Genomic DNA, 57015 nt, shown 5'->3' with positions numbered 1-57015 from the left:
ACAAGCCAAGGCACTTGATGGCGCGCCTGCGTCGGTTGTACGGACGAAGCTCGGTCAGCCGGGCGGAGATGAATATATTGCGCGGCATCCTCACGGAAACCCAGAAAGCGGCCCGTGGTGAGCTGATTAAGCGGAAGAAATAAAATGTTCGAACGTTTGCGTGAAGATATCCAAAGCGTTTTCCATCGTGACCCGGCGGCGCGCAATGCCTTTGAAGTGCTGACCTGCTACCCGGGAATGCACGCCATCTGGCTGCATCGGTTGTCTGGCGCGTTGTGGAATATGGGCTGGAAATGGCTGGCGCGGCTGGTCTCGAACTTCGGACGCTGGTTGACCGGGATCGAGATCCATCCTGGCGCCAAGGTCGGTCGGCGGTTTTTCATCGACCACGGCATGGGCATCGTCATCGGCGAAACCGCCGAGATCGGTGATGACGTGACCCTGTACCAGGGCGTGACCCTCGGCGGCACCAGTTGGAACAAAGGCAAGCGCCACCCGACGCTGGAAGACGGCGTGGTGGTGGGGGCGGGCGCCAAGGTGCTCGGGCCGTTCACAGTGGGCGCGGGGGCCAAAGTCGGCTCCAACGCCGTGGTGACCAAGGCTGTGCCGCCCGGGGCGACCGTGGTCGGTATTCCGGGGCGGATCATCGTCAAGTCCGATGACGAGCAGAATGCCCGGCGCAAAGCCATGGCCGAGAAGATCGGCTTCGATGCCTACGGTGTCGGCGAAGACATGCCCGACCCGGTGGCGCGCGCGATCAACCAGTTGCTCGATCACCTGCAGGCCGTCGATGGTCGCCTGGAGGGGATGTGCGGCGCCCTGAAGGAACTGGGCAGTAATTACTGTGCCAAGGACCTGCCTGAACTGCGCGAGGAAGACTTTGCGTGTGTGCAGGACAAGGATGAAAGCCAGGCCAGCTGAAACCCTGCTGGCCTCATCGCGAGCAAGCTCGCTCCCACAGGGATCTCTGTCGAGCACATCACTCATGTACGACGCAGACCCCCTGTGGGAGCGAGCTTGCTCGCGAAGAACGATAACGCGGTATCACTGGTCCTGCCCGCCAAGCCTTTGCTATCATGCGCGCGCTCTTTCGCGGGTAAATCCGAGTAACCCACTAGGTCTTATACTTGACTTAAATACTCGGGAATTGCATACTCGCCCCCATTCCGAACTCCGTGGTAATTGTCCATGCGACTGACTACAAAAGGCCGATACGCCGTGACCGCAATGCTGGATCTGGCATTGCACGCGCAGCACGGGCCGGTGTCCCTGGCCGATATCTCCGAGCGCCAAGGCATTTCCCTGTCTTATCTTGAGCAGCTGTTCGCCAAGCTGCGCCGCAGCAACCTGGTCTCCAGCGTGCGCGGCCCCGGCGGCGGCTACCAGCTGTCCCGTGAAATGCAAGGCATCCAGGTCGCCCAGGTGATCGATGCCGTGAACGAATCGGTCGATGCGACCAAATGCCAAGGGCTGGGCGACTGCCATGGCGGCGATACTTGCCTGACCCATCACCTGTGGTGCGACTTGAGCCTGCAGATCCACGAGTTTCTGAGCGGTATCAGCTTGGCCGACCTTGTCACCCGCCGTGAGGTGCAAGAAGTAGCCCAGCGTCAGGACCAGCGCCGTTGCAATGGCAGGGCGCCGCACCTGGACAAGATTGAAGCGTCCGCCGTCGAATGACCGCCGCAGAGCACGCGGAACGCCAGCCAGCCTGATTTAGGAGAGAGTCCATGAAATTGCCGATTTACCTTGATTACTCTGCGACCACCCCGGTTGATCCGCGTGTCGCGCAAAAAATGAGTGAATGCCTGCTGGTCGACGGAAACTTCGGTAACCCGGCGTCCCGTTCCCACGTGTTCGGCTGGAAAGCCGAAGAGTCGGTTGAAAACGCTCGTCGCCAGGTCGCCGACCTGGTCAATGCCGACCCACGTGAAATCGTCTGGACCTCCGGTGCCACCGAGTCCGACAACCTGGCAATCAAGGGTGTCGCGCATTTCTATCACACCAAGGGCAAGCACCTGATCACCTCCAAGGTCGAGCACAAGGCTGTCCTGGACACCATGCGCCAATTGGAGCGTGAAGGCTTCGAAGTCACCTACATCGAGCCGGGTGAAGACGGCCTGATCACCCCGGCCATGGTTGAAGCCGCACTGCGCGACGACACCATCCTGGTTTCGATCATGCACGTGAACAACGAAATCGGCACCATCAACGACATCGCCGCCATTGGCGAGCTGACCCGTTCCAAGGGTGTGCTGTTCCACGTCGACGCGGCGCAGTCCACCGGCAAGGTCGAGATCGACCTGTCGAAGCTCAAGGTCGACCTGATGTCCTTCTCGGCCCACAAGACCTATGGTCCCAAAGGCATCGGCGCGCTGTACGTCAGCCGCAAGCCGCGTGTGCGCATCGAAGCGACCATGCACGGTGGCGGTCACGAGCGTGGCATGCGTTCCGGCACCCTGGCGACCCACCAGATCGTCGGCATGGGCGAAGCCTTCCGCGTCGCCAAGGAAGACATGGCTGCCGAGAACGTGCGCATCAAGGCCCTGAGCGACCGTTTCTTCAAGCAGGTCGAGCACCTCGAAGAACTCTACGTCAACGGCAGCATGACCGCCCGCGTCCCGCACAACCTGAACCTGAGCTTCAACTACGTTGAAGGCGAGTCGCTGATCATGGCACTCAAGGACCTGGCTGTGTCGTCCGGTTCGGCTTGCACCTCGGCTTCGCTCGAGCCTTCGTACGTACTGCGCGCCCTGGGCCGCAACGACGAACTGGCCCATAGCTCGATTCGCTTCACCTTCGGCCGCTTCACCACCGAAGAGGAAATCGATTACGCCGCGCAGAAAGTCTGCGAGGCCGTCACCAAGCTGCGCGCCTTGTCGCCGCTGTGGGACATGTACAAAGACGGCGTCGACATCTCGAAAATCGAGTGGGCTGCGCACTGAAGAAGTCGCCACCAGAGCGGCTCACTGATGAGGATTGAAGCAAATGGCATATAGCGAAAAGGTCATCGACCACTACGAGAACCCGCGCAACGTCGGCAAGATGGACGCGCAGGATCCTGATGTCGGCACCGGCATGGTCGGCGCCCCGGCATGCGGCGACGTGATGCGCCTGCAGATCAAGGTCAACGAGCAAGGCATCATCGAAGATGCCAAGTTCAAGACCTATGGCTGCGGTTCGGCCATCGCGTCCAGCTCCCTGGCCACCGAGTGGATGAAGGGCAAGACCCTTGATGAAGCCGAAACCATCAAGAACACCCAGCTGGCCGAAGAACTGGCCCTGCCGCCAGTGAAGATCCACTGCTCGGTACTCGCTGAAGACGCCATCAAGGCCGCCGTTCGCGATTACAAGCAGAAGAAAGGCTTGATCTGATCCGCGCACCGCTAAGGAGTTTCCATGGCTATCCAGATGACAGAAGCGGCAGCTAAACATGTGCAGCGTTCCCTCGCGGGGCGTGGCAAGGGCGAGGGTATCCGCCTGGGTGTTCGCACCACGGGCTGCTCTGGCCTTGCCTACGTGCTCGAATTCGTCGACGAAGTGGGCGAAGACGACCAGGTGTTCGAGAGTCATGGTCAGAAAGTGATCATCGACCCGAAGAGCCTGACGTACCTGGACGGCACCGAGCTGGATTTCGTCAAGGAAGGGTTGAACGAAGGCTTCAAGTTCAACAACCCCAACGTACGCGGTGAGTGTGGCTGCGGCGAAAGCTTCAACATCTGAGGCGGCTCGTGGGAACTCCTTGTCATTTTGCCTTGTTCCAGATGCAGCCTGCGTTCCAGCTGGATCTCGATCAGTTGTCCGCGCGTTACCTGGAGCTGGCCCGGGGTGTCCACCCGGACCGGTTTGCCGATGCCTCCGAAGCCGAGCAGCGCCGGGCGCTGGAGCAGTCTGCCAACCTCAATGAGGCCTACCAGACGCTCAAGCATCCGGCCAAGCGCGCGCGCTACCTGCTCGCCATCAGCGGTCATGAGTTGCCCCTGGAAGTCACGGTGCACGACCCTGAGTTTCTTCTGCAGCAGATGCAGTGGCGCGAAGAGCTCGAAGACCTCCAGGAGAGCGCCGACCTGGCCGGTGTCGCGGCCTTCAAGCGCCGTCTCAAAGACGCCCAGCACACACTGAACGAAAGCTTCGCAGCCTGCTGGAACGATGCCGCGCAACGCGAACAGGCCGAACGCCTGATGCGGCGCATGCAGTTCCTCGACAAGCTCACCTACGAAGTGCGCCAGCTCGAAGAGCGCCTCGACGATTAACCCAGTGCCGCTCCGGTCGCACGCCTGATTACAGATAAGTCCTGATTACGATGGCCCTACTGCAGATCGCCGAACCCGGCCAAAGTCCACAACCCCACCAGCGTCGCCTGGCAGTGGGAATCGACTTGGGTACTACCAATTCCCTGGTCGCTGCCTTGCGCAGCGGTCTCTCCGAACCGCTGGCGGACGAGCAGGGGCAGGTGATCCTGCCATCCGCCGTTCGCTACCACGCCGACCGCGTCGAGGTGGGTGAATCGGCCAAGCTGGCCGCCTCCACTGACCCGCTGAACACCGTCGTGTCGGTCAAGCGCCTGATGGGGCGCGGCCTGGCCGACGTCAAGCAGCTGGGCGACCAACTGCCGTATCGTTTTGTTGGCGGCGAATCCCACATGCCGTTCATCGACACCGTGCAGGGGCCGAAAAGCCCGGTGCAGGTGTCGGCCGACATCCTCAAGGTTCTGCGCGTGCGTGCCGAAGCCGCATTGGGCGGCGAGCTGGTGGGGGCTGTGATCACCGTCCCGGCCTACTTCGACGACGCCCAGCGCCAAGCCACCAAGGATGCGGCCAAGCTGGCCGGCCTCAACGTGCTGCGCCTGCTCAATGAGCCGACTGCCGCGGCGGTGGCCTATGGGTTGGACCAGCACGCCGAAGGCTTGGTCGCGATCTACGACCTGGGCGGCGGTACATTCGATATTTCGATCCTGCGCCTGACCGGCGGTGTTTTCGAAGTCCTGGCCACTGGCGGCGACAGCGCCCTGGGCGGTGATGACTTCGACCACGCCATTGCCGGCTGGATCATCGAGCAGGCGGGCCTGTCCGCCGACCTCGATCCGGGTGCGCAGCGCCACCTGCTGCAAACCGCCTGCGCCGCCAAGGAAGCCCTGACCGACGCCGCCAGCGTTGAAGTGCACTACGAAGGCTGGAGTGCGGTGCTGAGCCGTGAAGCCTTCGATGCATTGATCGAACCCATGGTCGCCCGCAGCCTCAAGGCTTGCCGTCGCGCCGTGCGCGACTCGGGCGTCGAGCTCGAAGACGTCAAGGCCGTGGTCATGGTCGGTGGCTCGACCCGCGTGCCTCGCGTTCGCCAGGCCGTGGCCGAAGCCTTTGGCCGTCAGCCATTGACCGAAATCGACCCGGACCAGGTGGTGGCCATCGGCGCCGCGATCCAGGCCGACACCCTGGCCGGCAACAAGCGTGACGGCGGCGAACTGCTGCTGCTCGATGTGATTCCGCTGTCCCTGGGTCTTGAGACCATGGGTGGCCTGATGGAGAAGGTGATTCCGCGCAACACCACCATTCCCGTCGCCCGCGCCCAGGACTTCACCACTTACAAGGACGGCCAGTCGGCCATGATGGTTCACGTGCTGCAAGGCGAGCGTGAGCTGATCAGCGACTGTCGTTCCCTGGCGCGCTTCGAACTGCGTGGCATCCCGCCGATGGTGGCCGGTGCCGCGAAGATCCGCGTGACCTTCCAGGTCGATGCCGACGGCTTGCTCAACGTCACCGCCCGCGAACTGGGTTCGGGCGTCGAGGCAAGCATCCAGGTCAAGCCGTCCTATGGTCTGACCGACGGCGAAATCGCCCGGATGCTCAAGGACTCGTTCCAGTACGCCGGCGACGACAAGGTGGCCCGCGTGCTGCGCGAGCAACAAGTCGATGCCCAGCGCCTGATCGAAGCGGTGCAGGGTGCCCTCGAGGCCGATGGCGATCGCCTGTTGGATGCCGAAGAGCGCATGGTCATCGAATTGCAGATGCAGGAACTGTCCGAATTGATCAAGGGCACCGATGGCCATGCCATCGAGCAGCAGACCAAGCGTCTGTCGAGCGTCACCGATGCCTTTGCTGCCCGCCGCCTGGACTCGACGGTCAAGGCCGCCCTGGCGGGGCGCAACCTGAATGAAATCGAGGAATAACTGATGCCGCAGATCATTTTTCTGCCACACGCCGAGCACTGCCCGGACGGTATGGTGGTCGAGGCCGAAACCGGCAAATCCCTGCTGGAAGTGGCCCACGACAACCACATCGAGATCGAAAGCGCCTGCGGCGGCGTTTGTGCCTGCACCACGTGCCATTGCATCATTCGCGAAGGGTTTGACTCGCTGAACGAAGCCGATGAGCTCGAAGAAGACTACCTGGATCGCGCCTGGGGCCTGGAGCCGACGTCGCGCCTGACCTGCCAGGCCAAGGTCGGCACCGAGGACCTGGTGGTCGAGATCCCGAAATATTCGCTTAACCATGCGGCCGAAGCGCCGCACTGATGGTGACACTGTCATGAGCTATGGTTGGAATGATGTACGGCGCATCGCTGAGGAATTGGCCGAAGCGAAGCCAGACGTAGACCCGTTGACGGTCAACTTCGTCGATCTGCAGCGATGGATCATGGAGCTGCCCGACTTCGACAATGCTTCCGGCCGTTGCGGCGAGAAGGTCCTGGAGGCGGTTCAGACGCTCTGGATCGAAGAAATCGACTGATCGACCCGGCAGGTTAGGCAATACCCCTGAACCCGCGTATAATTCGCGGGTTTAATTTTTCACAAATTATCGTTTCTGGAGTTACACCATGGCTGTTCAACGTACTTTCTCCATCATCAAGCCTGACGCCGTTGCTAAAAACGTCATCGGCAAGATCGTTACCCGCTTCGAAGACGCTGGCCTGCGCGTTGTAGCTTCGAAAATGAAGCAACTGTCCAAGGCCGAGGCCGAAGGCTTCTACGCTGAGCACAGCGAGCGCGGTTTCTTCGGTGAACTGGTTGCCTTCATGACTTCCGGTCCGGTTGTCGTCCAGGTTCTGGAAGGCGAAAACGCCATCGCTCGCAACCGTGAGCTGATGGGCGCCACCAACCCTAAAGAAGCGGCTGCCGGCACCATCCGTGCTGACTTCGCCGAGTCCATCGACGCCAACGCCGTTCACGGTTCGGACTCCGAAGCCGCTGCTGCTCGCGAAATCGCTTACTTTTTCTCCGCTACTGAAGTAACCACTCGCTAAGCCCAGGCTTTTGAGTGAAGGTGAATCCATGACTACATCGAACGGCAAAACCAACCTGCTGGGCCTGACCCAGCCGGAAATGGAGAAATTTTTCGACTCGATCGGGGAGAAGCGTTTCCGTGCCGGCCAGGTGATGAAATGGATTCACCACTTCGGCGTCGACGACTTCGACGCCATGACGAATGTCGGCAAGGCCTTGCGCGAGAAGCTCAAGGCGGTTGCCGAGATTCGCGGCCCCGAAGTGGTCAGCGAGGACATCTCCAGCGACGGCACCCGCAAGTGGGTGGTGCGCGTGGCGTCCGGCAGCTGCGTCGAGACCGTCTACATTCCCCAGGGCAAACGCGGCACCTTGTGCGTTTCGTCCCAGGCAGGCTGTGCCCTGGATTGCAGTTTCTGCTCCACCGGCAAGCAAGGCTTCAACAGCAACCTCACCGCCGCCGAAGTGATCGGCCAGGTGTGGATTGCCAACAAATCCTTTGGCAGCGTCCCGGCGACCGTCGACCGTGCCATCACCAACGTGGTGATGATGGGCATGGGTGAGCCGCTGCTGAACTTCGACAATGTCGTGTCGGCCATGCACTTGATGATGGATGACCTGGGCTACGGCATTTCCAAGCGTCGGGTGACCCTGTCCACCTCCGGCGTGGTGCCGATGATCGATGAGCTGGCCAAGCACATCGACGTCTCCCTGGCGTTGTCGCTGCACGCACCCAATGACGCATTGCGTAACCAATTGGTGCCAATCAACAAGAAGTATCCGCTTAAGATGCTGCTCGAGTCATGCCAGCGCTACATGTCGGCCCTGGGCGAGAAGCGCGTGCTGACCATCGAGTACACCTTGCTCAAGGATGTGAACGACAAAGTCGAGCATGCGGTCGAGATGATCGAACTGCTCAAGAACATCCCGTGCAAGATCAACCTGATCCCGTTCAACCCGTTCCCGCATTCCGGTTACGAGCGTCCGAGCAACAATGCGATTCGTCGCTTCCAGGATCAGCTTCACCACGCTGGCTTCAACGTCACCGTGCGCACCACCCGCGGCGAAGACATCGACGCCGCGTGTGGCCAATTGGTAGGGCAGGTGCTGGATCGCACCCGTCGCAGCGAACGCTACATTGCCGTGCGCGAGTTGAACGCCTCCGACGATGTGGCGCAGAACGCTGCGAACAGTCACTAAGAGAGGAACTCTATGTCCCTGCGCTTCGCGCTCATCTTGCTGTTGGCCGGGCTGTGTTCCGGTTGTGTTCTGTCGGGTGACTACAACCCGATGAAAACCAGCAAGGGGCGCGATGAGGCGCGTGCGGCCTATGTGCAACTGGGCATTGGCTACTTGCAGCAGGGCATGACCGAACGGGCCAAGGTCCCGCTCAAGAAAGCCCTGGACCTGGACGACAACGACGCCGACGCCAACGCGGCCCTGGCCCTGGTGTTCCAGGCCGAACTGGAGTCGGAGCTGGCCGACCAGCATTTTCGCAAGGCGCTTTCGGCACGGCCCCAGGACGCACGGATCCTGAACAACTACGGCGGTTTTCTTTACGAGCAGAAGCGTTACAAGGAAGCCTACGAGCGCTTCGAGCAGGCCGCCGCCGACACCCTTTACCCAGAGCGCTCGCGGGTATTCGAGAACCTTGGCATGACGGCCGCGCAGTTGGGCCAGCGAGACCTGGCCCGCCAGCAGCTGGAAAAGGCCCTGCGCCTCAACCGCCAGCAACCGCGAGCCCTGCTGGAAATGGCTGAGTTGTCCTACGAAGACAGGCATTATGTGCCCGCGCGTGACTACTACGAGCGTTTTAGCCTGCTCAGCGAGCAAAATGCACGTAGTCTATTGCTCGGCGTTCGGCTGGCACATGTGTTTGAAGATCGCGACAAGGCTGCAAGTTATGGCCTGCAACTCAAAAGACTCTATCCCGGTACGCCGGAATATCAGCAATACCTGTCGGAGCAATGATGAAAGCGGCGCATCCCGAAGTTGTAGCAGCGACTCGCGTAAATCCCGGTGAGACCCTGCGTCAAGCCCGCGAAAGCAATGGTTGGTCGCTGGCCGAAGTGGCCCACAAGCTCAATCTCACCGTGACTTCCCTGAGCAACCTGGAAGCGGGCGCGTTCGACAAGCTGCCCGGGCACACTTTCGCCCGCGGCTACATCCGCGCCTATGCCAAGTTGCTCGGCATGGACCAGACCGTCCTGGTCCAGCAATTCGATCAATACACCGGTTCCGACGCCCAGGGCAGCAATGTGCACAGCCTGGGACGCATCGAAGAGCCGGTTCGTGTTTCCCACACGATCCTGCGCATTGTCAGCCTGCTGTTGCTGATCGCGGTGATCGGTGGCGGTTTCGTCTGGTGGCAGGACCAGACGTCCCAGCGCAACAAAGAGCCAGTGGCGATGAACCCCGAGCACGTCGAGGTCGAAGGCGCCGACGGTACGACCCAGATCCATCCGCTGGACGAGCCGGAAGACCAGGCCGTCGTGGAAGGCCAGGCCGAAGGCGAGACCAATCTGGCGCTGCCACAAAGCCCGGACGATGCCGACGCCCAGGCCGGCGCTGAGCCGGCTGTCCCGGCACCGACCACGCCTGCTGCCCCGAGCACGGGCGGCGCCCCGATTGCCACGGCACCCGCCGCGCCAGGCACGCCAGCGCCGACCGTGGCGGCGCCTGCCACCCATGCCACGCCAACCGCTCCCGTCGCCCCGGCAGCCCCGGCAGCCCCAGCCGCGCCAGCCGCTCCGGCGACCTCGGTCGCCCCGGCTGCCGGTGAAGGCCAGGTCCAGATTCAGTTCACCGCCGACTGCTGGACCCAGGTCACCGACGGCAACGGCAAGGTCCTGTTCAGTGGCCTCAAGCGCAAGGGCGACAGCACGTCCATCAATGGCAAGCCGCCTTTCGCCGTACGCCTGGGGTATGCCCGTGGCGCACAGGTCAGCTACAACGGCCAGCCGGTCGATGTGGCTCCGTTCACCAGTGGCGAGACCGCTCGCCTGAAGTTGGGTCAATAAGTCATGCACGGCGAATCTCCTATCAAGCGTCGCGAATCCCGAAAGATCTGGGTCGGCAACGTGCCCGTGGGCGGCGATGCCCCTATCGCTGTGCAGAGCATGACCAACAGCGACACTAATGACGTGGCCGCCACGGTCGCGCAGATCAACCGACTGGAAGCCGCCGGTGTCGACATCGTGCGGGTTTCGGTGCCGGACATGGACGCCGCCGAGGCATTCGGCAAGATCAAGCAACTGGTCAAGGTCCCCTTGGTGGCCGACATCCACTTCGACTACCGCATCGCCCTGCGCGTGGCCGAGTTGGGTGTGGATTGCCTGCGCATCAACCCCGGCAACATCGGTCGCGAAGACCGCGTGCGTGCCGTGGTGGATGCCGCCCGCGACCGTGGCATCCCGATTCGCATCGGGGTGAACGCCGGTTCCCTGGAAAAAGACCTGCAAAAGAAATACGGCGAGCCGACCCCGGCGGCGCTGGTCGAGTCGGCGCTGCGTCACGTCGAGCACCTCGAACGCCTGAACTTCCAGGACTTCAAGGTCAGCGTGAAGGCCTCCGATGTGTTCATGGCCGTTGAAGCCTACCGGCTGCTGGCCAAGGAAATCGTCCAGCCGCTGCACCTGGGCATCACCGAAGCGGGCGGGTTGCGTTCGGGCACGGTGAAATCCGCCGTCGGCCTCGGTATGCTGCTCGCCGAAGGGATTGGCGATACCATCCGCATCTCGTTGGCGGCGGACCCGGTCGAGGAAGTGAAGGTCGGCTACGACATCCTCAAGTCCCTGCACCTGCGGTCCCGTGGCATCAACTTCATCGCCTGCCCGAGCTGCTCGCGGCAGAACTTCGATGTGGTCAAGACCATGAATGAGCTGGAAGGGCGACTCGAAGACCTGCTGGTGCCGCTGGATGTCGCGGTGATTGGCTGCGTGGTCAACGGGCCGGGCGAAGCCAAGGAGGCCCATATCGGCCTCACCGGCGGTACGCCGAACCTGATTTACATCGACGGCAAGCCGTCGCAGAAATTGACGAATGACAATCTGGTGGATGAGCTGGAACGGCTGATCCGCGAGAAGGCGGCCGAGAAGGTCGAGGCCGACGCAGCGGTGATCGCGCGCGGCTGATCGAACGAATTTAAGGAAAATCTGTGAGCAAGTCCCTGCAAGCCATTCGTGGCATGAACGACATCCTGCCCGAGCAGACGCCCCTGTGGCGTTATTTCGAGGGCACCGTGGCGCGTTTGCTGGATAACTACGGTTACCGGCAGATCCGCATGCCGATCGTCGAGTTCACCGAGCTGTTCAAGCGCTCGATTGGTGAAGTGACCGACATCGTCGAAAAAGAGATGTACACCTTCGACGATCGCAACGGCGATTCCCTGACCCTGCGCCCCGAAGGCACGGCGGCGTGCGTACGTGCGGTGCTCGAGCACGGCATCACCGGTGGCGGCCAGGTGCAGAAGCTCTGGTACATCGGCCCGATGTTCCGTCACGAGCGTCCGCAGAAAGGCCGTTATCGCCAGTTTCACCAGATCGGCTGCGAAGTGTTCAACCTCGATGGCCCGGACATCGACGCCGAGCTGATCGTGCTGACCTGGCGCCTGTGGGGTGAGCTGGGCATCCGCGACGCGGTCAAGCTGGAGCTCAACAGCCTCGGCACCGCCGAAGCCCGTGCTCGCTACCGTGACGCGTTGGTGGAGTTCCTCTCGGCCCGCCTCGAGCACCTGGACGAAGACAGCCAGCGTCGGCTCAAGACCAACCCGCTACGGGTGCTGGATACCAAGAATCCGGACACCCAGGCCGTGCTGGTGGATGCGCCGAAGCTGGCCGACTACCTGGACGAAGAGTCCCGCGTGCACTTCGAAGGGCTCAAGGCTCGTCTCGACGCCGCCGGCATTCCCTACGTGATCAACCCGAAACTGGTCCGTGGCCTGGATTACTACAGCAAGACCGTATTCGAATGGGTCACCGACAAGCTCGGCGCCCAGGGCACCGTGTGTGCCGGCGGCCGCTACGACGGGCTGGTGGAGCAGATGGGCGGCAAGCCGACCCCGGGCGTGGGCTTTGCCATGGGCATCGAGCGCCTGGTGCTGATGCTCGAGGCCTTGGACAAGGTGCCGCAAGCGCTGTCCCGTCAGGTTGACGTCTACCTCTGCGCGTTCGGCGAAGCGGCCGAGCTGGCGGCATTGTCGCTGAGCGAGCGGGTCCGCGACCAGTTGCCCAACCTGCGCCTGCAGATCAACGCCGGTGCCGGCAGCTTCAAGAGCCAGTTCAAGAAGGCCGACAAGAGCGGTGCGCTGTATGCACTGATCCTTGGTGACGACGAACTGGCCCAACAAGTGGTAGGTTTCAAACCCCTGCGTGGCCAGGGCGAACAACAAAGCATTGCCTGGGATGCGCTTGCTGCACACCTGGCCACCTGCGTCGTGCAGGGTTGAAGCTGTCAAACAGCCGATTTAGCGATTAAGGAGTATTGGGGTGTCGAGTACCGAAGATGAACAGCTGGCGGATTTGAAGGACTGGTGGACGCGCAATGGCAAGCCGCTGGTCACTGGCGGCCTGTTGGCGCTGGTCATCGTGTTCGGCTGGCAGGCCTACCAGAAATACCAGAACAACCAGTCGCAAGGCGCCTCGGTGCTCTATCAGCAATTGCTGGAAACCACCCTGACGCCAGACGGCAAGCCTGACGCGGCACGTGTCGCGGATCTGGCCGGCAAGCTCAACAGCGAGTTCGGCGGCACCGCGTACGCGCAGTACGGTCGCCTGTTCGTGGCCAAGGTAGCGGTGGACAACGGCAAGCTGGACGACGCCGCCACCGAGCTCAAGGGCATTGTCGACAAGCCGGCCAACCCGACCCTGGGCGAAGTGGCGCGTCAGCGCCTGGCGCAGGTGCTGGCGGCACAGAACAAGACCGAAGACGCCCTGAAGTTGCTTGACGGCGATGCCGACAAGGCCTTCCTGGCGACCCGCGAAGAACTCAAGGGCGACCTGCTGGTACAGCTGGGGCGCACCGATGAGGCTCACGCGGCTTACCAAAAAGCCAAGGCTGCGCTGTCGGATGAAGCCGCAGTCGGTGGCCTGCAAATCAAGCTGGACGACCTGGCCAAAGGGGATGCGTGACGTGATCCAGTGGAAACATGCAGCATTGCTGACCCTGGCCATTCTGGCCGCGGGTTGCAGCAGCAACAGCAAGAAAGAACTGCCTCCGGCCGAGCTGACCGATTTCAAAGAAGAAGTCGTGCTGCAGAAGCAATGGAGCCGTTCCATCGGCGAAGGCCAGGGCGAAACCTACAACATGCTGGTGCCGGCCATCGATGGCGACACGATCTACGCCGGTGACGTCACCGGTGAAGTGTATGCATTGGATCGCATGAACGGCGACACCAAGTGGGAAAAGGATCTCGAACTGCCTGTGTCCGGTGCCGTGGGCGTGGGTTACGGTCTGGTCATGATCGGCACGCTCAAGGGGGAGATCGTCGCCCTCGATGCGAGCAGCGGTGAAGAGAAATGGCGCGCCCGCGTGTCCAGTGAAGTGCTCGCCCCGCCGGCCACCAACGGTGACGTGGTCGTGGTCCAGACCCAGGATGACCGTCTGATCGGCCTGGATGCCGCCACCGGCAACCAGCGCTGGGTCTATGACAGTACACCGGCGGTACTGACCCTGCGCGGCACCAGCGCGCCTGTCGTCACCAACCGCCTCGCGGTGGCTGGGTTGTCGACGGGTAAGGTGGTCGCCCTGGACATCTCCAACGGCGTGCCGGTGTGGGAGCAGCGCGTTGCTGTCCCGCAAGGTCGTTCGGAACTGGAGCGCGTGGTCGACATCGACGGCGGCCTGCTGTTGTCCGGCGGTACACTGTACGTCGCCAGCTACCAGGGCCGCGTGGCCGCACTGGACCTGGAAAGCGGTCGTCCGCTGTGGCAACGCGATGCGTCCAGCTACGCCGGTGTCGCCCAAGGGTTTGGCAGCGTCTACGTGAGCCTGTCCTCGGGCACGGTCGAAGGCGTCGACGAGCGTTCCACCACCGCGTTGTGGAGCAACGATTCCCTGGCCCGCCGCCAGTTGTCGGCCCCGGAAGTGTTCTCCAGCTACGTTGCAGTGGGTGACCTGGAAGGTTACCTGCACCTGCTCAGCCAGGTAGACGGCCGTTTCGTCGGCCGTGAGCGCATCGACAGCGACGGCCTGCGTGCCCGTCCGCTGGTGGTGGGCAACATGATTTATGTGTATGGCAACAGCGGCAAGCTGGAAGCCCTGACCATCAAGTAAGACTATGCTTGGGGCTAGACCTCAAGCGGCCTGTCCTTTGTGGGAGCGGGCTTGCTCGCGAATACGGCGTATCAGAAGACAAATTCTCGACTGACACACCGCTTTCGCGAGCAAGCCCGCTCCCACAGGACGGCCTCCGAGCACCAGCCGCTGCCTCGCAGCGGCTTTTGTATTTTCTGAAATAACGAAGTGGAGAGCCGCATGGTTCCCGTAATCGCCCTGGTGGGCCGACCGAACGTCGGCAAGTCCACCTTGTTCAATCGCCTGACCAGGACTCGCGACGCCATCGTCGGCGACTTGTCCGGTCTGACCCGTGATCGCCAATACGGTGAGGCCAAGTGGCAAGGGCGTACCTATATCCTGGTCGACACCGGCGGCATCTCCGGTGATGAACACGGCATGGACGAAAAAATGGCCGAGCAGTCGTTGCTCGCCATCGAAGAAGCCGATGTGGTGCTGTTCCTGGTAGACGCCAAGGCCGGTTTTACCGCCGCCGACCAGATGATCGCCGAGCATTTGCGCAAACGTAACAAGCGCTCCCACGTGGTGGCCAACAAGGTCGACAACATCGACCCGGACATGGCCCGCGCCGAATTCGCACCGTTGGGCATGGGCCAGGCGATCCCGATCGCCGGTGCCCACGGCCGTGGTATCAGCCAACTGCTGGAAATCGCCCTGGCGGACTTCCCGAAGGACGATGAAGACGAGCCGGAAGAGGGCGAAGAGGAAATCGTCGCCGAAGGCGAAGAAGCCAAGCGTATTCCGGGCCCGAGCGAAAAAGACGGTATCAAGATCGCCATCATCGGTCGTCCGAACGTGGGCAAGTCGACCCTGGTCAACCGCATGCTCGGTGAAGACCGGGTGATCGTGTATGACCAGCCCGGCACCACCCGCGACAGCATCTACATTCCCTTCGAACGCAACGAAGAGAAGTACACGCTGATCGACACCGCTGGTGTGCGCAAGCGCGGCAAGATCCACGAAGAAGTCGAAAAATTCTCCGTGGTCAAGACGTTGCAGGCGATCAAGGACGCCAACGTGGTGATCTTCGTGATGGACGCGCGCGAAGGCGTGGTCGATCACGACCTGAACCTGCTGGGCTTTGCCCTGGAGGCCGGTCGCGCATTGGTCATCGCGATCAACAAATGGGACGGCATGACGCCCAGCGAGCGGGATTTCGTGAAGGTTGAATTGCAGCGCCGGCTGTTCTTCGTCGACTTCGCCGACATCCACTTCATCTCGGCCCTGCACGGCACGGGCGTGGGCAACCTCTACGCCTCGGTGCAGAACTCGTTCAAGTCGGCGGTCACCCGCTGGCCGACCAACCGCCTGACCCAGATCCTCGAAGACGCCGTCGGCGAGCACGCGCCACCGATGGTCAACAACCGTCGGATCAAGCTGCGTTACGCCCACCTGGGTGGTGCCAACCCGCCGATCATCGTGATTCACGGTAACCAGATCGAGAAGGTGCCCAAGTCCTACGTCCGTTACCTGGAAAACACCTATCGCCGCGTCCTGAAGCTGGTCGGCACGCCGATCCGCATCGAGTTCAAGGGCGGCGAGAACCCGTACGAAGGCAACAAGAACACGCTCACCGACCGCCAGGTCAACAAGAAGCGCCGCTTGATGTCGCACCACAAGAAGGCCGACAAGAAGCGTCGCGATAAGCGCTGATTGACTGCTCAGAGGGGCGTTGCCCACAGAGACAGCATCCAGAACCTGTGGCGAGGGGATTTATCCCCGCTGGGCTGCGTAGCAGCCCTAAAACCCACAACTCGGTGTGTCAGGTAGATTGAATTCACTGCTTTGGGGTTGCTGCGCAACCCAGCGGGGATAAATCCCCTCGCCACAGGGTTCTGTGTCGGGATGGCTGTGATGTCATTGAGTGATATCGGGTGCCCCTGGGCACCCTTTTTCATGCCCGACGATTGGGCTATTCTCGGTCTCTCCCGCGCCGCGCCAGAGCCGGGGGCAGAGCAAAGGACCGTTGATGATCACCAGCAAGTTGCCAAACGTCGGCATCACCATTTTCACCCAGATGTCCCAGCTTGCCGCGCAGACCGGCGCGCTGAACCTGTCCCAGGGGTTTCCCGATTTCGATGGCCCGCAGGCCTTGCGCGATGCGGTCGGCCGGCATGTTGCCCAAGGCCATAACCAGTATTCGCCCATGACCGGCCTGCCGGCCTTGCGCCAGCAGATCGCCGCGAAAATCACCCGCAGCTACGGCGCCAGCGTCGATGCCGATCAGGAGATCACCGTGACGCCTGGTGCGACCCAGGGAATTTTCTGTGCCATTGCCGCCGTGGTCCACAGCGGTGACGAAGTGATCGTGTTCGACCCTTGCTATGACAGCTACGAGCCCGCCGTAACGTTGGCCGGTGGGCGTTGCGTGCACGTGCAACTGGGCCTGGAAGATTTCGCCATCGACTTCCAGAAGCTTGGCGAAGCCTTGAGCCCGCGTACCCGCATGATCATCCTCAACACCCCGCACAACCCCAGCGGCGCGCTGATCAGCCGCGCCGAGCTTGATCGGTTGGCGACGTTGATTCGCGACCGCGATATCTACCTCGTCAGCGACGAAGTCTATGAACACCTAGTGTTCGACGGTGTGTCCCATGCCAGCGTGCTGGCCCACGAAGAACTGTACCAGCGGGCCTTCGTGGTCAGTTCGTTCGGCAAGACTTACCACGTCACCGGCTGGAAGACCGGCTACGTCGTGGCACCGCCGGCTCTGAGCGCGGAGCTGCGCAAGGTCCATCAGTACGTCAGTTTCTGCGGTGTGACGCCGTTGCAGTACGCCCTGGCCGACTACATGGCCGAGCACCCCGAGCACGTCGATGAGCTGCCGGCCTTCTACCAGGCCAAGCGTGACCTGTTCTGCGATCTGCTGGCTCCGTCGTGGTTCAGCTTCAAGCGCGTGGCCGGGACTTACTTTCAGCTGGTGGATTACAGCCAGATCCGCCCGGACCTGAACGATGTCGACATGGCGGTCTGGCTGACCCGTGAACACGGCGTGGCGACGATTCCGGTGTCGGTGTTCTATCAGGACCCACCCCAAGGCCAGCGCCTGGTGCGCCTGTGCTTTGCCAAGCGCGAGGAGACGCTGCGTGAAGCGGCGGAAAAACTATGCGTGATTTGAGCGCGTTGCCGAACCTCGACATTGCCCTGATCCAGACCACGCTGGCCTGGCACGATCGCCAGGCCAACCTGGAGCATTTCGAAGGCCTGTTGGAACAGGCCCGCGGGGCGGACTTGATTATCCTCCCGGAAATGTTCACCACCGGGTTTTCCATGGCGTCGCACACCCTGGCGGAGCCGGAGCACGGCCCCACCAGCGTGTGGCTTCGCACCCAGGCGGCGCGGCTCGATGCGGTGATCACCGGCAGCCTGATTGTCCAGGCCGCCGACGGTAGCCACCGCAACCGCCTGCTCTGGGTGCGGCCGGACGGTGAAGTGCTGCATTACGACAAGCGTCATCTGTTTCGCATGGCGGGAGAACACAACCACTACACGCCGGGGGAGCGCCAGGTGCTGTTCGAGCTCAAGGGCTGGCGGGTTCGTCCGCTGATCTGCTACGACCTGCGCTTTCCGGTCTGGAGCCGCGACGCCGAGGACACCGACCTGCTGCTGTACACCGCCAACTGGCCAGGTGCGCGTCGCCAGCATTGGAACCGGCTCCTGCCGGCCCGGGCGATCGAGAACCTGTGTTATGTCGTCGCGGTGAACCGCATCGGTACCGATGGCAAGGGCTTCGCCTACACCGGCGACAGCCAGGTGCTGGATTTCCAGGGCGAGACCTTGCTCAGCGCCGGCGACGCCGACGGTGTGTTCACGGTGCGCTTGAACGCAGCCGACCTGGCCGCGTACCGCACGCGGTTTCCCGCGAACCTGGATGCAGATGACTTCGAATTCATCTAAATGTAACGATTCAGCCCTTTAGAAAGGGGGGCGCAGGCCGATAGAAGGTCATCCAAGGAGGCGTACCCATGACCACTATCAGCGCAACTACCGTAAACCCTTATCCGCTTTCGGCCCCCACCGTTCGGATCAAGGGCGCTGGCGAAGAAACGGCGACTACCACGACAGCGACCGAAGCTGGCGATGAGAAGGGGAAAACACTGAAAGTCGATACCAGCGGCGCCAACGTTGCCGGTGCGCCTTCCAGCGGCGGTATCGATGTCGTCGAGCAGTTGAAGAAGCAAATCGAGCAGGCCGAGAAGCTCCTGGCCCAGCAGCAAGCTGAGCTGACGCGAGTGCAGAAGAGCCAGGCCAGCGCCGAACAGAAGACCCAGCAGGCGATGGCCATCCAGACCCAGATCATGGGCACCCAGGCTGCCTTGCAAACCTTGCGGGCATCGTTGCTGCAGGCGATGGCCGGCCCTGTCGACACCCATGCTTGACATTGGGGGGCTGAGCCGCCGTCTTCGCGAGCAAGCGCGCTCCTACAAGAGCCGAACGCAGAACGTCCGTTAATGCCAGCCCACAAAAAAGCCCCGGGGTTCACACCCCGGGGCTTTTTTGTATTCAGCGGCGGATCAGGCCGCTTTGGCTTCTGTCTGGCTCAGCGAGCGGTTCAGCGCGCTGAAAAGTGCCTTGAAGCTGGCGGTGGTGATGTTTTCATCGATGCCCACACCGTGCACCGCGCGTTCACCGTTGACCCGCAGCTCGATGTAGGCCGCAGCCTTGGCGTTGGTCCCGGCGCCGATGGCGTGTTCGTTGTAGTCCATGATTTCCACCGGCACCGGCAGGCCGGCCACCAGGGCTTCCAGGGCGCCGTTGCCCTTGCCGCGCCAATGCAGGTTGGTCTCGCCCTGGCCCTTGCTGGCCACTTCGACTTCCACCGCGCTGTTGCCGTTTTCTTCCTGCAGGCGATGGCTGACCAGCGCATACGGGGTGTTGGCTTGCAGGTACTCGCTGTGGAGCAGGGCGTGGATCTGCTGGGCGGTCATCTCCAGGCCGAGGCGATCGGTTTCGCGCTGGACCACCTGGCTGAACTCGATCTGCATGCGCCGTGGCAGGCTGATGCCGTATTCCTGTTCCAGCAGGTAGGCGATGCCGCCCTTGCCGGATTGACTGTTCACCCGAATCACCGCCTCGTAGCTGCGACCGATGTCGGCCGGGTCGATCGGCAGGTACGGCACTTCCCACAGGGTGTCCGGTTTCTGCTGGGCGAAGCCCTTGCGGATGGCGTCCTGGTGCGAACCGGAGAACGCGGTGTGGACCAGGTCGCCCACGTACGGGTGACGCGGGTGCACCGGAATCTGGTTGCATTCCTCGACCACCTTGCGCACGCCGTCGATGTCGGAGAAGTCCAGCTCAGGGTCGATGCCTTGGGTGTAGAGGTTCAGTGCCACGGTCACCAGGTCGACGTTGCCGGTACGCTCGCCGTTGCCGAACAGGCAGCCTTCGACACGGTCGGCGCCGGCCATCAGGCCCAGCTCGGTGGCGGCTACGCCGGTGCCACGGTCGTTGTGGGTGTGCAGGCTGATGATCACGCTGTCACGGCGGTTGATGTGGCGGCCGAACCATTCGATCTGGTCGGCGTAGATGTTCGGGGTAGCGACTTCCACGGTGGCCGGCAGGTTGAGGATCACCTTGCGCTCGGGCGTCGGGTTCCAGACCTCGATCACCGCGTCGCAGACTTCCTTGGCGAACTCCAGCTCGGTGGCGCTAAAGGTTTCCGGCGAGTACTCGAACTGCCACTGGGTTTCGGGTTGCTGCGCGGCGTATTTGACGAACAGCTTGGCCGCGTTCACCGCGATTTCCTTCACGCCTTCCTTGTCCTGGTTGAACACGATGCGGCGGAACGACGGGCAGGTGGCGTTATACAGGTGGACGATGGCTTTCTTCGCCCCGCGCAGGGATTCGAAGGTCCGCGCAATAAGGTCTTCGCGAGCCTGGGTCAGCACCTGGATGGTGGTGTCGTCCGGGATGTGGCCTTCTTCGATGAGGGTGCGCACGAAGTCGAAGTCGGTCTGCGAAGCGGCCGGGAACGACGCTTCGATTTCCTTCACGCCGACGGCGACCAGGGTTTTCCAGAAGCGCAGCTTCTTCGCGGCGTCCATCGGCTCGATCAGCGACTGGTTGCCGTCACGCAGGTCGGAGCTGCACCAGATCGGCGCGGCGGTGATGGTCTTCGACGGCCAGGTGCGATCCGGCAGGTTGATGGTCGGGAAGGCGCGGTACTTGGAAGACGGGTCTTTGAGCATGCTCATCGGGGGAATCCTTTTGTTGTCGTGGCCGGAAAAAGGCGGCCTGCCGGTGGTTCGAACGGGGGTGGCTTCATAGCCTGGACGAGGTGCCGCGATTCAGCCCGGCAGTCGTGCGCTGACGAGGCACAGGCTGCGGTGCTGGCGAAGCTGGATGAGGGTGTGAGAGGTTTTCATGCCCTCAACCCTAACCGTGTGAGGGGAGGATCGCAAGCAGTCGGAAAAAATTGAGAGAAGTTCTGATTTTTGGCGGGTTTGCGAGATTTAATCGCGCATGTGTCAGGTATGGATATCAGGAATTGCGTCGATGTTTTGAGCTTGGCAATTTGCGGGAGGGTGGTGATGGGAGGCGTCACCGCGAGCAAGCTCGCTCCCACAGGGGATCTCTGTGGGTTGCAAATGTTGTGTTCGCAGGAGATCCCTATGTGGGAGCGGGCTTGCTCGCGAAGAGGCCAGGAGCCTCAGCACATTTCAGGGCTGAAACGCCCCGATAAAAATGGCCGGATCCACCCGTGCATCGTTCAGGCTGATGTTCCAGTGCATGTGCGGCCCGGTCGCCCGGCCCGTGGAGCCGACCTTGCCCACCACCGTGCCCCGTGCCAGTTGCTGGCCGACCTTCACGTCGATCTTCGACATGTGGCAGAACATGCTGATGAAGCCTTGTCCGTGGTCGACGAACACGGTGTTGCCATTGAAGAAGTAGTTGCCGGTGAGGATCACCTTGCCGGCGGCCGGGGTCTTGATGGGCGTGCCGGCGGGCACGGCGAAGTCGAGGCCCGCGTGGGGGTTGCGTTCTTCGCCGTTGAAGAAGCGGCGCACGCCGAACTTGCTCGACAGCGGGCCGTTGACGGGTTTGTCCAGCAGCAGGTTGCTGGGGATGTTCGGGCTGAAGCTGCGGTAGGCCTTCAATTGCACGGCCAGTTCGGCGTCGATGCGCTTGAGGTCCGCCGGGTTCGGGTTGACCTGGCGTTTGTTCGCCAGGGTGATGTGCTGTTCGGGGTATTTCTTGTAGCCGACCACGAACGGTTGGGTGGTCCCGCCGCTGCTGATCTGCTGGGTGCCGGGTTGGACGGTCAACGGGATGCCGACAATCGCCAGCCAGTTGTTCTGTTCCTTGACCACCAGCACCGGCTTGCCCTGGTAGCTGGCTTTCGGCGCCTGGGCTGCGCTGCCCAGGTCCACCACGGCCACGCCGCCGGGCACCGGTTTGTTCAACAGGCGGGTGATGTAGCTGTCGGCGTGGGCCTGGGCGGCCAGGCACAGCAACAGCAGCGGTGCCAGGGCGGAGAGGGAAAGTCGCGGCATGAGTCAATCCAGTAGAGAAAGGGTGACCGGTGTCAGGTGGTTGTCTTCGACCCGCACCAGCAGTTCGCCTTCGCCGAGCCTGGCGCTCAGGCGCTGGCCGGTGTGGGTTTGCCCGGCGCTGCGGATCGCATGGCCGCGTTCGTCGAGCAGGATGCTGTAGCCCCGGCCAAGGGTCGCCAGGGGGCTGACGATGTGCAGCGTCTGCATCTGGTTGTGCAACTGCACGCGTCGCGCTTTGAGGCCCTCGCGCATGGCCCGCGGCAGGCGTTCGGCGAGGCTGTCCAGGCGATGGCGCAGCAAGGCCAGGTGCCGGCCTGGATGTTGTCCGGCCAGGCGGGTTTCCAGACGGATGAGCCGTTCACGGCGAGTATTGAGGCTGCGTTCGAAGGCGCGGCGCAGGCGCATGTCCAGGTCGTCCAGGCGCTGGGCTTGCTGACGCAGGCGTTCGCCGGGGTGGCGCAGGCGCCGGGTGAGGCCTTCGAGGCGCAGTTGATCGCGCATCAGGCGGTCGCGCATGCGCATCACCAGCCGGCGATGCAGGCTTTCGACCCGGCGCACCAGGTCGCCGGCATCCGGCGCCAGCAGTTCGGCGGCGGCGGAGGGCGTCGGGGCGCGTACGTCGGCGACGAAATCGCTGATGGACACGTCGGTTTCATGGCCGACGGCGCTGACGATCGGTGTCACGCAGGCGTCCACGGCCCGGGCTACGGCTTCTTCGTTGAAACACCACAAGTCTTCCAGTGAACCGCCACCCCGGGCCAGGATCAGGGCATCGAACCCCCGGGCGTCCGCCAGCTTCAGGGCGCGGACGATCTGCGCGGTGGCTTCGCGGCCCTGCACGGCGGTGGGGATCAGCGTCAGGGAAATCTGCGGCGCACGGCGGCGGAAGACGCTGATGATGTCGCGGATCACGGCGCCAGTGGGCGAACTGATGATGCCGATGCGTTGTGGATGGGCCGGGAGCGGCACCTTGCGCTCGGCGCTGAACAGGCCTTCGGCGCTGAGCTTTTCCTTCAGGGCATCGAAGGCCAGGCGCAGGGCGCCATCGCCGGCCGGCTCGACGGTGTCGAGAATCAGTTGATAATCGCCACGCCCCTCGAACAGCGAGACCTTGCCGCGCACCTTCACCGCCAACCCGTCTTTCAAGGCCTGGCGAACCCGGGCGGCGTTCTGCCGGAACAGCGCGCAGCGCACCTGGGCGCCACTGTCCTTGAGGGTGAAGTACACATGGCCGGAGGCCGGACGGGCGAGGTTGGAGATTTCGCCCTCGACCCAGATGTTGCTGAACACGTCTTCGAGCAACACCCGCGCACGGCCGTTGAGCTGGCTGACAGTCAGGACCTCGCGGTCCAGGCCCAGGCGGGCAAAGGGATCTTTAATCATGGGCGGCATGATAAGGGGATTCGCCGATGGTGTGCAGACAATTAGACCGGGTTGCCTGCATCGCGAGCAAGCTCGCTCCCACAGGCGATCTATGTCGTACTGAAGATCAACTGTGGGAGCGGGCTCGCCCGCGAAAGCGGTAGGGCGGTCTCTACAAATACTGGATATGCCGCCCGGCACTTGGCTAAAGTCGCCTCTTCGCCATCAAGGAAGTTGTGCAATGGATCCTCTGTCGTGGTTGGGGCAATGGGCATTCGCCCCCGTCGAATGGTTGATCATCGGCCTGGCCATCGCCCTGGCCTACATCGTCTTCGGCATCGCCGGGTTCGGCACGGCGCTGGTGGCGGCGCCGATCCTGTTGCTGTTCATGCCCTTGTCAAAAATCGTACCGTTGCTGGTGTTGCTGGATTTTGTCGCGGCCTTCGGCAACCTGTTGCCCTCGCGACGGGACGTGTCGCGGCCCGAGCTGCTGCGGTTGCTGCCGTGCATGGCGGTGGGCTGCAGCCTGGGGGTGATGTTCCTGCTTAACCTCAAGTCCGACGTGCTGCTGTTGTTGATGGGCGTGTTCATCAGCGGCTATGCGATCTACAGCCTGTTGATCAAGGCCCGGCCGACTCAGTTGTCGGCGCTGTGGTCGGTGCCGATGGGCATAGTGGGCGGGATGTTCGGGGCGTTGTTCGGCAGCGGCGGCTTTCTGTATGCCATCTACCTGAACAGCCGCTTGCCCAAGGAGCCGGCCCGGGCGACCCAGAGTGCCTTGATCAGTTGCAGCACCGTGGTGCGCCTGAGCCTGTTCGCTGTCGCGGGCGTGTATGCCGAGCTACCCTTGCTGGTACTGGCGCTGTGTTTGTTGCCGGCCATGGCGCTGGGACTGTGGGTGGGGCGTCGCCTGACCATGAAAATGTCGCGTGAAGCGTTCGTGCGCCTGGTGACCTGGCTGGTGCTCGCCAGCGGCATTGCCTTGATCGGGCGTTACCTGAGTGCTTGACCTGGCTTGACCAGGGATTAAGCTGCCGGCCTTTTAATTGCTCCCGCCAGAGAAACCCCAGGCCTCGTCATGAACTCCCAAAGCATCATCGTTCCGAAAATCTCCACCTTGCCAGTCCACGAACCCCGGGCCAGGGCGATCGTGCGCTGGCTGGTGCGCAAGAACATCGTCGAGGAACAACTGACCACCTGCGGGCGCACCGGCAATCGCATGGCCCATGCCATTGCACCTGGCGCGAGCAACGTGGTGTTGCACCCCGATGCCTTGCCGTTCGGGGAAGCGGTCAACGGGTTGGAAATCATCACCAAGCGCTGCATCTACACGCCGGCCAAGGGCTTTCTCGAAGAAGCCGGCTGTGCCGAATGCCGCCAGGAGATCGGCGAGGCGCTGTTCGAAAGTCTGGAAGACTGGATGCCCGCCCGCACCGACAACTTCACCTGCCCTGAATGTGGCCATGAAGATGACATCAACGGCTTCCTGTTCCTGCAGCCTTGCGGTTTCTCCAACCTGGGGTTCATCTTCAACAACTGGCTGGAGGCGGGGTTCAAGCAGGACTTCCTCGACGAATTCGCCGATTGGCTGGATCAGCCGGTGAGTTGGGTGAAGGTGGAGTTGTAGAGAGGGGCACTGGAGATTGCTTTTGTGGCGAGGGGATTCATCCCCGCTGGGGCGCGAAGCGGCCCTAAACCCAGGCCATGCGGTACATCAGGCATATTGAGCCGACTGTTTTTGGGACTGCTATGCAGTCCAGCGGGGATAAATCCCCTCGCCACGCGGTTCGGAGTACAGCCGGGAGCAGTGTGTTTTCACCCATCAATCACCCCGGCAATAATAGACAGAGTTTTACATTGAGCCAGGCGGGGTGCATGAGTATAATGGCGCGCTTCCATTTTCCCGCTCGGGAGCCCCCGCGATGCTGCGTATCAGCCAAGAAGCCCTGACCTTCGACGACATTCTCCTAGTGCCTGGTTATTCCGAGGTGCTGCCTAACGAAGTCAGTCTCAAAACCCGTCTCACCCGTGGCATCGAACTGAATATCCCCCTGGTTTCCGCTGCCATGGACACCGTGACCGAAGCCCGTCTGGCCATTGCCATGGCCCAGGAAGGCGGTATCGGGATCATCCACAAGAACATGACCATCGAACAGCAGGCCGCCGAAGTGCGCAAGGTCAAGCGGTTCGAGGCTGGCGTGGTCAAGGACCCGATCACCATCGAGGCCGATGCCACGGTTCGTGATCTGTTCGAACTGACCCGCATGCACAACATCTCCGGCGTTCCGGTGCTGCACGATGGCGACCTGGTCGGCATCGTCACGTCCCGCGACGTGCGTTTCGAGAACCGCCTGGATGCCACCGTCCGCCAAGTGATGACGCCTAAAGAGCGCCTGGTCACGGTCAAGGAAGGCACCAGCAAGGACGAAGTTCGCGAGTTGCTGCACAAACACCGCATCGAGCGCGTGCTGATCGTCGACGACAAGTTCGCCCTCAAGGGCATGATGACTGTCAACGACATCGAAAAAGCCAAGGCCTACCCGCTGGCCAGCAAGGACGACCAGGGTCGTCTGCGCGTAGGCGCGGCAGTCGGCACCGGCAAGGACACCGGTGACCGTGTCGCCGCCCTGGTCAATGCCGGCGTCGACGTCGTTGTCGTCGACACCGCCCACGGCCATTCCAAAGGCGTGATCGACCGCGTTCGCTGGGTCAAGCAGAACTTCCCTGACGTGCAGGTGATCGGTGGCAACATCGCCACCGGCGAAGCCGCCAAGGCCCTGGCCGACGCTGGCGCCGACGCGGTCAAGGTCGGTATCGGCCCAGGCTCGATCTGCACCACCCGTATCGTTGCCGGTGTCGGCGTGCCGCAGATCAGCGCCATAGCCAACGTCGCCGCCGCCCTCGAAGGCACGGGCGTGCCGTTGATCGCCGACGGCGGTATCCGTTTCTCCGGTGACCTGTCCAAGGCCATCGTCGCCGGTGCTTACTGTGTGATGATGGGTTCGATGTTCGCCGGTACCGAAGAAGCGCCAGGCGAGATCGAACTGTTCCAGGGTCGTAGCTACAAGGCCTACCGCGGCATGGGTTCGCTGGGCGCCATGTCCCAGGCCCAGGGCTCTTCGGACCGTTACTTCCAGGACTCCTCCGCGGGTGCCGAGAAGTTGGTACCGGAAGGCATCGAAGGTCGTGTGCCGTACAAGGGCACCCTGAGCGCCATCATCCATCAACTGATGGGCGGCCTGCGGTCTTCCATGGGCTACACCGGCAGCGCCAACATCGAAGAGATGCGTACCCGGCCGGAGTTCGTGCGCATCACCGGCGCCGGCATGGCCGAGTCCCATGTCCACGACGTGCAGATCACCAAGGAAGCGCCGAACTACCGCGTAGGTTGAGGCTTCCAGCAAAACGTTAATCACCGGGGCTGTTCATTCAGCCCCGAGTTGTTTCTGATTCACTACATGAGAATGAGTCATGGCCCTCGACATTCACGCTCACCGCATCCTGATCCTCGACTTCGGTTCCCAGTACACCCAGCTGATTGCCCGCCGCGTGCGTGAAATCGGCGTGTACTGCGAATTGCACCCGTTCGACATGGATGACGAAGCGATTCGCGAGTTCGCTCCCAAAGGCGTCATCCTCGCCGGCGGTCCCGAGTCCGTGCACGAAGCCAACAGCCCGCGCTGCCCGCAGGCGGTGTTTGACCTGGGCGTGCCGGTCTTCGGCATCTGCTACGGCATGCAGACCATGGCCGAGCAACTCGGCGGCAAGGTCGAAGGTTCCGACCTGCGTGAGTTCGGTTATGCCCGCGTCGATGTGGTCGGCAAGAGCCGCCTGCTCGACGGTATCGAAGACCATGTCGACGCCGACGGCCTGTTCGGCCTGGACGTGTGGATGAGCCACGGTGACAAGGTCACCCGGATGCCGGAAGACTTCCACATCCTGGCCAGCACGCCGAGCTGCCCGATTGCCGGCATGTTCAGCGACGAACGCCGCTACTACGGCGTGCAGTTCCACCCGGAAGTGACCCACACCAAGCAGGGCGGTCGTATCCTGTCGCGCTTCATCCTCGACATCTGCGAGTGCGAAGCCCTGTGGACGCCGTCGAAGATCGCCGAAGACGCCATTGCCCAGGTGCGTGCCCAGGTCGGTACCGACAACGTGCTGCTGGGCCTGTCCGGCGGCGTGGACTCCTCGGTGGTCGCGGCGCTGCTGCACAAGGCCATCGGTGATCAACTGACCTGCGTCTTCGTCGACAACGGCCTGCTGCGCCTGCACGAAGGCGAGCAAGTGATGGCCATGTTCGCCGAGAACATGGGAGTCAAGGTGATCCGCGCCAATGCCGAAGAACAGTTCCTGACCAACCTGGCCGGTGAGTCCGATCCGGAGAAGAAGCGCAAGATCATCGGTCGCACCTTCATCGACGTGTTCGACGCCGAATCCTGCAAGTTGGACAACATCAAGTACCTGGCCCAGGGCACCATCTACCCCGACGTGATCGAGTCGGCCGGCGCCAAGAGCGGCAAGGCCCACGTGATCAAGTCCCACCACAACGTCGGTGGCCTGCCGGAAGAAATGAACCTCAAGCTGGTCGAGCCGCTGCGCGAGTTGTTCAAGGACGAGGTCCGTCGCCTCGGCCTGGAACTGGGCCTGCCTTACGACATGGTCTACCGCCACCCATTCCCGGGCCCGGGCCTGGGCGTGCGGATCCTTGGTGAAGTGAAGAAGGAATACGCCGACCTGCTGCGCCGCGCCGACCACATCTTCATCGAAGAACTGCGCAAGGCCGACTGGTACCACAAGGTCAGCCAGGCCTTCGTGGTGTTCCAGCCGGTGAAATCGGTGGGCGTGGTCGGCGATGGCCGTCGCTACGCCTGGGTCGTGGCCTTGCGCGCCGTGGAAACCATCGACTTCATGACCGCTCGCTGGGCACACCTGCCGTACGAGCTGCTGGAAACCGTGTCCGGACGCATCATCAACGAAATCGACGGCATCTCCCGCGTCACCTATGACGTGTCGAGCAAGCCGCCGGCGACGATTGAGTGGGAATGATCCCGCGTCCGGCACTGCCCGGCGTCAAGTGGTAGGAAACACACCGAAAGCCCGCGTAATTGCGGGCTTTCGACTAATTGCGCCTTGCCCTGGCGGCGGATTAAACCACTTGCACCTTGGTCATTTTTTCGCCTTCAAGCCAGGCGCTGATGTCGCTGGCGCGCATGGGTTTGGAGAATAGGTAGCCCTGGGCCCAGGCGCAGCCGAGGTTTTTCAGTACGTCGAGTTCTGCGGCGGTTTCCACGCCTTCGACGATGCATTCCAGCTGCATGTCCTGGCACATGGCGATCAGCGACTTGACGATCTTGAAGCTGGCCGGGTCGAGGTGGATGTTGGTGACGAAGGTGCGGTCCACCTTCAGTTTGGTCAGCGACAGCGCGTGGATCTGGCTCAGGCTGGAATAGCCGGTGCCGAAATCGTCGAGGGAGATGCCGCAGCCCAGTTCGCGAAAACGGCCGATCGCTCGCTGGGTCTGCGGTAGATCCTGGATGGCCGCGGTTTCGGTGATTTCCAAATCGAGACAGGCCGGGTCGAACCGGCTGCTCTTGATCAGCTCGACGATCTGCTGGGCGGCCTCCTCCGAACCACAGTCGTGGGCGGACAGGTTGAATGACAGGCGCATCCCCGCGGGCCAGCTTGCGGCCGCGTCCAGCGCCTTGCTCAGCAACGGCACCGTGAGGCGATTGACCATGCCGACGCGCTCGGCAATCGGGATGAACTCACTGGGCGGCACGTTACCCAACTCTGGGCTTTCCCAGCGTGCCAGTGCCTCGAACGCGGCGGTTTGCTCACTGCGAATATCCATGATGGGCTGGAATACCACGTTAAACTCACCCTCCAGATCGGCCCTGCGCAGGGCCTGTTCGGTCAGCCCTTCGCGATTGAGCTGCTGGCGATGAGCCGCGCTGAACAGGCAGACCGTGCCGGGGCGGTGGCGCTTGCTCTGATACAAGGCATAGTCGGCGTATTCATACACTTGGGTGGCGCTGGATGCCTGATCCGGGAAGGTGGCGATGCCCAGTGACGCGCTGATCTGAATAGGGATGTCCACCAGCAGAAACGGCTCGCGCATGCTGGCGCAGATTTTCTCGCCAAACGCCCTCAATTGGTCGTCGCTCATGGCCCGAGTGATGATCAGGCCGAACTCGTCACCCCCCAGCCGGGCCAGGTGTACATCTTCATCGAGCAGCCCGGTCAGGCGCTGACCCACCTGATAGAGCAGCTTGTCGCCAATGCTATGGCCATACAGATCGTTGACCGGCTTGAAACCATCCAGATCGATCAGCCCCACGGGCAGGCGAATCGCCTGCTCGCTGGCGCGGGACAGCAGCGTATCGAGGCGGGAAAAGAACTGCCGCCGATTGGCCAGGCCGGTCAGGCTGTCCTGATTGGCCAGTTGAAGGTTTTCCTCGCTGAGTTTTGCCGTATGCGCCTGCATGTTCACCAGTCGGGTGAAGTCGGCGTACTGTGCCTTGAGAATGATCAGCATGGCGATGGACACCAGCAGGACGTCAATCGCAGTGGCAATGAAGGTAATGATATTGGTGGAGGCGAAGAACACCACGAAGGCGGTGTTGACCACGGCTGTGGTGGCCAGGGCTGCTGGCAGCAGGTGCATCATGCAAAAAATGCAGCCGATGACGGTGATCGCCATGTAAAAGGCGACATGCGCCTGGGTATAGCTCGTGCCGTAGGGAAACAGCGCCAGTGACCAGGCAGTGAACGCCACGGCGACAAAGGGTGCGAGCATGTTGGTGCGCTTGAGCTCCGTGAGCATCTGCGCCGGGCTGCGCGTCTGCTTGCGTGTGCGTATCCATTCCACCGCACGAATCACGCCGAACAAACTCATGATCAACGGGCAATACACCACCAGCCAGCGCGGCGCGACCGCAAAGTGGGTGCCCGCCAGCATCAGGGTATTGGTCAGCAGGATGAAATACATCATGGGCAACTGGCGAGACAGCGCGATGTATTGCGCCTTGACCAGACCGGGATTGTCCTTGGGAACGGACATCAACGCTCGCATGCCGAGCAGGGTTTTTTTCATCAGGCGACGCTCTGAGAATACAACCAGATGAATAACCGAACGGGTTATCCTTTCCAGCCTGGGCCAAGCAGGGCTAAACACTGCTCTTATAGGATCGTGTCGGCTGATCCTCGGGTTTCTTCAGTCTCTATGAGTGATGGCACTTTGATTTCGTTCCGTAGCCGATAAACGGCAAATAAAAAGCCGTGTGAACCTGCATTCACGCGGCTTTTTTGTTTCAGCGACGCACTACAAACCAAGGGGCCTTCTATACTCAACCGCGTCCCGTTTCGGCGCCCGCTGCGCCGCAATAAGGAGAGCGCCATGAACGACACCCAAAAACTCGCCGCCTTGCGCATGGTTTTGATCGGGGTGGGCCTGATCTCCGTGTTTGCGATCTGGCCGCTGATGATCCTGTGGCCGTCCGGTTGGACGTGGCACAGCGGCTATTCCGACTATCCGCTGATGATCGTGGGCCTCTATGCCACGCTAGGTGTGTTCCTGCTCAGGGCTTCGCGTGATCCGATGAGGCACTTGAGCCTGATCTGGTTCACGGTGTGGTCGAGCATCGTGCATGGCGCGATCATGGCCGTGCAGTCCTTTGGCGTCGGCATGGACGGCATGAGCCATTACGGCCATCTGCTCGGCGACGTGCCCGCGCTGTTCGTCGTCGCGGCGGCGCTGGCGTTCTTCACACCCCGTGGGGAGAAGGCGCGGTTGTTGGCGGGGTGATCCTTGCGTCGCGGAGCATCTGAAAAGCCCTGTGGATAATCTCTGCAGGGCTTTTGTTTTGATGCCCTTGCCGTTTTTCCCTTGCGCTGTTTTGGCCCTCGACGCAGAAGCCGTCCGGCACTGTCACCTTTCGCTACGATTCGGCCCTCAGCGTTGCGCCGGGAATGCCTATCCTCCAAGGAAGGATAAGGTTGTCATTTGACAACCAGGCAGGCCATGCGAATACTGGTGAGCCTTGATGATTCGTCCCTCGCATCCGAAAAAAGAGGTTGAAGACGCGCTGAGGCATGCCGAAGCGTGGGGGTGGCGCATAGAGGTCGGCGGCAGTCATGCCTGGGGACGCGCTTATTGTCCGTATAACGACGAAGCGTGCCGTTGCGGTGAGTTCTGCATCACATCGATATGGAGCTCGCCGAGAAACCCTGGCAATCATGCGCGAGCGCTACAACGCGTTGTAGACAATTGCACGACCCATCGCAGTCGTTGCGAGGCTGATGACGATGCTGAGGAGTAAGACAGTGGAATATACCTTTACCCTGAAATATCAGCTTGCTGACGACGACCGTACCTCGGATGAACTGTTGGAGCGGCTGGGTGCGTCCGGTTGCGACGATGCCTTGGTAGGCATAGGACAGCCGGGACGGTTGGCTCTCGAATTCACGCGCGATGCCCCTGACGCGATTAAGGCCGTGCTCAGCGCTTTGGGCGACGTACGCCGTGCGGTACCAGCGGCCCGGCTGATCGAGGTTGCTCCTGATCTGGTCGGGCTCACCGATGTGGCCGAGATCGTCGGCGTGTCTCGGCAGAACATGCGCAAGTTGATGTTGGCCCACCCGAGCAGCTTCCCGACGCCCGTACACGAGGGCAGTGCGTCTATCTGGCACTTGGCGGACGTGCTGAGCTGGCTGCAGAGCAAGGGCAGCTATTCGCTTACCAAAAATGTGTTGGATGTTGCCCTGGCAGCCTTGCAGGTCAACGTTGCGAAGGAAGGCCGACGCTTACCAGGAATGATTTTCGAGGACTGGGAGGCTTTGGTTGGCTGATAACCTGGGGTGAGGGGCACCCCAGGCCCTCTCGTCGCCTCTGGCGGGCCTGCGCGACAATCCTTCACTTAATCTTTCTCAATTGCGGGTGTATCGTATTCGCCTTTTGCGGGCCTACCGGTTCGCGCGGATTCAATAGGTGGTTGCCTTCATGTCGTTTACCCGTCGCCAAATTCTCGGTGGCCTGGCCGGTCTTGTTGTCGTGGGCGTTGGCGCGGGAGGCGCATCGCGGTATTGGTTGGGCAAGCGGGCGGATGCCCAGGCTGGGCACGACTATGAATTGATCGCCGCGCCCCTGGACGTGGAACTGGTGGCCGGGCACAAGACCCAGGCTTGGGCCTTCGGCCCGTCGGCGCCGGGCACCGAGCTGCGGGTACGCCAGGGTGAATGGCTGCGGGTGCGGTTCATCAACCACCTGCCGGTCGCCACCACCATCCACTGGCACGGCATCCGCTTGCCGCTGGAGATGGATGGCGTGCCGTATGTCTCGCAGTTGCCGGTGCTGCCGGGCGAGTACTTCGATTACAAATTCCGTGTGCCGGACGCCGGCAGCTATTGGTATCACCCTCACGTCAACAGCAGCGAGGAGCTCGGTCGCGGCCTCGTGGGGCCGTTGATCGTCGAGGAGCGCGAGCCCACCGGATTCAAATACGAGCAGACCCTGAGCCTCAAGAGCTGGCACGTGGACGAGCAGGGCGAGTTCGTGGCCTTCAGCGTGCCCCGCGAAGCGGCCCGTGGCGGAACGGCGGGGCGGCTGTCGACCATCAACGGCGTGTCGCAGGCGGTCATCGACCTGCCGGCCGGGCAGATCACCCGGGTGCGCTTGCTCAACCTGGACAACACCCTGACCTACCGGATCAATATTCCGGGCGCCGAAGCGCAGATCTACGCACTGGACGGCAATCCCGTCGAGCCGCGCCCGCTGGGCAAGGAATACTGGCTGGGGCCGGGCATGCGCATCTGCCTGGCGATCAAGACGCCGCCGGCCGGGGAGGAACTGTCGTTGCGCAACGGCCCGGTGCGCCTGGGCACCTTGCGCTCGGTGGTCAACAACGATGCGCCCACCCAGTGGCCACCCGCGCTGCCCGCCAACCCGGTCGCCGAGCCGGACCTGGCCAATGCCGAGAAACTCAACTTCAATTTCGAATGGGTCGGTTCGGTGTCGGTCAATGTGGACAACGGCAAGCCGCCGAGCCTGTGGCAGATCAACGGCAAGGCCTGGGACATCACCGACAAGACCTGCGCCGACCGGCCGATTGCCACGCTGAAAAAAGGCCAGAGCTATATTTTCGAACTGAAGAACATGACCCAGTACCAGCATCCGATCCACTTGCACGGCATGAGCTTCAAGGTGATCGCGTCCAACCGGCACAAGGTTGTCCCATACTTCACTGACACCTACCTGCTGGGCAAGAACGAGCGGGCCCAGGTGGCGCTGGTGGCGGATAACCCGGGGGTATGGATGTTCCACTGCCATGTGATCGACCACATGGAAACCGGCCTGATGGCCGCCATCGAGGTGGCGTGATGCGCCAGATTCGTCCCGCGCGGATCATCGACCGCAGCCGTGACCAGGATTTCATGCGCGAAGCCCTGGCCCTCGCCGCCCAAGGCGCGGCCTTGGGCGAAGTGCCGGTGGGTGCGGTGCTGGTGCAGGACGGCGAGATCATCGGGCGCGGCTTCAACTGCCCGATCAGCGGCCACGACCCCAGCGCCCACGCGGAAATGGTCGCCATTCGTGCCGCGGCCCAGGCCGTGAGCAACTATCGCCTGCCGGGCAGCACCCTCTACGTCACGCTGGAGCCGTGCAGCATGTGCGCCGGCCTCATCGTCCACTCGCGCATCGCCCGGGTCGTCTACGGCGCCCTGGAACCCAAGGCTGGCATCGTCCAGAGTCAGGGGCAGTTTTTCAGCCAGGGCTTCCTGAACCATCGGGTGATGTTCGAGGGTGGGGTGCTGGCAGAGGAATGCAGCACGGTGTTGAGCGAGTTCTTCAAGGCGCGCAGGGCCAAATCGCAAGGTTGAATACATAGCCCCGTGGCGAGGGAGCTTGCTCCCGCTGGGCTGCGCAGCGGCCCCAAACCATTCAACACAGTGCCTCAGGAAAAACCAGTTGGCGGATTTTACGGCTGCTGTGCAGCCGAGCGGGAGCAAGCTCCCTCGCCACAATGATTGGCAGCCCTAAAGTGAACATGGACTGGCTCACATAGGGGGACAATCTATCTATTTACGCGCCACAATCACGGCCCGCATCGGCGCCGGCAGGCCTTCGATGGTTTTGCCGTGGTCCGCAGGATCGAGGAAGTCACTCAATGACTGGTACTTCATCCACTCGGTGCTGCGCTGTTCCTCGACGCTCGTCAGGCTCACGTCCACGCAGCGCACGTCGCTGAACCCGGCACGCCGCAGCCAGCGTTCCAGGGCCGGCACCGAGGGCAGGAACCACACGTTACGCATCTGCGCGTAGCGGTCCTCGGGCACCAGCACCTGATGTTCGTCGCCTTCGATCACCAGGGTTTCGAGCACCAGTTCACCGCCCTTGACCAGGCAGTCCTTGAGGGCCAGCAAGTGTTCGATCGGCGAGCGGCGGTGATAGAACACACCCATGGAAAACACCGTATCGAACCCTTCGAGGTCTGGCGGCAGGTCTTCGAACGGGAACGGCAGGTGCCAGGCATTGGGCTGCGACAGGTAGCGCTGCACCGCCTGGAACTGGCAGAAGAACAGCCAGTTGGGATCGACGCCGATCACGGTGTCGGCCCCGGCCCCGAGCATCCGCCACATGTAATAGCCATTGCCGCAGCCCACGTCGAGGATGCGCTTACCCTTGAGGTCAAGGTGCGGCGCGACCCGCGACCACTTCCAGTCCGAGCGCCATTCGGTGTCCACGTGCACGCCAAACAGGTCGAACGGGCCTTTGCGCCACGGCGACAGGCCCATCAGTGCCGTACGCATCTGCGCGCGGGTTTCGTCACTGCAATCGGTGTCCAGCGTCAGGCCGTTGAGCAAGTCGATTTTGCTTGGCTGCAGGACGGGCAAGGCATCGAGGGCGCTTTGCCAGCGTTCCAGGTCGCCGTGGCCCTTTTCCATTTTGCGGTCGAGTTGCGTCTGCAGCGTCGCGGCCCAGGCGGCCAAGGGGGTGCCGGCCAGATGGCGGGCGAGGGGGACAGGTCAATCATGGCAGGGCAATCAACGAGGCGAAGTTAAGGCATTGGAACCACGGCACGACTTTCGAGAACCCGGCCGCCAGCAGGCGCTCGCGGTGTTCTTCGAGGCTGTCGGGCTTCATGACGTTTTCGATGGCGCTGCGTTTCTGGGCGATTTCCAGTTCGCTGTAGCCGTTGGCGCGCTTGAACGCCACGTGCAGGTCGGTGAGCAGCGCGTGCTCCTGGACATCGTTGAAACGCAGTTTTTCCGACAGGATCAGCGCGCCACCGGGCAGCAGCGACTGACGGATGCGCCCCAATAAAGCGGTACGCTCTTGCGGGGCGATGAATTGCAGGGTGAAGTTCAGCGCCACCACCGAGGCCGGCTGGAAGTCCAGGGCGAGGATGTCGCCTTCGATCACCTCCACCGGGAGCAACTCCTGGAACATCGAGTCCTGGCCGTTCAGGTATTCACGGCAGCGCTCGACCATGGCCGCCGAGTTGTCCACGGCAATCACCCGGCAGCCGTCGGTGCGCACATGACGGCGCAGCGCCTGGGTCACCGCGCCCAGGGACGAACCCAGGTCGTAGAGCACGCTGCCCGGTTGGGCGAACTGCGCGGCGAGCACACCGAGGTTTTCGACAATGGTCGGGTAACCCGGCACCGAACGCTTGATCATGTCCGGAAACACCCGCACCACGTCCTCGTTGAAGGCGAAGTCAGGCACTTGGGCCAAGGGTTGGGCGAATAGGCGATCGGGCTCTTTGCTCACGGGGGTTCCAGGGGAATGGAGGGTGAAAAGGCCGGCATTTTAACCAAAAAACCGCTGGGCGCGAGCCTTTGTGGACGCTGGGCGCGCGCATCGATCCTGGCCTCAGACGGGCCGTCGGGTAAAGGCTGACGCCGTGATGCCCCACTGGCCCAGCCAATAGCTGAGGATGATCAGGTAAGGCGCGGCATGGAAGGGCGCGACGAAGCGGTTGATGCCGATCATGCTATCGGACACGACGAAGGCCAGCGCCCCCGCGGCGGCCAGCCAGGCCGAGCGCCGGGGAACCTGGCTGCCCAGGCGCGCCAGCGCTCGCCAGAGCATGGCGCTGATGACCAGGCCATACACGATCACCGGCACCAACAACGGCCCGAGTCCGCCGGACACGAGCAGGCCCAGCAACAGCGCGCCGATGCCCAGCGCCAGCGCCAACGGTAGCAGCGCCGGGCGACGAGTGTCGCTGAGATAGGCCTTCAGGTAGGCCAGGTGCGCCAGCAGAAACGCACCCAGGCCGAACACGAACAGGTCCCCAGGCCAGGCCAGCAATACGTCGCCCACCAGCGAGAACATCAACCCCAGGCTGATCCAGCGCCGGTATTCGCCAGGCGGCGCATCGTGCAACCAGCCCAACAGGGCCAGCACCGGCATGGGCTTGACCAGCAGGCACAGCAGCGTGGCGTGCATGGCCAGGCCATAGAGGTAGGTGGCCGCGCCCATCAACGCCAGGATCAGCCAACCCACGGTCAGTTCACCGAAATGGCGCAGTCAAAGGTTTCCACCGGCGGCACTTCCGGTGCCCAGGGTTGTTGGTACGTCAGGCGCAAGCGTCCGGTGCCCGCGGTGAACGCCTGGAAGCGCCAGGTGGACACACCGGCAGCGCCGACGATGCCCGCGTCTTCCGGGTTACGGTAAACCTCGGGGCCAAGGCTTTTCAGCACGCCGCCTGCCGAGTCCTGGATCGTCCAGCGGTACCCGGTGGTGGGGTTGCTGGGCAGACTCAGGATCAGGTTTTGCCCGCTATCGAGCCGCACCGGGCATTGGCTGAGTTTTTCCACGGTCACGTTGTGTTTCGATTGCGTGGCGCAGGCACTCAACAGCGCGAGGCTCAAAGGGACAAGCAGGCGAGTGGGGGACATAAGGGCTCCGGCATTCACGACGAATGGCGAGCATAACCGAAGATGCTACCGGGTGTGTCAGGTGGGGGCGTGTTGTTTCTGATGATCCATTCGCGAGCAAGCCCGCTCCCACACTGGATCAGGTCGTTCACAGATTCTGTGCACGACCTGGTCCAGTGTGGGAGCGGGCTTGCTCGCGAAGACAGCAGTGCAGGCGCTACAGGATCCTCAGAACAACACCTTCGCCACATCCGCGAACCGCTTGGCGAAATGCACCGTCATGCCGTCCTTGAGATAGTCCGGCAGTTCTTCGAAGTTGCCCCGGTTGGCGTCCGGCAGGATCAGTTCGTTGATTTTCTGCCGGCGTGCCGCGATCACCTTCTCGCGGACCCCGCCAATCGGCAGCACGTGCCCGGTCAGGGTCAGTTCGCCTGTCATCGCCACGCCTTTCTTCGGCGGTTGGTTGCGGGCCAGGGACAGCAGGGCGCTGGCCATGGTCACGCCGGCACTCGGCCCGTCCTTGGGCGTGGCGCCTTCCGGTACGTGCAAATGCACGAAGGCTTCGTCGAAGAACTTCGGGTCACCGCCGAATTGCTTGAGGTGCGAGCTGACGTAGCTGTAGGCAATTTCCGCCGACTCTTTCATCACCTCGCCCAGTTGCCCGGTCAGCTTGAAGCCGCGATTGAGGGTGTGGATGCGCGTCGCTTCGATCGGCAGGGTCGCGCCGCCCATGCTGGTCCAGGCCAGGCCGGTGATCACGCCGACACCGGACAGCACCTGTTCATTGCGAAACACCGGTTTGCCCAGGGATGCCTCGAGGTCTTTCGGACCGAGCTTGATCACCGCCTTCGGTTCATCGATCAACTTGATCACGGCCTTGCGCACCAGCTTGCCCAGTTGTTTCTCCAACTGGCGCACCCCGGCTTCACGGGCGTAACCGTCGATCAGGGCCTTGAGGGCGCTGTCGCTGATGCTCAGGCTGCCCTTGGCGACACCGGCCTTGGCCAGTTGCTTGGGCCACAGATGCCGCTTGGCGATGGCGACCTTTTCTTCGGTGATGTAGCCCGACAGGCGAATGACTTCCATCCGGTCCAGCAGCGGGCCGGGGATCGAGTCCAGGGTGTTGGCGGTGCAGACGAACAGCACCTTGGACAGGTCCAGGCGCATGTCCAGGTAGTGATCGAGAAATTCGACGTTCTGTTCCGGGTCGAGGGTTTCCAGCAAGGCGGACGCCGGGTCGCCCTGATAGCTCTGGCCCATCTTGTCGATTTCGTCGAGCATGATCACCGGGTTCATCACTTCGACATCCTTGAGCGCCTGCACCAGCTTGCCCGGCTGGGCGCCAATGTAGGTGCGCCGATGCCCCTTGATCTCGGCTTCGTCGCGCATGCCGCCGACGCTGAAGCGGTAGAACGGTCGCCCCAGGGATTCGGCAATGGACTTGCCAACGCTGGTCTTGCCCACGCCCGGCGGGCCTACCAGCAGGACGATGGAGCCACTGATCTCGCCCTTGTAGGCGCCGACCGCGAGGAACTCCAGGATGCGGTCCTTGATGTCGTCCAGCCCGGCGTGGTGCTGGTCGAGTACCTTGCGCGCATGTTTCAGGTCGAGTTTGTCCTGGCCGTACACGCCCCATGGCACCGACGTCGCCCAGTCCAGGTAATTGCGGGTGACGGCGTATTCCGGCGAACCGGTCTCCAGGATCGAGAGCTTGTTCATTTCCTCTTCGATGCGCTTCTGCGCCTGGATCGACAGCGTCTTGCCTTCCAGGCGCTGCTCGAACTGTTCGAGGTCGGCGCTGCGGTCGTCCTTGGTCAGGCCCAGCTCCTGCTGGATGACCTTGAGCTGTTCCTTGAGGAAGAACTGGCGCTGATGTTCGCCGATCTTATTGTTGACCTCGGCGGAAATCTCTTTCTGCAGCCGGGCCACCTCGACTTCCTTACGCAGCATCGGCAGGACTTTTTCCATGCGCTTGAGCATCGGCACGCAGTCGAGCACTTCCTGCAACTCGCTGCCGGTGGCGGAGGTGAGGGCGGCGGCAAAGTCGGTCAGCGGCGACGGGTCGTTGGGGCTGAAGCGGTTGAGATAGTTTTTCAGTTCTTCGCTGTACAGCGGGTTGAGCGGCAGCAATTCCTTGATGGCATTGATCAGCGCCATGCCGTAGGCCTTGACCTCGTCGGTCGGCTCGCTGGGCTGATGCGGATATTCGACTTCCACCAGGTAGGGCGGGCGATGATGCTTGAGCCAGGTGCGGATGCGCACGCGGGTCAGGCCCTGGGCGACGAACTGCAGTTTGCCGCCTTCGCGACTGGCGTGGTGGACCTTGACCAGGGTGCCGTACAGCGGCAGCGCCGAGGTATCGAAATGGCGCGGGTCTTCCTGGGGCGTGTCCATGAAGAACAGCGCCAGCGAGTGGTGCTCGGACTTGGCGACCAGTTCCAGGGTTTCGGCCCACGGTTCTTCATTGACGATGACCGGCAACACCTGGGCCGGGAAGAACGGACGATTGTGGATGGGGATGATGTAGACCTTGTCCGGCAGGTTCTGGCCGGGCAGGGCCAGGCCAGTGCCGGAGGCGGAATGTTCGATGTGTTCGGCGTCTGCGTAATCGTTCGCGGCTTCAGTAGAGTGCTGGTCGCTCATGGGGCACCTGCGCAATGGAGTATGGGTCTTAGATGGGGCAGGTGGGGGGTGGTTTCAATGGCCGGTGATTGTTAGCAGCTATTTCGTGGAAGCTGTTCAACGTTGTGACAGGTTGCTGTGGCGGGGGACTGCCCTCGCCACAGTGCGGGTGTGCGGGGTTCAGGCGACCCGGTTCAGGTCGTTATGGCGGGTTTCCTTCAGGCACAGCACCGCCATCACGCTGAGCACGGCAGCGGCCGATACGTAGCCGCCGACGTAGCTCAGGCCACCCATGGCTACCAGTTTCTGAGCGAAGAACGGCGCGGCCGAGGCCCCGACGATGCCGCCCAGGTTGTAGGCCGCCGAGGCGCCGGTGTAGCGCACGTGGGTGGGGAACAGCTCTGGCAGCAAGGCGCCCATGGGGGCGAAGGTCACGCCCATCAGGAACAGTTCGATGCACAGGAACAACGCCACGCCGGCGGTCGAGCCTTGGGTCAGCAGGGGTTCCATGAGAAAGCCCGAGGCAATGGCCAGCAGGCCGCCGCCGATCAGCACCGGCTTGCGCCCGAAGCGATCGCTGGCCCAGGCCGAGAGGGGCGTGGCAGCGGCCATGAACAGCACGGCAAAGCACAGCAGGCCGAGGAAGGTCTCGCGGCTGTAGCCGAGGGTGGACACCCCGTAGCTCAGGGAAAACACCGTCGAGATGTAGAACAGCGCGTAACACACCACCATTGCCGCGGCGCCCAGCAAGGTAGGCGCCCAGTACTGACTGAACAGCTCGACCAGCGGCACCTTTACCCGTTCCTGGCGGGCCACGGCGTTGGCGAACACCGGGGTTTCGTGCAGCTTCAGGCGCACGTAGAGGCCGACGATCACCAACACCGCGCTGAGCAGGAACGGAATGCGCCAGCCCCAGGCGCGAAATTGCTCGTCGTCCAGGGTCATGGCCAGGCTCAGGAACAGCCCGTTGGCCGCCAGGAAGCCGATGGACGGCCCCAATTGCGGGAACATGCCGAACCAGGCGCGCTTGCCTTTTGGCGCATTCTCGGTGGCGAGCAGCGCCGCGCCGCCCCATTCACCGCCCAGACCCAGGCCTTGGCCAAAACGCAGCAGGCACAAGAGGATCGGGGCCCAGGCGCCGATGCTGGCATAGCCGGGCAACACACCGATCAGGGTGGTGCACACGCCCATCAGCAGCAACGATGCCACTAGCGTGGACTTGCGCCCGATCCGGTCGCCGAAGTGGCCAAACAGCGCCGAGCCCAGCGGGCGGGCGAGAAAGGCGATGCCGAAGGTCAGGAACGACGACAGCATCTGCGCCGTGCCGGAGGTTTGCGGGAAGAACACCGGCCCGATCACCAGGGCGGCGGCGGTGGCGTAGACGTAGAAGTCGTAGAACTCGATGGCGGTGCCGATGAAACTCGCGGTGGCCACGCGTGTGGCGGAGTTCGTCGGCTGGGCAGGCACGGCGTCGTTGCAGGTCGTGGTGGTCATGCAGTTATCCCTGACAGTCATGTGCTCCGTGGGAGCGAATTATTATGGTCGAACACCCAGGGATGTGGGCGGGTATCCCGTCGCTGTTTCGGGTAGGAACAGTCCTGGGGCTGATGCGGATTTTGCCGATGATCTGGCCGGAACCTGCCGGGTGCTGGGTAGGCACGGGGTTCGGGCGAGGGCTGGATAAGCGGGTTGAGTATAGGAAGGAGGCTAACGAATCAACAATACCTATTGACGCCGAAACGAGCTTTTGTGGCGAGGGGATTTATCCCCGTTGGACTGCGAAGCGGTCCCCAAAAGACGTTGCGCCGAATCTTAAGCAACTGACTAACAGTTTGGGGTCGCTGCGCGACCCAACGGGGATAAATCCCCTCGCCACAACTGTATTTCACTTAGAGGTTATTGGGGGGTTAGAGCGCCGCAGGCACCGAACTGTTATGCCACGCCAGCACCTGGCTGACGCGGTTGTCCACGGTTTCGATGATTTCCAGCCGGTAGCGGCCGATCTTCAGGCACACCGGGCTTTCGGGAATGGTTTCCAGCGCTTCGGTCACCAGCCCGTTGAGGGTCTTGGGGCCGTCGCAAGGCAGGTGCCAGCCGAGGGTGCGGTTCAGCTCGCGGATCGACGCCGCGCCGTCGATCATCAGGCGGCCGTCGGGCTGGGGATGCACATGGGGGTTGTCGAGGCTGTGTTCGCTTTCGAATTCGCCGACGATTTCTTCGAGGATGTCTTCCAGGGTGACGATACCCAGCACTTCGCCGTATTCGTCCACCACCATGCCCAGGCGCCGTTGCTGCTTGTGGAAATTCAGCAGTTGCAATTGCAATGGCGTGCTTTCCGGTACGAAGTAGGGTTCGTGGGAGGCGGCCAGCAGGGCTTCCTGGGTCAGGCTGGCATCCGCTAGCAGATGACGGATCTGGCGGGTGTTGAGGACCGCCTCGACCTGGTTGATGTCGCTGTGGAACACCGGCAGGCGGGTGCGTCGGTTCAGGCGCAGTTGCTCGATGATCTCGCCGATCGGGTCGTCGAGGTTGATACCATCGACCTCGCTGCGTGGCACTAGGATGTCGTTGACGGTGATGTTGTCCAGGGCATGGATGCCGGAAATCGGGTGCAGCCGGCCGCCGCTGTGCTCGGGTTCGTGCTCGTTGCGCGGGGGCGTGGGCATTTCGTCGTCGCTCTGCACCACCACGCTGGCCTTGCGGGCAAACGGGCGCAGGAGCAACTGGCTGATGGCGTTGAGCAACCAGGCTAACGGGTAAACGATCTTCAATGGCACGCCCAGCAAGGCGTTGCCGACCCCCAGCACCGAATCGGGGTGGCGGCTGGCCAGTGAGCGCGGCAGGTAGTCGGCGAACACCAGCAGGGCTACGCTGGTGCCGAGCCAGGCGGCCCAGGGGCCGTTCTCCAGCCAGGCGAAAATCGCCAGCAAGGTGCCGATGACCACGGCCAGGGTGCGACAAAAGGTGTTGCACAGAACCAGGCTGATCAGCGCGAAGTTCAGCGTCGCGAGCGGTTTGTCAGTGGCCCGGGAGGCTTTGCGCTGGGCCAGCAGGTGTTGCTGGGCGGCTTCGATGGCGGTGAACAGGGCCGACCAGAGGATCAGCACGACCCACACGGCGAGCAGTGGCGCCACGGGCAACGTATCCATCAGGGCCGTCCGTCACACATGCAGGATGTATTCGCGGACCAGCTTGCTGCCGAAGTACGCGAGCATCAGCAGGCAGAAACCGGCGAGGGTCCAGCGAATGGCCTTGTGGCCGCGCCAGCCCAGGCGGTTGCGGCCCCACAGCAATACGCTGAACACCACCCACGCCAGGCAGGCCAGCAGGGTCTTGTGCACCAGGTGCTGGGCGAACAGGTTCTCGACGAACAGCCAACCGGAGATCAGCGACAGCGACAACAGCGTCCAGCCGGCCCAGAGGAAGCCGAACAGCAGGCTTTCCATGGTTTGCAGCGGCGGGAAGTTGCGGATCAGCCCGGACGGGTGCTTGTTCTTGAGCTGGTGGTCCTGCACCAGCAGCAGCAAGGCCTGGAAGACCGCGATGGTGAACAGGCCGTAGGCCAGGATCGACAGCAGGATGTGGGCCAGGATGCCGGGCTCCTCGTCGATGACCTGCACCGTGCCCGACGGCGCGAACTGCGCCAGCAGCACCGTCGTCAGTCCCAGCGGGAACAGCAGCACCAGCAGGTTTTCCACCGGGATGCGCGAGCAGGCCAGCAGCGTCAGGGCGATCACGGCCACGGCGATCAGGCTGGCGGCGTTGAAAAAGTCCAGGCCCAGGCCAATGGGCGTCATCAGGTGGGTATAAAGGCTGGCCGCGTGGCCGAGCACCGCCAGCACGCCAAGCGTGACCAGCAGGCGTTTGTTCGCCTTGGCGCCGGAGGCCAGGCGAGTGCCTTGATAGAGGGTCGCAGCGGCGTAGAGGCAGGCGGCGGCGAGTGTGGCAAGCAAGCTGGGTGGCAAGGGGAGCATAAATCCTGTTAAGCAGGCCCGAAAGTCGCTGAGTTTGGCATAGAACCCCCGCCACACGAAAGACCGGCAGGTGTACGTTGCACGCTTCTTCGCTATAATCCGCGACCTGCCCACGCCGCAGGCTCGCCGAGCACATTTTTCACGGTCTGGGCCGCCATTATCCCGGTCTCATCTGGGCCTGAAAGGATCGCGCATGTTTGAAAACCTAACCGACCGTCTCTCGCAGACGCTGCGCCATGTCACCGGCAAGGCGAAACTGACCGAGGACAACATCAAAGACACCCTGCGCGAAGTGCGCATGGCGTTGCTCGAAGCCGACGTCGCCCTGCCGGTGGTCAAGGACTTCGTCAACTCGGTCAAGGAACGCGCCGTCGGCACCGAAGTGTCGCGCAGCCTGACGCCGGGCCAGGCGTTCGTGAAGATCGTCCAGGCCGAACTCGAAAGCCTGATGGGCGCCGCCAACGAAGACCTGAACCTGAGCGCCGTCCCGCCTGCCGTGGTGTTGATGGCCGGCCTGCAGGGCGCGGGCAAGACCACCACCGCCGGCAAACTGGCGCGCCTGCTCAAGGAGCGCAAGAAGAAGTCGGTGATGGTGGTGTCCGCGGACATCTACCGCCCGGCGGCGATCAAGCAGCTGGAAACCCTGGCCAACGACATCGGCGTGACCTTCTTCCCGTCCGACCTGAGCCAGAAACCGGTGGACATCGCCCAGGCCGCTATAAAGGAAGCCAAGCTCAAGTTCATCGACGTGGTCATCGTCGACACCGCCGGTCGCCTGCACATCGATGACGAGATGATGGGCGAGATCAAGGCCTTGCATGCCGCGATCAACCCGGTGGAAACCCTGTTCGTGGTCGATGCCATGACCGGCCAGGACGCGGCCAACACCGCCAAGGCGTTCGGCGATGCGTTGCCGCTGACCGGCGTGATTCTGACCAAGGTCGACGGCGATGCCCGTGGCGGTGCCGCGCTGTCGGTCCGCGCCATCACCGGCAAACCGATCAAGTTCATCGGCATGGGCGAGAAGAGCGAAGCGCTCGAACCGTTCCACCCCGAGCGTATCGCTTCGCGCATCCTGGGCATGGGCGACGTGCTCAGCCTGATCGAGCAGGCCGAGCAGACCCTCGACAAGGAAAAGGCCGACAAGCTGGCCAAGAAGCTGAAGAAGGGCAAGGGCTTCGACCTCGAAGACTTCCGCGACCAGCTGCAACAAATGAAGAACATGGGCGGCCTGGGCGGCCTCATGGACAAACTGCCGAACATCGGTGGCGTGAACCTGGCGCAGATGGGCAATGCCCAGGGCGCGGCTGAAAAGCAGTTCAAGCAGATGGAAGCCATCATCAACTCCATGACCCCGGCCGAGCGCCGCGACCCCGAGCTGATCAGCGGTTCGCGCAAGCGCCGTATCGCCATGGGTTCGGGCACCCAGGTGCAGGACATCGGTCGCTTGATCAAGCAGCACAAGCAGATGCAGAAGATGATGAAGAAATTCTCCGCCAAGGGCGGGATGGCCAAGATGATGCGCGGCATGGGCGGTATGTTGCCCGGCGGCGGCATGCCCAAGCTCTAAGGATCCACGCGCCGGCGGTGATGCCGGCGCTGCCCACGGGGACGTGGGATCTCCAGCCAACCCGCCGCCGGCGGGCGCTGACCGCGGCAGATCTGAATGGCAGGCCGGCACTCGCCGGAAAAAGTCATTTGCAAAAGTCTGGATATTCCTTAGAATATGCGGCCTTTCGGGCACCCATGCCCGCTGTGCATTTAGATTTGCAGCACCGACTACAGGAACGATGTTCACATGCTAACAATCCGTCTTGCCCTTGGCGGCTCCAAAAAGCGCCCGTTTTACCACCTGACCGTAACCGACAGCCGCAACCCGCGCGACGGTTCCCACAAAGAGCAGGTTGGTTTCTTCAACCCTATCGCCCGTGGTCAGGAAGTTCGTCTGTCCGTGAACCAAGAGCGCGTAGCCTACTGGCTGAGCGTTGGTGCACAACCTTCTGAGCGTGTTGCTCAGTTGTTGAAGGAATCGGCTAAGGCTGCGGCCTGAGCAATATGAACGCGACGCCAAAAGCGGCTGATGACCTGATCGTTGTCGGCAAGATTTATTCTGTTCATGGCGTTCGCGGCGAAGTGAAGGTGTATTCCTTTACTGATCCGATCAAGAACCTGTTGGACTACAAAGCCTGGACGCTCAAGCGCGAAGGCAGCGTGAAACAGGTGGAGCTGGTCAGCGGACGTGGGAACGACAAGTTCCTGGTCGCGAAGCTCAAGGGTCTCGATGATCGTGAAGAAGCGCGTCTTCTGGCCGGTTATGAGATCTGCGTGCCACGCAACCTGTTCCCTGAACTGACCGACGGCGAGTACTACTGGTACCAGCTGGTGGGTCTGAAGGTTATCGATTCACTCGGGCAACTGCTCGGAAAGATCGATCACCTGCTCGAGACCGGTTCGAACGATGTACTGGTGGTCAAGCCTTGCGTCGGCAGCCTGGATGATCGCGAACGCCTGTTGCCCTATACCGAGCAATGCGTGTTGGCCGTCGACCTTGCAGCAGGCGAGATGAAGGTGGAATGGGATGCGGATTTCTGAACGTGGCTAACTTGCGCGTTGAAGTCATCACATTGTTTCCCGAGATGTTTTCCGCCATCAGCGAGTACGGCATAACCAGCCGCGCGGTGAAACAGGAGCTGTTGCAGCTCACTTGTTGGAATCCGCGGGACTACACCACGGATCGGCATCACACTGTGGACGATCGCCCGTTTGGCGGTGGTCCGGGCATGGTGATGAAGATCAAGCCCCTGGAAGATGCACTGGTTCAGGCCAGGGCGGCAGCCGGGGAAGGTGCGAAGGTGATCTACCTGTCGCCCCAAGGCCGCCAGCTGACTCAGTCGGCGGTACGCGAGCTGGCGAATTCGGATGCATTGATCCTGATTGCCGGCCGTTATGAAGGCATTGACGAGCGTTTCATTGAAGCTCATGTCGATGAAGAGTGGTCGATTGGCGACTATGTACTGTCTGGCGGCGAGCTGCCGGCGATGGTCCTGATCGATGCGGTTACACGACTGCTGCCTGGAGCTTTAGGGCATGTGGATTCCGCTGAGGAAGATTCCTTTACGGATGGTCTGCTGGATTGCCCGCACTACACCCGACCGGAGGTGTATGCGGATCAGCGTGTTCCCGACGTGTTGCTAAGTGGCAACCACGCGCACATCCGGCGTTGGCGTTTACAGCAGTCCCTTGGTCGGACCTATGAACGACGCGCCGATCTTCTGGAAAGCCGCTCGCTTTCTGGAGAAGAGAAGAAGCTGCTCGAGGAATACATCCGCGAGCGGGACGATAGTTAACAACGTATCGATGGTAAGTCCGAGACTTGCCTTAGGAGCACAGCATGACTAACAAAATCATCCTTGCACTCGAAGCAGAGCAGATGACCAAAGAGATCCCTACCTTTGCCCCGGGCGACACCATTGTCGTTCAGGTGAAAGTGAAGGAAGGTGATCGTTCCCGTCTGCAAGCGTTCGAAGGCGTCGTTATCGCCAAGCGTAACCGTGGCGTGAACAGTGCTTTCACCGTTCGTAAAATCTCCAACGGTGTTGGCGTAGAGCGTACTTTCCAGACCTACAGCCCGCAAATCGACAGCATGGCTGTCAAGCGTCGCGGTGACGTACGTAAAGCCAAGCTGTACTACCTGCGCGACCTGTCGGGTAAAGCAGCTCGCATCAAGGAAAAACTGGCTTAAGTCCAGCTTCCGATGCAAAAAAAGCAGCCTACGGGCTGCTTTTTTGTTGCCTGCGATTAGGTCTTTGAGCACCCTGCGTAAGCCTGCATTTTTCACGAGTCTTTATGCCAGCCATCGATCATCCCTTGATAGACCAGTTCCTCGACGCCTTGTGGTTGGAGAAGGGACTGTCCGACAACACCCGCCAGGCCTACCGCAGCGACCTGGCCCTATTCAACGGCTGGCTGCAGGAACAGAACCTGGAATTGATCAACGCCGGTCGGGAACTGATCCTCGATCACCTGGCGTGGCGCCTGGAGCAGGCCTATAAGCCACGCTCAACCGCACGATTTCTCTCCGGTTTGCGTGGGTTTTATCGCTATCTGTTGAGGGAAAAGCTGATCGCGGTGGACCCGACCCTGCGGGTGGAGATGCCGCAACTGGGGCGCCCGCTGCCCAAGTCCCTGTCGGAAGCCGACGTGGAAGCGTTGCTGGCGGCGCCTGACCTCAGTGAAGCCATCGGCCAGCGCGACCGGGCCATGCTGGAGGTCTTGTATGCCTGCGGCCTGCGCGTCACCGAGCTGATCAGCCTGACCCTGGAACAGGTGAACCTGCGCCAGGGCGTGTTGCGGGTGATGGGCAAGGGCAGCAAGGAACGCCTGGTGCCGATGGGCGAAGAAGCGATTGTCTGGGTCGAGCGCTACCTGCGCGAGGCCCGCCACGAACTGTTGGGCGGGCGTCCCAGCGACGTGCTGTTTCCGAGCCGCAATGGCGACCAGATGACCCGCCAGACCTTCTGGCACCGTATCAAGCACCAGGCCAAGGTCGCCGGCATCGGCAAATCCCTCTCGCCCCACACCTTGCGCCACGCCTTCGCCACGCACCTGCTCAACCACGGCGCTGACCTGCGGGTGGTGCAGATGTTGTTGGGCCACAGCGACCTGTCCACCACCCAAATCTACACTCACGTCGCTCGGGCACGGCTGCAAGACTTGCATGCCAAGCACCATCCGCGCGGCTGAAATCTGCCGCGATGTTGTCAGTGCTGCCGCCATCGCGAGCAAGCTCGCTCCCACAGGGATTGGTGGTGGATGCGTAATTGCGGGCCGGCACTGACCAAAGTGTGGGAGCGAGCTTGCTCGCGATGGCGGTGTGTCAGCCTGCATCAATCCTCTAAGCGTCTTGCATCACCGGCATTCGGCCACGCGGGCCTTATGTGGTAGGCTTTGCCGGTTTGCACAGTGGGCGGCTGGAACCCGAATCCAAGGTCGGCGTTTCCCCGTCCCATTTGTTCGCCTCAGGAGTCCTCATGCGCTTGATCCAGATGTTCACCGCCGCCGCCATCGCGCTGGCCAGTACCTTTGCCATCGCCGATGACGCGGCCGACAAGGCTATCCGCAAGAGCCTGGAAAACCTTCAGCTCGAAGTGCCGATCGAAGCCATTTCGGCCAGCCCGATGTCCGGCCTGTATGAAGTCAAGCTCAAGGGCAGCCGCGTGCTCTATGCCAGCGCCGACGGGCAGTACATCGTCCAGGGCAACCTGTTCGAGCTCAAGGACGGCAAGCCGGTCAATCTCACCGAGATCACCGAACGCCAGGGCATCTCCAAGCTGATCAACGGCATTCCGGTTGCGGAAACCGTGGTCTACCCGGCCGTTGGCGAAACCAAGTCCCATATCACCGTGTTCACCGACACCACCTGCCCGTATTGCCATAAGTTGCACGCCGAAGTGCCGGAGCTGAACAAGCGCGGCATCGAAGTGCGCTACGTGGCGTTCCCGCGCCAGGGCCTGGGTTCGCCGGGTGACGAGCAGTTGCAGGCGGTCTGGTGCTCCAAGGACAAGAAGGCGGCCATGGACAAGATGGTCGATGGCAAGGAAATCAAGGCCGCCAAGTGCGAGAACCCGGTTTCCAAACAGTTCGCCCTCGGCCAGTCCATCGGCGTGAACGGCACACCGGCCATCGTTTTGGCCGACGGCCAAGTGATTCCGGGCTACCAGCCGGCGCCACAAGTCGCCAAACTGGCCCTTGGTGCCAAATGATCATGAATGATCCGTTTTTGAAGGTCACGGCTCGGCGAAAACCTTCGTCGGGCCGTTAAACACAAAGCCGCGTTGCTGCGCGGCTGTATTCACGGCCGACCCTTGCGTCGGCCGTTTCATGGGGAGTCAAGAGTGAATCCGGTCAAAGTAGGCATCTGTGGGTTAGGTACCGTCGGTGGCGGCACCTTCAACGTACTTCAGCGCAACGCCGAGGAAATTGCTCGTCGTGCCGGGCGTGGAATCGAAGTGGCACAAATTGCCATGCGCACGCCAAAGCCTCAGTTCCAGACGACCGGTATTGCGATTACCAACGATGTCTTCGAAGTGGCCACGAACCCTGAGATCGACATCGTCGTAGAGCTGGTGGGCGGCTATACCGTTGCCCGCGAGTTGGTACTCAAGGCCATCGAGAATGGCAAGCATGTGGTCACCGCGAACAAGGCGCTCATCGCCGTTCACGGTAATGAAATTTTCGCCAAGGCCCGCGAGAAGGGTGTGATCGTGGCGTTCGAAGCCGCCGTGGCCGGTGGCATCCCGGTGATCAAGGCGATCCGTGAAGGCCTGTCGGCCAACCGTATCAACTGGGTGGCGGGGATCATCAACGGTACCGGCAACTTCATCCTCACCGAGATGCGCGAGAAGGGTCGCACCTTCGAAGACGTGCTGGCCGAGGCCCAGGCCCTGGGTTACGCCGAGGCCGATCCGACCTTCGACGTGGAAGGCATCGACGCCGCGCACAAGCTGACGATCCTGGCGTCCATCGCGTTCGGTATCCCGTTGCAGTTCGATAAGGCCTACACCGAAGGCATCACCAAGCTGACCACCGCTGACGTGAACTACGCCGAAGCGCTGGGCTACCGCATCAAGCACCTGGGCGTGGCACGCAGCACCGCCAGCGGCATCGAGCTGCGCGTGCACCCGACGCTGATCCCGGCCGATCGCCTGATCGCCAACGTCAACGGCGTGATGAACGCGGTGATGGTCAACGGCGACGCGTCCGGTTCGACGCTGTTCTACGGCGCCGGTGCCGGCATGGAGCCGACGGCTTCCTCGGTGGTCGCCGACCTGGTGGACGTGGTCCGCGCCATGACCTCCGACCCGGAAAACCGTGTACCGCACCTGGCCTTCCAGCCGGATTCGTTGTCGGCCCACCCGATTCTTCCGATCGAGGCGTGCGAAAGCTCCTACTACCTACGGATCCAGGCCAAGGACCACCCGGGCGTACTGGCCCAGGTGGCGAGTATCCTGTCCGAGCGGGGGATCAACATCGAGTCGATCATGCAGAAGGAAGTCGAGGAACACGACGGCCTGGTGCCGATGATCCTGCTGACCCACCGTGTGGTCGAGCAGCGCATCAACGACGCGATTGCCGCGCTCGAAGCGCTCCAGGGCGTGGTAGGCCCTGTTGTCCGGATCCGCGTTGAGCATCTGAATTAATCAAAGCTGCAAGCCGCAAGCTGCAAGCTCCAAGTAAAAGCCGATCCGCTGTCAACTTGTAGCTTGCAGCTCGAAGCTCGAAGCTCAAACCAAAGGTTTGCCCCCATGCGCTATATCAGCACCCGCGGCCAGGCACCGGCCCTGAATTTCGAAGATGTCCTGCTGGCCGGCCTGGCCACGGACGGCGGCCTCTATGTGCCGGAAAACCTGCCCCGTTTCACCCAGGAAGAAATCGCCTCCTGGGCCGGCCTGCCGTACCACGAGCTGGCGTTCCGGGTCATGCGCCCGTTCGTCACCGGCAGCATCCCGGACGCCGATTTCAAAAAGATTCTCGAAGAGACCTACGGGGTCTTTTCCCACAACGCTATCGCACCGCTGCGTCAGCTCAACGGTAACGAGTGGGTGATGGAGCTGTTCCACGGCCCGACCCTGGCGTTCAAGGACTTCGCCCTGCAATTGCTCGGCCGCCTGCTGGACTACGTGTTGCAAAAACGTGGCGAGCGCGTGGTGATCGTGGGCGCCACCTCCGGCGACACCGGCTCGGCCGCCATCGAAGGCTGCAAGCATTGCGAGAACGTCGACATCTTCATCCTGCACCCGCACAACCGTGTCTCGGAAGTGCAGCGTCGGCAGATGACGACCATCTTCGGCGATAACATCCACAACATCGCCATCGAAGGCAACTTCGACGACTGCCAGGAAATGGTCAAGGCCAGTTTCGCCGATCAGGGTTTCCTCAAGGGCACCCGGCTGGTGGCGGTGAATTCGATCAACTGGGCACGGATCATGGCCCAGATCGTTTATTACTTCCACGCAGCCCTGCAACTGGGCGGCCCGGCCCGTTCCGTGGCGTTCTCGGTACCCACCGGCAACTTTGGCGATATCTTCGCCGGCTACCTGGCGCGCAACATGGGCCTGCCGATCAACCAGTTGATCGTCGCCACCAACCGCAACGACATCCTGCACCGCTTCATGAGCGGCAACCAGTACGTCAAGGAAACCCTGCACGCCACGTTGTCGCCGTCGATGGACATCATGGTCTCGTCGAACTTCGAACGCTTGCTGTTCGACCTGCACGGTCGCAATGGCGCGGCCATCGCCGGCCTGATGGACAGCTTCAAGCAGGGCGGCGGCTTCAGCGTCGAGCCCGAGCGCTGGACCGAAGCCCGCAAGCTGTTCGATTCCCTGGCCGTGGATGACGCGCAAACCTGCGAAACCATCGCCGAGGTCTTCAGCCAATGCGGCGAGTTGCTCGACCCGCACACCGCCATCGGCGTCAAGGCCGCCCGTGAGTGCCGTCGCAGCCTGGACATCCCGATGGTGGTCCTGGGGACGGCCCATCCGGTCAAGTTCCCGGAAGCCGTGGAGCAAGCGGGTGTAGGAAAAGCGCTGGAACTGCCTGCACATCTTTCTGATTTGTTTGAGAGAGATGAGCGTTGCACCGTGTTGCCCAACGACCTGGCTGCCGTGCAGGCCTTTGTCAGTCAGCATGGCAACCGCGGAAAGCCACTCTGACCGCCTGAACCTGTCACATTTTGAAGCCCGTCTCCTGACGGGCTTTCTTGTTTCTGCATGCCAAACTGATCGGGTTTTCGGCCCTGGGAGGGACGAGCGAGTCATCTCGAAGGAAAGTGCAGATGTTGTTTTTTATCAAATCCGAACCCTTGCGCAGTTGGGTGGCAGGCCTGGCGTTGATGTACTGGGCGCCGTGGGGCGGGGCGACGCCGTTGACCACCGTCCAGGCGCCACCGCTCAACCCTGGCGAACGGCTGGTACTGGATGCCCGGGAATTGAAGTGGATCAGGGAAAACCCGCGGGTCGTGGTGGCCTCGATGCAGTTTCCGCTGTACCTGTTCAAGAATGAGCTGGGGCAGTGGGACGGCTTGAACCACGACATTCTCCAGCGCATTGCGCTGATGACCGGCCTTGAGTTCGTGCACCGGGAGTCGTTTTCCCCTGGCCAGTTATTGACCATGCTGGAGAATGGCGAGGCGGACATGACCGCCAATCTGGCGATGAATGACGAACGCCGGGACTTCCTCCATTTCAGCCATGCATTTGGCGGCTTCGGCTGGGTATTGGTTGGCCGGGCCGGGGAGACGGTGCTCCATTCGCTGGAGCAGCTCAAGGGCAAGGTCCTGGCGTTGCCCGCCCGGCATGCCCTGGAGGCGGAGATCCGGCGCGACTACCCGACCATCGAGTTGCGCACGGTCAAGACGTATGGGGAGGCGCGGGCGTTGGTGGAAAGCCGGGAGGCCTTCGCCACCATCGAGAACGAAACCAGCGTGCACCTCTACCCGGCGGGGCAGTTGCAGGTCGGCGCCAGCCTTGAGGGGCGCTGGGAACCGGACTACCTGGCGGTGCGCCAGGACCTCACCCCCTTGCTGGGGATCCTGAACAAGGCGCTGGAAGGGTTTCCGGCCGAGGACATGCGCGCACTGCGTGCCAAGTGGCTGGCGGGCACGCTCCCCAGCCCTGCGCCTTCGCTGTGGCAGCGCGTGTCGACGTGGGGGTACTGGTGCGTGATCACGGTCGCGCTGTTCGGCCTGTTGTCCGTGCTGTGGAACCGTCGGCTGCAGATCCAGGTCGATCAGCGCCTCAAGGCCGAGGCCGTGCTCAAGGACCAGTTGATGTTGCAGCGGGCCTTGATGGACGCGATTCCCGATCCGATCTTCATCCGCGACCTGGAAGGGCGCCTGATCATGTGCAACAAAAGTTACGAAGACCTGTTGGCGACGCGTTTCGAAAAGCTGCGGGGCACGCGATTGACGGATTCCAGCGTTTTCCCCCCGGCCACCGCCGAACAGCTGCATGGCGAAATGATGGAGCAGTTGCGCACCGGACAATCCCGATTTGCCGACCGGCAACTGCTGTTCAATGGCGGTTTGCGCAATATCTACCATTGGTCGGTGCCGTTCTACGGGGCCGATGGGCAGTTGCGCGGGCTGCTGGGCGGCTGGAAGGACGCAGGGCGCCGGTGGTGTCGTTCCGATGGCTTGCTGGCCTGATCCCGCAGCGTTCGCGATGCGCCGGCCTGTTGTTTGCCTGTCACATTGCACGCGCATGCTCGGTTGAACGAGGCTCAGGTGTGCCGCCTCGCTGCGCTGGCGAACTTTCTGTTGCGGCCCACGGTCATTTACTGGGTACACGCAGTTGTTTTCGGACTATTGAAGGGTGAGCGAATGGAAAGTATCAGCCTATTGCTGGGTGAGGCTTTGAGCCCGTATCAGGTCTCGCTGACTCCCTCTGGCGCCAAGGGCGAATGCCTGGTGACGCTGAAGAATGCCTCCGGGGCCATTATGGTCGAACGAGTGTTCAACCAAGCCCAATTGACCGACAAGCGTCAGCTGACGGACGTGGTCGACGGCCTGCATCGCGATGTACTGATTGCCGAGGGGCGCCTGGAGCCCTGTGTGATAGCGGCGCTGCGTAATCTGGCGGGCGACAAGGTCATGGTTGCCCCGAATTGACCCGAGTTCGTGGGAACCTTCCTACGCTTTGGTGAGTCAGACCTTTTACCAACAAGAGCGAGCATTGTGCTCCGGTGCTCGTCGCTTGTTGTACTAACCATGAATGGTTACGTTTAACCCCGAGTTGTCTCCCCACTGCTCGGGGTTTCTTTTTGCCTGGCGTTTGTGTTTTAGCGCGCAACCTTTGTGGGAGCAAGCTTGCTCCCACAACTTGATCTTCAGTGACGGCCCGCTGTGGTGTGTCAAATAGCGCCGTCGGTGCGCAGCTTGGCGATCTGCTGTGCATCGTAGCCAAGCTCGCCGAGCACTTGTGCGTTGTGTTCCCCAACGTCGGCCCGACCCAGTCGCAAGTGCCCGGCGTGTCCGACAGTTTCGGGACGATACCGGGCATCTTGAACCCCTTGCCGTCTGGCAACTTGGCCTGCAGGAACATTTCCCGGGCGAGGAATTGCGGGTCGTTGAACATGTCCTCGGCGCTGAATATCCGGCTGGCCGGCACGCCGGCCTGGTTCAACTGTTCGATGACGACATCGAGGGGCAGTGAATTGACCCAGCGGTCGATGACGCCATACAACTCGTCACGGCGGGCGTCACGGCCATCGTTGCTGGCCAGTTGCGGGTCATTGGCCAGGTCGTCGCGACCGATGAGCTGCATGAAGCGCTTGAAGATCGCGTCACCGTTGGCGCCGATCTGCACGTGCTTGCCGTCGGCGCTGGTGTGGATCGACGACGGTGTGATGCCGGGCATGATATTGCCGGTGCGCTCACGGATGAAACCGAACACGTCGAACTCCGGCACCATGCTTTCCATCATGGCGAAGATCGCCTCGTACAACGCCACGTCCACCACCTGGCCGGTGCCGCCGTTGACTTCGCGGTGGCGCAGGGCCATGAGCGCGCCGATCACGCCCCAGAGTGCGGCGATGGAGTCGCCGATGGAAATCCCGGTGCGCACGGGCGGACGGTCTTCGAAGCCGGTGATGTAGCGCAGGCCTCCCATGGATTCACCCACCGCGCCAAACCCTGGCTGGTCTTTCATCGGCCCGGTCTGGCCGAAACCCGACAGCCGCACCATCACCAGCCTGGGGTTGAGCGCGTGCAGGACGTCCCAGCCCAGGCCGAGTTTTTCCAGCACGCCGGGCCGGAAGTTCTCGATCAGGATGTCGGCTTCGCCGATCAGTTTTTTCAGGATCTGCAGGCCTTCGGGGTGTTTCAGGTTCAGGGTCAGGGATTGCTTGTTGCGCGCCTGGACGAACCACCACAGGGACGTGCCTTCATACAGCTTGCGCCACTTGCGCAGCGGATCGCCGCCGTCCGGCGATTCGACCTTGATCACCTCGGCGCCGAATTCACCGCAGATTCGCGAAGCGAAGGGCCCGGCGATCAGGGTGCCCAGTTCGATGACTTTGACGCCGGCAAGGGGTTTGGCAGTGAGCGACATGGCGGATCCTGTAGGACAAGGCAGAACGAATAGAGCGTTTTATCATAGGCCAGGGTCAGTCGCCGCAGGTTGATGGTCGGCAATTCGTGGATTGCCCGCGTCATCGGTTAGACTTGCCGCCTTTCCCCGTATCAAGAAGCCCTGTTCATGGCCCAGCCGTCCACGACCTACAAGTTTGAACTGAACCTCACCGACCTCGACCGTAATGTCTACGAGAACGTGAAGCAGACCATCGCCCGCCACCCTTCGGAGACCGAGGAACGCATGACCGTGCGTCTGCTGGCCTACGCGCTCTGGTACAACGAGCTGCTGTCTTTTGGACGTGGTCTGTCGGATGTCGATGAGCCAGCGTTGTGGGAAAAAAGCCTGGATGACCGTGTGCTGCACTGGATCGAAGTCGGTCAGCCCGATGCCGATCGCCTGACCTGGTGCTCGCGCCGCACCGAGCGCACCAGCCTGCTGGCCTACGGCAGCTTGCGCGTCTGGGAAGGCAAGGTGATTCCGGCGATCAAGAACCTGAAGAACGTCAACATCGCCGCGGTGCCCCAAGAAGTGCTCGAAACCCTGGCCCAGGACATGCCCCGGGTGATCAAGTGGGACGTGATGATAAGCGAGGGCACGGTGTTCGTGACCGATGACCGCGGTCAGCATGAAGTCCAGTTGCAATGGTTGCTGGGCGAGCGTGGTTGAGCCACCACGGCATCAAGCTCCCTCGCCACAAGTCATCAAAATTCCACAGCTTTATAGAGAAATGTCCGTCACTCCATGCGCATAGAACCCCGCCAGCTACCCGACACCCTGCCGTTTCTGGGGGACCTGCCGCCCTTGTTGACTCGCCTGTACGCCGCCCGTGGCGTGCAGTCCGAGGCCGAGCTGGACAAGAGCCTGGCGCGCCTGATTCCGTTCCAGCAGCTCAAGGGCATCGACGCGGCGGTTGACCTGTTGGTGGTGGCGCTGGAGCAGCGCCAGCGGATCCTGATCGTCGGCGACTTCGACGCCGATGGCGCGACCGCCAGCACCGTCGGCATGCTGGGGCTGCGCCTGCTTGGTGCGGCCCATGTCGA

55 protein-coding genes and 2 pseudogenes (2 of these 57 only partly in view) are annotated in these 57015 nt (G+C 62.2%); 44 read left to right on the top strand and 13 right to left on the bottom strand.

Features of this window, described 5'->3' with window-relative positions; translation table 11 throughout:
• From trmJ to KI241_RS22105, 22 genes are all read left to right on the top strand, one after another.
• Positions 1-143, top strand: the 3' portion of a protein-coding gene (gene trmJ, locus KI241_RS22210) for a tRNA (cytosine(32)/uridine(32)-2'-O)-methyltransferase TrmJ (RefSeq protein WP_212802997.1). The gene continues 628 nt to the left of window position 1, outside the view; only the last 143 of its 771 coding nucleotides appear in the window; its start codon lies off the left edge, out of view; it ends in the stop codon at positions 141-143.
• A 1-nt stretch (position 144) separates the two neighbouring features.
• Positions 145-921 (top strand): serine O-acetyltransferase, encoded by a 777-nt coding sequence (gene cysE / locus KI241_RS22205; protein WP_042728001.1) that lies wholly within the window; start codon positions 145-147, stop codon positions 919-921.
• 267 nt (positions 922-1188) lie between these two features.
• The gene (iscR, locus tag KI241_RS22200) at positions 1189-1680 is read left to right on the top strand and encodes a Fe-S cluster assembly transcriptional regulator IscR (protein ID WP_042728000.1); all 492 of its coding nucleotides are present in this window, start codon (positions 1189-1191) and stop codon (positions 1678-1680) included.
• 50 nt (positions 1681-1730) lie between these two features.
• Positions 1731-2945 (top strand): IscS subfamily cysteine desulfurase, encoded by a 1215-nt coding sequence (locus KI241_RS22195; RefSeq protein WP_042727999.1) that lies wholly within the window; start codon positions 1731-1733, stop codon positions 2943-2945.
• Between the two features lie 43 nt (positions 2946-2988).
• The gene (gene iscU / locus KI241_RS22190; RefSeq protein ID WP_003185157.1) at positions 2989-3375 is read left to right on the top strand and encodes a Fe-S cluster assembly scaffold IscU; all 387 of its coding nucleotides are present in this window, start codon (positions 2989-2991) and stop codon (positions 3373-3375) included.
• Positions 3376-3399: 24 nt separating this feature from the next.
• Positions 3400-3723 (top strand): iron-sulfur cluster assembly protein IscA, encoded by a 324-nt coding sequence (gene iscA / locus KI241_RS22185; protein ID WP_030139597.1) that lies wholly within the window; start codon positions 3400-3402, stop codon positions 3721-3723.
• A gap of 8 nt (positions 3724-3731) precedes the next feature.
• Positions 3732-4253, top strand: coding sequence for a co-chaperone HscB (hscB, locus tag KI241_RS22180; RefSeq protein ID WP_047736804.1), 522 nt, complete (start codon positions 3732-3734; stop codon positions 4251-4253).
• A 50-nt stretch (positions 4254-4303) separates the two neighbouring features.
• A complete protein-coding gene (hscA, locus tag KI241_RS22175; RefSeq protein WP_212802996.1) occupies positions 4304-6166 on the top strand; it encodes a Fe-S protein assembly chaperone HscA in 1863 nt (620 codons plus the stop codon).
• Positions 6167-6169: 3 nt separating this feature from the next.
• Positions 6170-6511, top strand: a complete 342-nt coding sequence (gene fdx / locus KI241_RS22170; protein ID WP_042727996.1) for an ISC system 2Fe-2S type ferredoxin — start codon at positions 6170-6172, stop codon at positions 6509-6511.
• A gap of 13 nt (positions 6512-6524) precedes the next feature.
• Positions 6525-6725, top strand: a complete 201-nt coding sequence (gene iscX, locus KI241_RS22165) for a Fe-S cluster assembly protein IscX (protein ID WP_042727995.1) — start codon at positions 6525-6527, stop codon at positions 6723-6725.
• Positions 6726-6813: 88 nt separating this feature from the next.
• On the top strand, positions 6814-7239 hold the full coding sequence (gene ndk / locus KI241_RS22160) for a nucleoside-diphosphate kinase (RefSeq protein WP_042727994.1): 426 nt from the start codon (positions 6814-6816) through the stop codon (positions 7237-7239).
• A gap of 28 nt (positions 7240-7267) precedes the next feature.
• A complete protein-coding gene (rlmN, locus tag KI241_RS22155) occupies positions 7268-8416 on the top strand; it encodes a 23S rRNA (adenine(2503)-C(2))-methyltransferase RlmN (protein WP_042727993.1) in 1149 nt (382 codons plus the stop codon).
• A 12-nt stretch (positions 8417-8428) separates the two neighbouring features.
• The gene (gene pilW / locus KI241_RS22150) at positions 8429-9187 is read left to right on the top strand and encodes a type IV pilus biogenesis/stability protein PilW (RefSeq protein WP_042727992.1); all 759 of its coding nucleotides are present in this window, start codon (positions 8429-8431) and stop codon (positions 9185-9187) included.
• Entirely contained in the window at positions 9187-10236 is a 1050-nt protein-coding gene (locus KI241_RS22145) for a RodZ family helix-turn-helix domain-containing protein (RefSeq protein ID WP_212802995.1), read from the top strand. The genes pilW and KI241_RS22145 overlap by 1 nt, the downstream gene beginning before the upstream one ends.
• Positions 10237-10239: 3 nt before the next feature.
• Positions 10240-11349, top strand: coding sequence for a flavodoxin-dependent (E)-4-hydroxy-3-methylbut-2-enyl-diphosphate synthase (gene ispG / locus KI241_RS22140; protein ID WP_020795607.1), 1110 nt, complete (start codon positions 10240-10242; stop codon positions 11347-11349).
• Between the two features lie 23 nt (positions 11350-11372).
• Positions 11373-12662, top strand: a complete 1290-nt coding sequence (gene hisS / locus KI241_RS22135) for a histidine--tRNA ligase (RefSeq protein WP_047736793.1) — start codon at positions 11373-11375, stop codon at positions 12660-12662.
• Positions 12663-12702: 40 nt separating this feature from the next.
• Positions 12703-13344 (top strand): tetratricopeptide repeat protein, encoded by a 642-nt coding sequence (locus tag KI241_RS22130; protein WP_042727989.1) that lies wholly within the window; start codon positions 12703-12705, stop codon positions 13342-13344.
• A complete protein-coding gene (gene bamB, locus KI241_RS22125) occupies positions 13337-14488 on the top strand; it encodes an outer membrane protein assembly factor BamB (RefSeq protein WP_042727988.1) in 1152 nt (383 codons plus the stop codon). The genes KI241_RS22130 and bamB overlap by 8 nt, the downstream gene beginning before the upstream one ends.
• A gap of 201 nt (positions 14489-14689) precedes the next feature.
• Positions 14690-16162 (top strand): ribosome biogenesis GTPase Der, encoded by a 1473-nt coding sequence (der, locus tag KI241_RS22120; RefSeq protein WP_042727987.1) that lies wholly within the window; start codon positions 14690-14692, stop codon positions 16160-16162.
• 316 nt (positions 16163-16478) lie between these two features.
• Positions 16479-17627: a pyridoxal phosphate-dependent aminotransferase gene (locus tag KI241_RS22115; RefSeq protein WP_212802994.1), complete on the top strand. Its 1149-nt coding sequence runs from the start codon at positions 16479-16481 to the stop codon at positions 17625-17627.
• Complete coding sequence (locus KI241_RS22110) at positions 17615-18406, top strand: amidohydrolase (protein WP_212802993.1); 792 nt, start codon at positions 17615-17617, stop codon at positions 18404-18406. Before KI241_RS22115 ends, KI241_RS22110 begins: the two co-directional genes overlap by 13 nt.
• Positions 18407-18474: 68 nt before the next feature.
• Positions 18475-18888 carry a hypothetical protein gene (locus tag KI241_RS22105; protein ID WP_212802992.1) on the top strand — a complete coding sequence of 138 codons (414 nt, stop codon included), beginning with the start codon at positions 18475-18477 and terminating at the stop codon, positions 18886-18888.
• 135 nt (positions 18889-19023) lie between these two features.
• Here KI241_RS22105 and leuA read toward each other — a convergent pair whose 3' ends face one another.
• The 3 genes from leuA to xseA form a co-directional block, all read right to left on the bottom strand.
• Positions 19024-20703 carry a 2-isopropylmalate synthase gene (gene leuA, locus KI241_RS22100; RefSeq protein ID WP_053147801.1) on the bottom strand — a complete coding sequence of 560 codons (1680 nt, stop codon included), beginning with the start codon at positions 20701-20703 and terminating at the stop codon, positions 19024-19026.
• A 465-nt stretch (positions 20704-21168) separates the two neighbouring features.
• Complete coding sequence (locus tag KI241_RS22095) at positions 21169-22002, bottom strand: peptidoglycan DD-metalloendopeptidase family protein (protein ID WP_047736787.1); 834 nt, start codon at positions 22000-22002, stop codon at positions 21169-21171.
• Positions 22003-22005: 3 nt separating this feature from the next.
• A complete protein-coding gene (gene xseA / locus KI241_RS22090; RefSeq protein WP_042731054.1) occupies positions 22006-23385 on the bottom strand; it encodes an exodeoxyribonuclease VII large subunit in 1380 nt (459 codons plus the stop codon).
• A 220-nt stretch (positions 23386-23605) separates the two neighbouring features.
• On the opposite strand from xseA, the gene KI241_RS22085 reads away from it, so the two are divergent.
• The 4 genes from KI241_RS22085 (at position 23606) to guaA (ending at position 28413) form a co-directional block, all read left to right on the top strand.
• The gene (locus KI241_RS22085; RefSeq protein WP_042731055.1) at positions 23606-24373 is read left to right on the top strand and encodes a sulfite exporter TauE/SafE family protein; all 768 of its coding nucleotides are present in this window, start codon (positions 23606-23608) and stop codon (positions 24371-24373) included.
• Positions 24374-24442: 69 nt separating this feature from the next.
• A complete protein-coding gene (locus tag KI241_RS22080) occupies positions 24443-24991 on the top strand; it encodes a hypothetical protein (protein WP_042731056.1) in 549 nt (182 codons plus the stop codon).
• Between the two features lie 295 nt (positions 24992-25286).
• On the top strand, positions 25287-26756 hold the full coding sequence (gene guaB / locus KI241_RS22075) for an IMP dehydrogenase (RefSeq protein WP_042731057.1): 1470 nt from the start codon (positions 25287-25289) through the stop codon (positions 26754-26756).
• A 79-nt stretch (positions 26757-26835) separates the two neighbouring features.
• Positions 26836-28413, top strand: coding sequence for a glutamine-hydrolyzing GMP synthase (gene guaA, locus KI241_RS22070; RefSeq protein WP_042731058.1), 1578 nt, complete (start codon positions 26836-26838; stop codon positions 28411-28413).
• A gap of 100 nt (positions 28414-28513) precedes the next feature.
• On the opposite strand, the gene KI241_RS22065 is transcribed toward guaA, so the two are convergent.
• The gene (locus tag KI241_RS22065) at positions 28514-30460 is read right to left on the bottom strand and encodes an EAL domain-containing protein (protein WP_212802991.1); all 1947 of its coding nucleotides are present in this window, start codon (positions 30458-30460) and stop codon (positions 28514-28516) included.
• Between the two features lie 303 nt (positions 30461-30763).
• On the opposite strand from KI241_RS22065, the gene KI241_RS22060 reads away from it, so the two are divergent.
• From KI241_RS22060 to tadA, 5 genes are all read left to right on the top strand, one after another.
• Complete coding sequence (locus tag KI241_RS22060) at positions 30764-31171, top strand: DUF6632 domain-containing protein (RefSeq protein ID WP_047736781.1); 408 nt, start codon at positions 30764-30766, stop codon at positions 31169-31171.
• Positions 31172-31409: 238 nt separating this feature from the next.
• Positions 31410-31685: a hypothetical protein gene (locus KI241_RS27880; RefSeq protein ID WP_080964311.1), complete on the top strand. Its 276-nt coding sequence runs from the start codon at positions 31410-31412 to the stop codon at positions 31683-31685.
• 4 nt (positions 31686-31689) lie between these two features.
• Positions 31690-32214, top strand: coding sequence for a DNA-binding protein (locus KI241_RS22055; RefSeq protein ID WP_042731063.1), 525 nt, complete (start codon positions 31690-31692; stop codon positions 32212-32214).
• A 151-nt stretch (positions 32215-32365) separates the two neighbouring features.
• Positions 32366-33742, top strand: a complete 1377-nt coding sequence (locus KI241_RS22050) for a multicopper oxidase family protein (protein ID WP_212802990.1) — start codon at positions 32366-32368, stop codon at positions 33740-33742.
• Complete coding sequence (gene tadA, locus KI241_RS22045) at positions 33742-34239, top strand: tRNA adenosine(34) deaminase TadA (protein ID WP_042731062.1); 498 nt, start codon at positions 33742-33744, stop codon at positions 34237-34239. Before KI241_RS22050 ends, tadA begins: the two co-directional genes overlap by 1 nt.
• Before the next feature lie 198 nt (positions 34240-34437).
• On the opposite strand, the pseudogene cmoB reads toward tadA, so the two are convergent.
• The 8 genes and pseudogenes from cmoB to ccsA form a co-directional block, all read right to left on the bottom strand.
• Positions 34438-35393, bottom strand: a pseudogene (gene cmoB / locus KI241_RS22040) (tRNA 5-methoxyuridine(34)/uridine 5-oxyacetic acid(34) synthase CmoB).
• The gene (gene cmoA / locus KI241_RS22035; RefSeq protein WP_047736775.1) at positions 35390-36133 is read right to left on the bottom strand and encodes a carboxy-S-adenosyl-L-methionine synthase CmoA; all 744 of its coding nucleotides are present in this window, start codon (positions 36131-36133) and stop codon (positions 35390-35392) included. The pseudogene cmoB and the gene cmoA overlap by 4 nt, the downstream one beginning before the upstream one ends.
• 102 nt (positions 36134-36235) lie before the next feature.
• Positions 36236-36871, bottom strand: coding sequence for a lysoplasmalogenase (locus tag KI241_RS22030; protein WP_042732436.1), 636 nt, complete (start codon positions 36869-36871; stop codon positions 36236-36238).
• A 2-nt stretch (positions 36872-36873) separates the two neighbouring features.
• The gene (locus KI241_RS22025) at positions 36874-37266 is read right to left on the bottom strand and encodes a protease inhibitor I42 family protein (RefSeq protein WP_042732435.1); all 393 of its coding nucleotides are present in this window, start codon (positions 37264-37266) and stop codon (positions 36874-36876) included.
• A gap of 207 nt (positions 37267-37473) precedes the next feature.
• The gene (gene lon / locus KI241_RS22020; RefSeq protein WP_047736773.1) at positions 37474-39888 is read right to left on the bottom strand and encodes an endopeptidase La; all 2415 of its coding nucleotides are present in this window, start codon (positions 39886-39888) and stop codon (positions 37474-37476) included.
• A gap of 159 nt (positions 39889-40047) precedes the next feature.
• Complete coding sequence (locus KI241_RS22015; RefSeq protein WP_212802989.1) at positions 40048-41361, bottom strand: MFS transporter; 1314 nt, start codon at positions 41359-41361, stop codon at positions 40048-40050.
• A gap of 413 nt (positions 41362-41774) precedes the next feature.
• Positions 41775-43016, bottom strand: coding sequence for a CNNM domain-containing protein (locus KI241_RS22010; RefSeq protein WP_047736769.1), 1242 nt, complete (start codon positions 43014-43016; stop codon positions 41775-41777).
• A 12-nt stretch (positions 43017-43028) separates the two neighbouring features.
• On the bottom strand, positions 43029-43841 hold the full coding sequence (gene ccsA / locus KI241_RS22005; RefSeq protein WP_042732328.1) for a cytochrome c biogenesis protein CcsA: 813 nt from the start codon (positions 43839-43841) through the stop codon (positions 43029-43031).
• A gap of 193 nt (positions 43842-44034) precedes the next feature.
• On the opposite strand from ccsA, the gene ffh reads away from it, so the two are divergent.
• From ffh to KI241_RS21950, 11 genes are all read left to right on the top strand, one after another.
• Complete coding sequence (gene ffh, locus KI241_RS22000; protein WP_042732327.1) at positions 44035-45411, top strand: signal recognition particle protein; 1377 nt, start codon at positions 44035-44037, stop codon at positions 45409-45411.
• Positions 45412-45639: 228 nt separating this feature from the next.
• A complete protein-coding gene (gene rpsP, locus KI241_RS21995; RefSeq protein ID WP_007927680.1) occupies positions 45640-45891 on the top strand; it encodes a 30S ribosomal protein S16 in 252 nt (83 codons plus the stop codon).
• Between the two features lie 5 nt (positions 45892-45896).
• A complete protein-coding gene (rimM, locus tag KI241_RS21990) occupies positions 45897-46433 on the top strand; it encodes a ribosome maturation factor RimM (protein ID WP_042732326.1) in 537 nt (178 codons plus the stop codon).
• Positions 46415-47188 carry a tRNA (guanosine(37)-N1)-methyltransferase TrmD gene (gene trmD, locus KI241_RS21985; RefSeq protein WP_172679732.1) on the top strand — a complete coding sequence of 258 codons (774 nt, stop codon included), beginning with the start codon at positions 46415-46417 and terminating at the stop codon, positions 47186-47188. Before rimM ends, trmD begins: the two co-directional genes overlap by 19 nt.
• 44 nt (positions 47189-47232) lie before the next feature.
• Complete coding sequence (gene rplS / locus KI241_RS21980; RefSeq protein ID WP_003175895.1) at positions 47233-47583, top strand: 50S ribosomal protein L19; 351 nt, start codon at positions 47233-47235, stop codon at positions 47581-47583.
• Between the two features lie 104 nt (positions 47584-47687).
• Positions 47688-48584 carry a site-specific tyrosine recombinase XerD gene (gene xerD / locus KI241_RS21975; RefSeq protein WP_047736764.1) on the top strand — a complete coding sequence of 299 codons (897 nt, stop codon included), beginning with the start codon at positions 47688-47690 and terminating at the stop codon, positions 48582-48584.
• Between the two features lie 287 nt (positions 48585-48871).
• Positions 48872-49603: a DsbC family protein gene (locus KI241_RS21970; protein WP_042730057.1), complete on the top strand. Its 732-nt coding sequence runs from the start codon at positions 48872-48874 to the stop codon at positions 49601-49603.
• 132 nt (positions 49604-49735) lie between these two features.
• Complete coding sequence (locus KI241_RS21965) at positions 49736-51040, top strand: homoserine dehydrogenase (RefSeq protein WP_042730056.1); 1305 nt, start codon at positions 49736-49738, stop codon at positions 51038-51040.
• Positions 51041-51145: 105 nt separating this feature from the next.
• Complete coding sequence (gene thrC, locus KI241_RS21960) at positions 51146-52555, top strand: threonine synthase (protein WP_047736763.1); 1410 nt, start codon at positions 51146-51148, stop codon at positions 52553-52555.
• A gap of 122 nt (positions 52556-52677) precedes the next feature.
• Positions 52678-54048 (top strand): transporter substrate-binding domain-containing protein, encoded by a 1371-nt coding sequence (locus KI241_RS21955; RefSeq protein WP_212802988.1) that lies wholly within the window; start codon positions 52678-52680, stop codon positions 54046-54048.
• A gap of 174 nt (positions 54049-54222) precedes the next feature.
• Positions 54223-54510, top strand: coding sequence for a DUF3509 domain-containing protein (locus KI241_RS21950; protein ID WP_042730053.1), 288 nt, complete (start codon positions 54223-54225; stop codon positions 54508-54510).
• A 242-nt stretch (positions 54511-54752) separates the two neighbouring features.
• Here KI241_RS21950 and KI241_RS21945 read toward each other — a convergent pair.
• Positions 54753-55951 (bottom strand): annotated as a pseudogene (locus tag KI241_RS21945) (CaiB/BaiF CoA-transferase family protein).
• A 147-nt stretch (positions 55952-56098) separates the two neighbouring features.
• Between KI241_RS21945 and KI241_RS21940 the strand changes: the two are divergent.
• Together KI241_RS21940 and recJ are read left to right on the top strand one after the other, a co-directional pair.
• Complete coding sequence (locus KI241_RS21940; RefSeq protein WP_047736757.1) at positions 56099-56641, top strand: YaeQ family protein; 543 nt, start codon at positions 56099-56101, stop codon at positions 56639-56641.
• 75 nt (positions 56642-56716) lie between these two features.
• Positions 56717-57015: the 5' portion of a single-stranded-DNA-specific exonuclease RecJ gene (gene recJ / locus KI241_RS21935; protein ID WP_042730050.1), read on the top strand. The gene runs 1411 nt beyond the window's last position; 299 of the gene's 1710 nt are visible here — the first part of the coding sequence; the start codon lies at positions 56717-56719; its stop codon lies beyond the right edge, outside the window.

The organism is Pseudomonas sp. Cab53 (assembly GCF_018325965.1).
Classification (GTDB): Bacteria; Pseudomonadota; Gammaproteobacteria; order Pseudomonadales; family Pseudomonadaceae; genus Aquipseudomonas; species Aquipseudomonas chlororaphis_E.
The sequence above is the reverse complement of the archived record's forward strand: the minus strand, read 5'-3'. Positions and strand labels throughout refer to the sequence as shown.

Coding starts and splice junctions, on each gene's coding strand:
- cysE (WP_042728001.1), top strand. CDS start 145: ATGTTCGAACGTTTGCGTGAAGATATCCAAAGCGTTTTCCATCGTGAC.
- iscR (WP_042728000.1), top strand. CDS start 1,189: ATGCGACTGACTACAAAAGGCCGATACGCCGTGACCGCAATGCTGGAT.
- KI241_RS22195 (WP_042727999.1), top strand. CDS start 1,731: ATGAAATTGCCGATTTACCTTGATTACTCTGCGACCACCCCGGTTGAT.
- iscU (WP_003185157.1), top strand. CDS start 2,989: ATGGCATATAGCGAAAAGGTCATCGACCACTACGAGAACCCGCGCAAC.
- iscA (WP_030139597.1), top strand. CDS start 3,400: ATGGCTATCCAGATGACAGAAGCGGCAGCTAAACATGTGCAGCGTTCC.
- hscA (WP_212802996.1), top strand. CDS start 4,304: ATGGCCCTACTGCAGATCGCCGAACCCGGCCAAAGTCCACAACCCCAC.
- fdx (WP_042727996.1), top strand. CDS start 6,170: ATGCCGCAGATCATTTTTCTGCCACACGCCGAGCACTGCCCGGACGGT.
- iscX (WP_042727995.1), top strand. CDS start 6,525: ATGAGCTATGGTTGGAATGATGTACGGCGCATCGCTGAGGAATTGGCC.
- ndk (WP_042727994.1), top strand. CDS start 6,814: ATGGCTGTTCAACGTACTTTCTCCATCATCAAGCCTGACGCCGTTGCT.
- rlmN (WP_042727993.1), top strand. CDS start 7,268: ATGACTACATCGAACGGCAAAACCAACCTGCTGGGCCTGACCCAGCCG.
- pilW (WP_042727992.1), top strand. CDS start 8,429: ATGTCCCTGCGCTTCGCGCTCATCTTGCTGTTGGCCGGGCTGTGTTCC.
- KI241_RS22145 (WP_212802995.1), top strand. CDS start 9,187: ATGAAAGCGGCGCATCCCGAAGTTGTAGCAGCGACTCGCGTAAATCCC.
- ispG (WP_020795607.1), top strand. CDS start 10,240: ATGCACGGCGAATCTCCTATCAAGCGTCGCGAATCCCGAAAGATCTGG.
- bamB (WP_042727988.1), top strand. CDS start 13,337: ATGCGTGACGTGATCCAGTGGAAACATGCAGCATTGCTGACCCTGGCC.
- der (WP_042727987.1), top strand. CDS start 14,690: ATGGTTCCCGTAATCGCCCTGGTGGGCCGACCGAACGTCGGCAAGTCC.
- KI241_RS22115 (WP_212802994.1), top strand. CDS start 16,479: ATGATCACCAGCAAGTTGCCAAACGTCGGCATCACCATTTTCACCCAG.
- KI241_RS22110 (WP_212802993.1), top strand. CDS start 17,615: ATGCGTGATTTGAGCGCGTTGCCGAACCTCGACATTGCCCTGATCCAG.
- KI241_RS22105 (WP_212802992.1), top strand. CDS start 18,475: ATGACCACTATCAGCGCAACTACCGTAAACCCTTATCCGCTTTCGGCC.
- leuA (WP_053147801.1), bottom strand. CDS start 20,703: ATGAGCATGCTCAAAGACCCGTCTTCCAAGTACCGCGCCTTCCCGACC.
- KI241_RS22095 (WP_047736787.1), bottom strand. CDS start 22,002: ATGCCGCGACTTTCCCTCTCCGCCCTGGCACCGCTGCTGTTGCTGTGC.
- xseA (WP_042731054.1), bottom strand. CDS start 23,385: ATGATTAAAGATCCCTTTGCCCGCCTGGGCCTGGACCGCGAGGTCCTG.
- KI241_RS22085 (WP_042731055.1), top strand. CDS start 23,606: ATGGATCCTCTGTCGTGGTTGGGGCAATGGGCATTCGCCCCCGTCGAA.
- KI241_RS22080 (WP_042731056.1), top strand. CDS start 24,443: ATGAACTCCCAAAGCATCATCGTTCCGAAAATCTCCACCTTGCCAGTC.
- guaB (WP_042731057.1), top strand. CDS start 25,287: ATGCTGCGTATCAGCCAAGAAGCCCTGACCTTCGACGACATTCTCCTA.
- guaA (WP_042731058.1), top strand. CDS start 26,836: ATGGCCCTCGACATTCACGCTCACCGCATCCTGATCCTCGACTTCGGT.
- KI241_RS22065 (WP_212802991.1), bottom strand. CDS start 30,460: ATGAAAAAAACCCTGCTCGGCATGCGAGCGTTGATGTCCGTTCCCAAG.
- KI241_RS22060 (WP_047736781.1), top strand. CDS start 30,764: ATGAACGACACCCAAAAACTCGCCGCCTTGCGCATGGTTTTGATCGGG.
- KI241_RS27880 (WP_080964311.1), top strand. CDS start 31,410: ATGATTCGTCCCTCGCATCCGAAAAAAGAGGTTGAAGACGCGCTGAGG.
- KI241_RS22050 (WP_212802990.1), top strand. CDS start 32,366: ATGTCGTTTACCCGTCGCCAAATTCTCGGTGGCCTGGCCGGTCTTGTT.
- tadA (WP_042731062.1), top strand. CDS start 33,742: ATGCGCCAGATTCGTCCCGCGCGGATCATCGACCGCAGCCGTGACCAG.
- KI241_RS22025 (WP_042732435.1), bottom strand. CDS start 37,266: ATGTCCCCCACTCGCCTGCTTGTCCCTTTGAGCCTCGCGCTGTTGAGT.
- lon (WP_047736773.1), bottom strand. CDS start 39,888: ATGAGCGACCAGCACTCTACTGAAGCCGCGAACGATTACGCAGACGCC.
- KI241_RS22015 (WP_212802989.1), bottom strand. CDS start 41,361: ATGACCACCACGACCTGCAACGACGCCGTGCCTGCCCAGCCGACGAAC.
- KI241_RS22010 (WP_047736769.1), bottom strand. CDS start 43,016: ATGGATACGTTGCCCGTGGCGCCACTGCTCGCCGTGTGGGTCGTGCTG.
- ccsA (WP_042732328.1), bottom strand. CDS start 43,841: ATGCTCCCCTTGCCACCCAGCTTGCTTGCCACACTCGCCGCCGCCTGC.
- ffh (WP_042732327.1), top strand. CDS start 44,035: ATGTTTGAAAACCTAACCGACCGTCTCTCGCAGACGCTGCGCCATGTC.
- rpsP (WP_007927680.1), top strand. CDS start 45,640: ATGCTAACAATCCGTCTTGCCCTTGGCGGCTCCAAAAAGCGCCCGTTT.
- rimM (WP_042732326.1), top strand. CDS start 45,897: ATGAACGCGACGCCAAAAGCGGCTGATGACCTGATCGTTGTCGGCAAG.
- trmD (WP_172679732.1), top strand. CDS start 46,415: ATGGGATGCGGATTTCTGAACGTGGCTAACTTGCGCGTTGAAGTCATC.
- rplS (WP_003175895.1), top strand. CDS start 47,233: ATGACTAACAAAATCATCCTTGCACTCGAAGCAGAGCAGATGACCAAA.
- xerD (WP_047736764.1), top strand. CDS start 47,688: ATGCCAGCCATCGATCATCCCTTGATAGACCAGTTCCTCGACGCCTTG.
- KI241_RS21970 (WP_042730057.1), top strand. CDS start 48,872: ATGCGCTTGATCCAGATGTTCACCGCCGCCGCCATCGCGCTGGCCAGT.
- thrC (WP_047736763.1), top strand. CDS start 51,146: ATGCGCTATATCAGCACCCGCGGCCAGGCACCGGCCCTGAATTTCGAA.
- KI241_RS21955 (WP_212802988.1), top strand. CDS start 52,678: ATGTTGTTTTTTATCAAATCCGAACCCTTGCGCAGTTGGGTGGCAGGC.
- KI241_RS21950 (WP_042730053.1), top strand. CDS start 54,223: ATGGAAAGTATCAGCCTATTGCTGGGTGAGGCTTTGAGCCCGTATCAG.
- KI241_RS21940 (WP_047736757.1), top strand. CDS start 56,099: ATGGCCCAGCCGTCCACGACCTACAAGTTTGAACTGAACCTCACCGAC.